The organism is Methylobacterium sp. 1A (assembly GCF_058072805.1).
This window is the reverse complement of sequence record NZ_JBYQVE010000002.1, coordinates 277,299-331,521: the sequence shown is the minus strand read 5'-3', so window position 1 is coordinate 331,521 and position 54,223 is coordinate 277,299. Positions and strand designations below refer to the sequence as shown.

Sequence of the window (54,223 nt, the reverse complement as noted above, 5' to 3'; positions counted from 1 at the left end):
CCGCAGCGGCTCTAACGTCGACATGCGGACTGTCCCGCCGGAGGAGGAAATCATGGCCAGCGTCGACGTCGAGATGGTGAAGTGCGCCTGCCAGGACTGCGTCTGCGTGATCCCGGTCGCCAAGGCCGTGTCGCGGGACGGCAAGGCCTATTGCTGCGACGACTGCGCGAACGGCCACAAGGATCACGCCGGCTGCGAGCACGCCGGCTGCGCCTGCCACGGCTAGGGCTTCTCTCGTTCGCTTCGCGACGGTCCGGAGGACGCGTCAACGGTCGAGCCAGCCGCGACGCGCCCCCTCTCCCGCACGAGCGGGGACCCGCACCTCATTCGGCGCGGGTTCGGAGAACGACCCCGGGATGACGCGCCGCGGCGGTCGCGGTCAGGAGACCGCGGCGAGCTTGTCGGCCATCGACTGGTCCTTGTCGCGGCGCGTCGAGAAGATCAGCGTGAAGAAGGTCCGCTGGACGCCGAGCTCGGTGAGCCTCGCCTCGCACCGCTCCGCCAGCGCGCAGATCTCCGACAGCTCGCCCTCGATGTTCGTGCCGTTGGGATGCATCGTGGCGGTGAGGCCGCTCGACTCTATGATCCCCTTGATCTCGCGGACGTAGGGCGAGACCGACGGGCCGACGCCCATCGGCACGATGCAGAGGTCGGCCGAAACTTTCATGGTGCCTGCCTGATCCGGGAGGGGCGGCCCCGGCCGGCTGCGCGACCGGAAGCGGGGCGAGCGGGCAGCCTATCGCCGGCCGCACCGACTTTCCAGGCCGGCGCCGGCGGTCACGCCTCGCCGGTCTCCAGCGCCGCCGCCCGCACCGAGGGCAGGCAGGGATTGGCGTTGTCGCTGCGCCACGCGAGCCACAGCTCCGGCCCGGTCGTGGCCGGCAGGGCGATCGGCCGGAGCCGGATGTCGGCCATGCTGTTGCCCCGGGCGCTGCCCGGCACCAGCGCGACGCCGATGCCGGCGCCGACGAGGGCCAGCATCGCGTGGACCTGGTTCACCCGCTGCACGATCCGCGGCTGCACGCCCCCGGCCTCGAACAGACGGTCGAGCAGGTCGATGAAGTAGCGCCCGCCCCGGGGTGACCACGTCACGAAGGCCTCGCCGTCGAGGTCCCGCAGGGTCGGGGCGCGCGCCGCCGCGAGGCGGTGCCCGCGCGGGACCGCGAGCAGGAGCCGCTCGCGCGCCAGCGGCGCGGTGGCGATCGCGGATTTCGGATCCTGCAGGACCGGGGCCGGCCGCAGGATCGCGAGATCGGTGCGGTTCTCGCCCAGCGCCAGGATCTGCTCGTCCGAGACCATCTCCTCCAGCACGAGGTCGACCTCGGGCAGCGTCCGGCGGACATGGGCGACGACCTGCGGCAGCGTCCGGTAGGCCGAGGCGGCGGTGAAGCTGAGGCGCAGCACCCCGCTCTCGCCCCGCGCGGCGCGCCGCGTGATGCGCGCGGCGTTCTCGGCCGCCGCCAGCACCCGGTAAGCCTCGGCCAGGAAGGTGCGGCCCGCCGGGGTCAGGCGCACCGCCCGGGTTGTCCGCTCCAGCAGCGTCACGCCCAGCGTCTGCTCCAGCATCTGGATCTGCCGCGACAGGGGCGACTGGGTCAGGTGCAGCCGGGCCGCGGCCCGGCCGAAATGCATCTCCTCGGCGACGGCGACGAAACTGCGGGCATGGCCGAGATCGAACATTGATGCAGGATCCGGGATAATCCAGCCAAAATCAACGTTGGACGCATTTAACGCCGGCGCCTAACCCCGGACGCGACACCGAACGGTGCGTTCCAGGGAGAGAATCGATGGCGAGCATGACCCCGGCCGAGATGGCGCGCGTGCTGGGCTCCGGCCTGCTGTCCTTCCCGGTCACGCATTTCCGCGACGATCTCAGCTTCGACGAGACCGCCTACCGGGACAATCTCGGGCGGCTGGCCGACTACAGGGTTTCGGGCCTGTTCGCCGCCGGCGGCACCGGCGAGTTCTTCTCGCTGACGCCCGTCGAGATCGACCGCGTCCTGCGCGCCGCGGTCGAGGAGACCCGCGGCCGGACCCCGGTGATCGCCCCCGCCGGCCAGGGTACCGCCCTGGCGGTCGAGATGGCCCGGGCCGCCGAGGCCGCCGGCGCGGACGGGATCCTGCTGCTGCCGCCCTACCTCGTCGGCTCCGAGCAGGCCGGTCTCGCCGCCCATGTCGAGGCGGTCTGCCGCGCGACCTCGCTCGGCGTCATCGTCTACAACCGCGCCAACGCCCAGCTCAACGAGCAGACGCTCGCCGGCCTGTGCGAGCGCTGCCCGAACCTCGTCGGCTTCAAGGACGGCGTCGGCGACGTCGAGCTGATGACTCGGGTCTACGCCGCTCTGGGCGACCGCCTGACCTATGTGGGCGGCCTGCCCACCGCCGAGACCTTCGCGCTGCCGTACCTGGAGATGGGCGTCACCACCTACTCCTCGGCGATCTTCAACTTCCTGCCCGAATGGGCGCTGTCCTTCTACGACAGCGTCCGCCGCCGGGACCGCGACGCGGTCTACCGGGAGCTGCGCGACTTCGTCCTCCCCTACATCGCGATCCGCAACCGCAAGCGCGGCTACGCGGTCTCGATCGTCAAGGCGGGCATGAGCGCCGTCGGCCGCCACGCCGGCCCGGTCCGGCCGCCGCTGACCGAGCTCGACGCGGCCGAGCGCGCCGAGCTGACGGCCCTGATCGGCGACCGCCGCTGAGCCCCCGCCTCGACACCCAAGATAGACCCGCCGAGCCAACGGCGGCCACGACCCGCCTCCCGGATCAACCGGGCGGCGACGAGCCTGGGAGAACGTCCATGAGTGCCAGTTCGACCGGCGCGCCGAGCACCCTGCTCGCCGCCGCCGACGCGGGTCGCCGCACCCGCGTCCGCCTGCTGATCGTCGCGATGCTGTTCGCCGCGACCACCATCAACTACGCCGACCGCGCGACCATCTCGATCGCCGGCCCCGACATGGCCAAGGAACTCGGCCTCTCGCCGGTTCAGATGGGCTACGTCTTCTCGGCCTTCGCGTGGTCCTACGTCCTCGCCCAGATCCCGGGCGGCTGGCTCCTCGACCGCTACAGCGTCAAGTGGGTCTACGCCGCCGCCGTCGCCCTCTGGTCGGCCTTCACGCTGGTCCAGGGCGCCGTCGGCTTCTTCACCGGCCTGACCGCCGTGGTGCTGCTCTTCGCCCTGCGGCTCGCCGTCGGCCTCACCGAGGCGCCGGTCTTCCCCGCCAACGCCCGGATCGTCGCCGCGTGGTTCCCGACCCGCGAGCGCGGCATGGCCTCGGCGTTCTTCAACTCGGCGCAGTACTTCGCCACGGTGCTGTTCACGCCGCTGATGGCGTGGATCGTCCACAACTTCGGCTGGCACCACGTCTTCACCAGCATGGGCCTGCTCGGCATCGCTTTCGCGGTCCTCTGGCTGCGCGTGGTCGACAGCCCGAAGAACCACCCGTCGATGAACCAGGCGGAGCGGGACTACATCGAGGCCGGCGGCGCCCTGCTCGACATGGACGGCCAGAGCCGGAGCAAGCAGGGCGATGCCGGCCGGACGCTGCGCCAGCTGCTCGCCAACCGGATGCTGCTCGGCATCTATATCGGCCAGTACTGCATCACCGTGCTGACCTACTTCTTCCTGACGTGGTTCCCGGTCTACCTCGTCAAGGAGCGCGGCCTGTCGATCCTGCAGGCCGGCTTCGCGGCGGTGCTGCCTGCGCTCTGCGGCTTCATCGGCGGCATCCTCGGGGGCGTGATCTCCGACATGCTCCTGCGCCGCGGCTTCTCGCTGACGGCGGCCCGCAAGATCCCGATCGTGGGCGGCATGCTGCTGTCGATGAGCATCATCGGCTGCAACTACGTCCAGGCAGACGCCCTGGTGGTCGGCCTGATGGCGCTCGCCTTCTTCGGCAAGGGCATCGGCGCGCTCGGCTGGGCGGTCGTCGCCGACACCTCGCCCCGGGAGAGCGGCGGCCTCTCGGGCGGCCTGTTCAACACCTTCGGCAACACCGCCGGCATCACCACGCCGATCGCGATCGGCTACATCGTCCAGAGCACGGGCTCGTTCAACGGCGCCCTGGTCTTCGTCGGCCTGAACGCCCTCGTCGCCTGCTTCTGCTACCTCGTGGTGGTCGGCGAGATCCGCCGCGTCGAACTCAAGGCCCACTGACCCGCACGCCGGACCGGCCCCGGCCGGTCCGGCCCCGCAACGATCCCGCCTCGCGCCCGGCGCAGACCGGCCGGGGGCCCCCGAGGAGGACGCCATGCTGAACGACAGTCGCCACGCCGCCCGCCACACGCCGACCGTGACCGCCATGACGGTGGTGCCGGTGGCCGGCCACGACAGCATGCTGCTCAACCTCTCGGGCGCGCACGGCCCGTACTTCACCCGCAACCTCGTGATCCTGACCGACTCCACCGGCGCCACCGGCCTCGGCGAGGTTCCCGGCGGCGAGGGCATCCGCAAGACCCTGGAGGATGCCCGGGACCTCGTCGTCGGGCAGCCGCTCGGCGCCTGGAACGCGGTGCTCAACGCCATGCGGACGCGCTTCGCCGACCGCGACGTCGGCGGGCGCGGCCTGCAGACCTTCGACCTGCGCATCACCATCCACGCGGTCACAGCCGTCGAATCCGCCTTCCTCGACCTGCTCGGCCAGTACCTCGACGTGCCGGTCGCGGCGCTCCTGGGCGAGGGCCAGCAGCGCGACGCCGTCGAGATGCTGGGCTACCTGTTCTACGTCGGCGACCGCACCCGCACGGATCTCGATTACCGCGCGCCGACCGCCCGCGACGGCTGGTTCCGCCTGCGCGACGAGGAGGCGCTGACCCCCGAGGCCGTGGCCCGGCTCGCCGAGGCCGCCTACGACCAGTACGGCTTCAACGACTTCAAGCTGAAGGGCGGCGTCCTGCGCGGCGAGGAGGAGATCGCCGCCGTCACCGCGATCCACGAGCGCTTCCCCAAGGCCCGCGTGACGCTCGACCCGAACGGCGCGTGGTCCCTCGCGGAGGCGATCCGCCTCTGCAAGGGCCAGGGCCACGTCCTGGCCTACGCGGAGGATCCCTGCGGCGCCGAGGGCGGGTTCTCGGGCCGCGAGATCATGGCCGAGTTCCGCCGCGCCACCGGCCTGCCCACCGCCACCAACATGATCGCCACCGACTGGCGCCAGATGAACCACGCGATCCAGCTCGGCGCCGTCGACATCCCGCTGGCCGACCCGCATTTCTGGACGCTCGCCGGCTCGGTCCGGGTGGCTCAGCTGTGCCGCGACCACGGCCTGACCTGGGGCTCGCACTCGAACAACCACTTCGATGTGTCGCTCGCGATGTTCACCCACGTGGCCGCGGCGGCGCCCGGCAACGTCACGGCGATCGACACCCACTGGATCTGGCAGGACGGCGAGCGCCTGACCAAGGAGCCGCTGGCTATCCGCGGCGGCCTCGTGCGGGTGCCGGAGCGGCCGGGCCTCGGCATCGAGCTCGACATGTCGGCGGTGGAGGAGGCCCACGCCCTCTACCGCGACCACGGCCTCGGCGCCCGCGACGACGCGGCCGCCATGCAGTTCCTGATCCCCGGCTGGACCTTCGACAACAAGAAGCCCTGCCTGGTCCGCTGAAGCCCGGCCCGGGCTCGCGCCGTCAGACGCGCGAGCTCGGGCGGTAGAACGGCTCGTGCCGCGACGGGTCGATGTAGTCGGCGTAGAAGCGCCGCGCGTGGGGGAGCAGCGCCTTCGACAGCTGGCGCCGCTCGACCTCGTCGTCCGAGAGCGCCCGCGACAGGTCGTCGTGGAGCGCCTTCAGGGCGGCGTCGCGGTCGACCCGGGTGAAGCGGCCGTCCGCGTAGAGCACCTCACCCTCGCACAGAACTGCGGTGACGCCGCCGGTCTTGGCCCGCTGGATCACCGCGTCGAGGAGCGGCGTCTCCGGGTCGAGGTAGGGATAGGCGATCTGGTCCCAGTCGATCAGGACCATGTCGGCGCCCTTGCCGACCTCGATCGTGCCGAGACTGTCGCCGTAGGGCGTGGTGCGGGCGCCGCCGACGGTGGCCATGCGCAGCACCTGCGCCATGCTCGGCACGTCGGCCTCGTCCATGCCGGGAACCCGGTGGGCGCGCAGCACGAGGCGCATTTCCTGCAGCATGTCGCGGTCGTCGTTGATGCCGGCCTCATCGAGGCCGATCGCCGTGTTGATCCCCTTGGCCTCGAAGCGGTTGAGCGCCGCCACGCCGGAGCGCAGCCGGAAGTTCGACGAGCAATTGTGGCAGATGCAGGTGCCGGTCGCCGCGACCCGCTCGATGTCGGATTCGTTGAGCCAGACGCCGTGGCCGAGGGTCAGGCGGGGCCCGAGCATGCCGAACCGATCGAGGTATTCCAGGGCGGTGCCGCCGCCGCGCCTCTCCGCGTAGGCTTTCTGGTAGGCGGTCTCGACGAGGTGCATGTGCATCGGCACGTCGTAGGATTCGGACAGGCCGGCCAGCCCCTCAAGGGCTGCGTCCGAGCACCAGTGCAGGTTGGCGGGGGCGAGCTGGATCTTGGCCCGCGAGGCCCCGGCCTGGCCGCTATGCAGGCTGCGGAACAGGGAGAAATTGTCCTCCAGGGACATCTGGAAGCGCTCGAACCAGCGCTTCATCGGGTCCTGCAGCGGCGCCGGCAGGCTCGCCACGAAGTCCCTATCGGCCTGGTAGACGAGGCGGTTCTGGTCGCGGACCGCGAAGCAGTACGAGACCCGCATGCCGATGTCGCGGTAGGCCCGCAGCACCTCGTTGGAGCGCGCCTCGACCTCCTCCAGGCTGCCGGGCATCCAGCCGTGGATGTGCTGGACCGTGGTGATCCCGGAGCCGACCATCTCGAAGGCCGAGTACAGGGTGTCGAGGTAGAGGTTCAGGTTGCGCGTCACCATCCGGGTGACGAACCACAATTCGAGCGGCATGTCGGGGGAGCCGAGCTGCACCGGCGTCAGGCCGACATGGTGGTGGCCGTTGACGAAGCCCGGCAGCAGGATCTCGCGGCCCGAGCCGATCACGGGGGCATCGGGGTAGCGGGCGTGCAGGTCCGCGTAGGTGCCGACCGCCGCGATGACCCCGTCCTTCTGGAGGACCGCGCCGTCGGCGATCTCCTCCCAGCGGTCGTGATCGAGGGTGCGGGTGATCATCCGCCGGCTGCGGATCAGCGATGTGGCCATGGTCGTGTCCGTGTTGGGGGAGGGGGTTCAGACGAGCGCTTCCTGCTCGGCGAAGGCCCGGTCGACCTCGTCGCGCAGCAGCTCGGTGAGGTGCCGCCGCAGCGCCTCGGCCTCGGGCGAGAACGGGTCGCGCGGGCGGTCGAGGTCGTTGCGGACGATCGTCTTGATCCGCCCGGGCCGGGCGGTGAACACCACCACCCGGTCGGCGAGCGCCACCGCCTCGTCGATGTGGTGGGTCACGAACAGCACCGAGGCGCCGCTGTCGCGCCAGACGTCGAGCAGGAAGTCCTGCATCTTCTGGCGGGTCTGGACGTCGAGCGCGGCGAAGGGCTCGTCCATCAGCAGGACCTTCGGGCGCATGGCCAGCGCCCGGGCCACCGCCACCCGCTGGCGCATGCCGCCCGACAATTCGTCCGGCCGCTTGTCGAAGGCCTCGGCGAGGCCAACCCGCTGGAGCGCCGCGCGGGCGACGCTCCGGCGCTCGGCCTCGGGCACGCCCTTCAGCGACAGGCCGAAGCTGACGTTCTGCCAGACGCTGAGCCAGGGCAGCAGCGAGGTCTCCTGGAAGATCAGGCTCCGCTCCGGCGACGGGCCGGTGACCGGTTCGCCGAAGGCCAGGAGCTCGCCCCCGGAGGCGGCCTCGAGCCCGGCGATCAGGTAGAGCAGCGTGCTCTTCCCGCAGCCCGAGGGGCCGAGGAACACCACGAACTCGCCGGGCCGCACGGTCAGGTCGATGTCGCGCAGGGCCTCGTGGGCGCGGGCGGTGCCGGCCGCCCAGACCTTGGCGACGCCGCGGCACGAGACGGCATCGTCGGAGCGGGGGTCAGAGGCCAAGGGAGGCCCCCGTGTCGCGCGGCAGCCAGTACAGCAGCCGCCGCTGGACCAGCCGGAACAGCAGGTCGAAGGCGAAGCCGAGCAGGCCGATCAGCGTGATGGTGAAGAACACGAGCGACGGGTTGAAGGTGTTGCGTGCCAGCATGATCACCTGGCCGAGCCCGTAGCCGACACCGGTCGCCTCGGCGACGAGCACCACCATCCAGGCGCCGAACAGGTTGAGGCGCAGCACCGCGAGCAGACCCGGGAGGATCGCCGGCACGATCACCCGGGCGTAGATCTGGCGCTTCGACGCGCCCATGGTCCGGGCGACGTTGATGTAGTTCCGGTTGACCCCGTCGATCTGCTGGATGGTCGAGAGCACCATCGTGAAGAACAGGGCAATGAACACCATGAAGATCGCCGGGGCGTTGCCGATTCCGAACATGAAGATCGCGACCGGCAGCCACGCGATCGGCGAGACCGGCGCCAGGAGCGTGATCGTCGGCAGGGTCAGCCGCTCGAACAGCACGACGTAGCGGATCGCCACCCCGACGAGGATCGACAGGGAGGCCGCCAGGGCGAGGCCCGCCAGAACCCGGCCCGTGGAGGCGAGCACCGTGATCAGCACCGCCATGGCGGGGCTCGGGCCGGTATTCATCCGGGTGCCGATCTGCCAGCGCTGCGCGGTGTTGAAGAAGCGCGCCTGCTCGGCGAGGTTGCCGAGGAAGATGTGCGGCGGCGGCAGGAGCTTGGCGTCGGCGAGGCCGAGCGCCCAGAGCAGCTCCCAGAGGCCGGCGAAGCAGCCGACCGAGACCAGCATCCAGCCGGTCCGGCGGAGCAGGGGGACGAGCCCTTCGGGCAGCGCGAGGCGCTGACCGAGCGGGAGGCGCGGCCGGTCCTGCGGGACGGCGGCGGCGCGGGCGAGGAAGGTGGCCATCCGCTCAGGCCGACTTCAGCTTGAGCTTGCCGTAGAGGTCCGGGTTCTCGGCGATGACCTGTTCCAGCAGGGTCCAGTCGATCGCGTCGCGGCCGGGCTTCTTCTTGATGTAGCCCATCTCGGCGACGGAATCGGTCCGGTCGAGGATGAACTGCGTCTGGTTGCGGGCGTCCACCACCGAGGGCTGCCGGCCCATGGCGAGCTGGGCGTTGCTCATCGAGGTCTTGTAGTAGGAGCCGACGAGCTTGTTCAGGGCGGCCTGGGGGTCGCTCTCGGCCAAGCCTTGCGCCTTCATCATGCCCTTGATCAGGGCCTTCACGGCGGCCGGGTTCTTGGCGATCAGCTCGTTGCGGACCGCCAGCACGCAGTCGGTGTAGCCCTTGCCGTAGATGTCGGTCCCGTCGGAGAGCTTCACCGCGCCCTTCACGTCGGTGAGCAGCGCCGTGCCGTAGGGCTCGATGGTCGAGATGATGTCCAGCGCCCCGGCGCGGAACGCCTCCACGGCTTCCGGGGTCGAGCCCATGTAGCGGACCGTGATGTCCTTGAAGGCGACGCCGTTCTTCTTCAGCCAGTCGTAGGGCAGCACCTCCAGCGTATCGAGCTGGAAGGTCCCGAGCGTCTTGCCCTTGAGCTTCTCCGGGCTGTCGAGGCCCGGCTGGGCCACGAGGACGCAGCCTTCGATCCCGCCGCCGGCCACGATCTTCACCGGGGCGCCGGCATCGTAGAGCGCCATGAAGCTCGTGTAGGGCATCACGCCGGCATCGACCTGGCCCATGCCGAGGAAGGTGACCTGATCCGAGAAGGTCGGCGTGTTGACGAAGTCGATCGTCAGCCCGTCATCCTTGGCGAGCTGCATCGCCTCGGCCAGGAAGAAGTTGAGGTTGCAGAACCCGGTGCCGTGGGTCGCGCGGATGCCGGTGGCCGCCGCGGCCGGGCCGGTCAGGCCCGGGCCCACCGCCAGGGTCAGCGCGGCGGCGGTCCCGCCGAGGAAGCGCCTGCGACTGGGCTTGAACCGCGTGAGATCCGGGACGCGATAATCGCCGTGACGGTCGCACATATCGACTCTCCTCAGAGGGCGGATCGCGCGATCCGCCGGACGGCGCGTGCCGGTGCTGAAACGGAGGGATCGGAGCTCGGGACAGGCTCAAGGCAGTCGCGGAGATCCGGTCGCCCGGCACCTCACCACATCGACGGCACGCCAACCTCTAGCCGCCGCCGGGGCGACGCTGCGCTGGTGAATACGAACCAAGAAGCGTGCCAGACGCGGGGGCCGACCGTATTGAGCGGCTCGCCTTGCCCGTCGGCGCTGTCGGAGACCTGTACCGTCCCGTCCTTGCGAGCGGAGCGAAGCAATCCAGCCGCGCCAGGCCTCCGGACATGGCGCTGCCCTGGGTCACTTCGCTGCACTCGTGATGACGGAGGTGTCGCATCGACCGGTTCGACGCCCGCGAAAGCGGCTGTCTGCCGCCGGCGTGTTCAGCCGGGCTCTTCGACCAATGCCGGTCCCGCGCGGGCGAAGAACGCGCGGAGCGGGCCCTCGGGCAGCATCCCGAGCCTCGCGCACAGGCGGTCGTCGGGCGCCCGGTCGGCGCCGCGCTACGCGGCCACGAGGTTGAAGGTGCGGTCGGCCGGCGCGAGGCTCACCCGCCGCCCCCAGTCGAAGGCGACGAAATCCTGCTCGATCCCGTCCGAGAACACCACGCCGCCCTCGTTCATCCGCGACACCACCGTGAGGGGCGAGCCGGCGAACTTGCCGCCGCGGAGGTCGGTGCCGGTGGCGACGCTCGGGAACGGCTCGCGCACCCAGTAGCCGAAGGCCGCCTCCTCGATGCCGACCTCCACGGTGAGGTGCGTCGCCTCGCTGATCGAGCGCGCCCAGCCGGTCAGGCCGGTGCCCGAGGCCACGATCAGACCGCTCGACGAGTGGTCCTCCGCCCGCGCCCCGTCGTCGATGCGGTAGCGCGCCGACTGGTGGCTGCGGTGGCCGACGAAGATCTCGTTCAGGGCGAGCAGCCGCTCGCCGCCGTCGAAGGTCGCCTGCACCATGGTGCGCCGCTGGAGGGGGGCGGCGCCGGCCGCGCTGGCGGGCAGGAGCGCGCGCAGGGCCTCGACCCGCGCCCGGGCCAGCACGCCGTCGTAGAGGTCGGGCGCCGGGTTGACGCCGACCACAGGCTGCCCATCGAGGTACTTGGCGACGTTGGCCACGAGCCCGTCCTGCCCCACCGCCACGACGACGTCCTCGGGGGCGAAGAGGAAGCGGTCGAGGTCGGGGCGCTTCACCAGGGCCTGCCGCCAGTCCAGCGGCACGGCGGACCGGGCCTCGGCGAGCACGGCCTGGAACTGCGCGTGGCGTGCCTCGACCTCGGCGAGCGTCTGGCCCCGGCTCTCCAGGAAGAACCGGACCTGGCCGCGGGTCGCGTGCCGGGCGATGAGCAGCTCGTAGTCCGTGTCGCGGATGACGAAGACCACGCGGGGGGTGATGGCCGGCACGGCGGACCTCCTCAGCGCGGCGCGAGCCGCGGGGACAGCGCGCCCCGGAACTCGCCGAGGACGGCCGCCAGCAGGTCGGGCGTGACGTTGACGTGCTCGATCGTCTCCAGCTTGCCGGCGAGTTCCCGGGCCGCCAGCCCGAGCAGGACGGCGGGCGGCATGTCCCGGTAGACGGCGGCGCGGCGCTGCTCCGCGTCGGCCCGGGCGCCCTCGACGAGGCGGATCCGCTCGGCCTCCGCGGCCGCCTCCAGGCCCCGCGCCTCCGCGACGCCGGCGGCGCGGTCGCGGGCGTTCTCGGCCTCCTGCGCGATCAGCACGGTCTCGCGCCGGGCCAGCTCGGTCTTCGTGGCGAGTTCGTTCTCCGCGATGGCGCGCTCCTTCTCGACCGCCAGGGCGCGCCGCGCGAAGGTCGCCTCGTCGGCCTTCTGCTGCAGGGCCTCGAAGGTCGGGGTCTGGAGGGCGCGCTCCAGCTCGCTCGTCGGCGCGAGGTTGGTGAGCCGCACCGACACCGCCGCGACGCCGATCTCGGCCAGCGCCGGGGCGTCGGACAGCACCCGTTCCAGCACGGCGCGCAGCGGCTCCGGACCCGCGTCGAGGAGGGCGCCGATCGGGCTCGCCCCGAGATACTGGAGCGCCGCCTGGCTGGCGATGCCGCCGAGGCGCGCCTCGATCCGCTCGATCGGCTCGCCCTGCAGACGCCCGGTTCGGAGGTCGATCGAGAAGTCAACGCGGCTCGCCAGCAGTTCCGGATCGACGACGTGCCAGCCGATCGTCCCCTGGACCACGACGGTCTGGAAGTCCCGACTGCGGCCGCGGACGAAGAGCGTCATCTCGCGGTCGTCCACCGGCACCTCGCTGATGCTGGCGGTCTCGGGCCGGAACCAGAAGACCAGACCCCGCCCGCTCTGCCGGACACGGCCGTTGCGGAAGCGGATGATGTGGCTGCTCGCCTCGCTCCGGAGCTGGGCGATGACACCGATGTTGCGGACCGTGGCCATGATGGGCTCCTCGAAGCGCTCTCCGCCGAAGTGGATACCGGTTCGGCTCAAGAGAGCGCGTTGAAACAAAGGCTTAGAACTGGCCTGACCTGTCGAAGCGGAAGAGTTCGGCGGGGCGGAACGCCGTCCCGGCCTCGCGGGCGCCCGTCGGCGCGATCCAGCCCCGGTCGCGCATGCGGCGCCGGAAGGCGGATTTGTTGAGGGGCGCGCCGCGGATCGCCGCGTGCACGTCCTGAAGCTGCCGGAGGGTGAAGTGCTCCGGGAGCAGCGCGAAGCCGACATCCGTGTAGTCGAGCTTGCCGCGCAGCCGCTTCACGGCGAGCGCGAGGATGTCGGCGTGGTCGAAGGCGAGGGCGAGGGGCGCGCCGTCCTCCGCCTCGGCCGAGACCGGGCCGCCGGACTCGCCCGCCCAGGGCACGACCAGCGCCGCCGCCGCGAGCCCGGCACCGCCCGCCAGGGCCTCGACGAAGGCCGCCTCCGGCAGCAGCGCCAGGTAGGCCACCGAGACGATCCGCATCCGCGGATCCCGATCAACGGCGCCGAAGGTGTAGAGCTGCTCGAGCCGCGCCCGCCCGATGCCGGCCTTGTCGCGCAGGACGCGCTCCGCGGCGGCGTCGAGGGTCTCGGCGATGCCCACGAACCCGCCCGGCAGGGCCCAGAGGCCCGCCTGCGGCTGCTGGCCCCGCCGCAGCAGGAGGGCGGCGAGCCGGCCCGCCCGGATCCCCAGCAGGACGAGATCGACCGCCAGGGCGGGCCGCTCGTAGGCCGCAGGATCGTAGCCTGCCAGGAACTCGGACTCGTTCATCGGCCTGTTCTGCTCAGGTTGAGCATAACTAAGACGCAGATTGCGCATATGTCAAGCGGAGAGTGGATCCGCTGGGAAGCGCCGCGGGACGCACAGCTCCGCACCGGCTCCGCACAGATCCGCCCGGGCACGGCCGGCCGGTGCGGTCCGAGCCTGGAAAAGGGCGAAGCTTCTCATGGCGACGGAGGGGCTGGCGCGGGAGCTTCAGCGGCGAGCCGGCATCGATCCGCCGGCGCAGGAGGTTTCCCCGATGCCGTTCTTCGCTCCACGATCCGCGGTCGAGCCCCCCCGCAATGCCGCGCTGTCACCGCTCTTCCTCGCGCTGCTGGCGCTGCTCATCATGCTCGCCTCGGCCCACGCGGCGCCGGGCCGAGACCGCGGCGGCCTCACGCTGCGCGGGCCGGCCGGCACCGCGCCGGTCGAGGCCGTCCAGTTGGCGACCGACATCAGCGTCGACGTCAGCGGCCCGACCGCCCGGGCCACCGTCACTCAGGCCTTCCGCAACGTCACGGCGGACTGGGTCGAGGGCACCTACCTGTACCCCCTGCCGGAGGACGCGGCCGTCGACGGGATGAAGCTCGTCGTCGGCTCCCGCGTGATCGTCGCCGACATCCGCGAGCGGGCGGCGGCCAAGCGCGCCTACGAGGCCGCGAAGGCGGCCGGGCAGTCGGCGGCGCTGACCGCGCAGGAGCGGCCCAACGTCTTCACCAACGCGGTCGCCAATATCGGCCCCGGCGAGACGGTGGTGGTTCAGATCACCTATCAGCAGACGATCCCCGTCTCGGGCGAGACGCGGACGCTGCGCCTGCCCCTGGTGGTCGCGCCCCGCTACATGCCCGCCCCCGCCCCGGTGAACGCGGTCTCCCTCGACGGCGTGGCCGGAGAGGCGCGCGACCCGGTTCCGGATCGCGCCCGGATCAGCCCGCCGGTGCTCGACCCGGCCCTGTCGTCGCCGACCAACCCGGTCGCCGTCACCGTGCGGCTGCAGGCGGGCTTCCCCGTCGGTGACGTCCGCAGCGCGACCCACGCGATCCGCGTGACCGAGACCGGCCCGGAGGCGCGGACCGTCACGCTCGCCGACGGCGTCGTCCCGGCCGACCGCGACCTCGAGCTGACCTGGGCGCTGGTCCCGAGCCGGGTGCCCGGCCTCGGCCTGTTCCGCGAGACCGTGGCGGGCCGGACCTACCTGCTGGCCGCCGTGAGCCCGCCGGCGATCGAGGCCGACACGGCCGCCCGGCCGGCGCGCGACGTCACCTTCGTCATCGACAATTCCGGCTCGATGTCGGGCGCCTCGATGCGGCAGGCCAAGGCCGGGCTGCTCGCCGGTCTCGCCCGCCTGACCCCGTCGGACCACTTCAACGTCATCCGCTTCGACGACACCTGGGACGCGCTGCATCCCGCGCCCGTCCCGGCGACGCCGGAGGCCCTGGCGCAGGCCCAGGCCTTCGTCGCCGCACTCGAGGCGCGCGGCGGCACCGAGATGCTGGCGCCGCTCAAGGCGGCGCTCGCCGACCCGCACCCCGAGGACGGGCGCGTCCGGCAGGTCGTGTTCCTCACCGACGGCGCCGTCGGCGACGAGGAGCGGATCTTCGCGGCGATCCACGCCGGTCTCGGGCGCACGCGCCTGTTCATGGTCGGCATCGGCTCGGCGCCCAACGGCCACCTGATGCGCCACGCCGCCGAGATCGGCCGCGGCAGCTTCACCGAGATCCGCGACCTCGCGCAGGTCGGCGAGCGGACCCGCGCGCTCTACGAGAAGCTGGAATCCCCCGCCGTCACCGACCTCACCGCGACCTTCTCGGTCCCGGGCGTCGAGGTCACGCCGGGCGCGCTACCCGACCTGTATCGCGGCGAGCCGCTGGTCTTCGCCGCGCGGCTGCCGGGAGCGGCCGAGGAAACGGCCCGCGGGACCGTGACCGTCTCGGGCCGGGTGGGCGGCCGGACATGGACCCGGACGCTCCCCCTCGCCGAGGCGGGTGCGGGCGCCGGCATCTCCAAGGTCTGGGCGCGGTCCCGGATCGGCGAGACCGAGACTGCGCGCATCACGGGGCGCCTCGGTGCGGACGCGGCCGACGCCGCCATCCTGGCGCTGGCCCTGGAGCACGGCCTGACGACGCGGCTGACCAGCCTCGTGGCCGTCGACGCCACGCCGCGCCGCGCGCCCGGCACGCCCCTCGTCGCCGCCGACCTGCCGCTGAACCTGCCGGCGGGCTGGGACTTCGCCAAGGTGTTCGGCACGGACCGGCCGGGCGCCATGCCCGCCGACGACGGGGCAGCGCGGATCGTGCCGATCCGGGCCGAGGGCGCGGCGGTCGACCTGCCGCGGACCGGGGCCGGCATCGTGGCGCAGCTCGGCCTGGGCCTGCTCCTCGCCCTGCTGGGTCTCCTGCTCGGCACCGGCCTGACGATCGGCGGCCGGCGGACCGGGGACGCGCGATGAGCCGGCGCACGGTGACCGGACTGGGGAGGGCCCTCGCGGCCCTCCTCACCCTCGCGGGGCTCGGGCTCGCGGCGCAGGCCGCCTGGATCCCCGCCAAGGCCGCCCTGGCCCAGCTGCTGCTGGAGCGCGCCTTCGCCCGCACCCTGGCCGAGGGTCGGCCCGCCCGGCCCTGGCCCTGGGCCGACACCGAGCCGGTCGCCCGGCTCACCGTCGCGGGCCGCAGCTTCGTGGTGCTGCGGGGCGGGAGCGGCCAGGCCCTGGCCTTCGGCCCCGGCCACCTGGACGGCACCCCGGAGGCCGGCGCGCCCGGCACCGCGGTCATCGCCGCCCACCGCGACACGCAGTTCGGGGTGCTGGGACAGCTCGGGCCCGGCGATCCCGTCACGGTGACCGGCCGCGACGGCCGAACCCTGCGCTTCCGCGTCACCGGCACGCGGGTGGCCCGCTGGGATGCCTCGGGCATCGACCCGCAGGCCCCGGGGCGGCATCTCGACCTCGTCACCTGCTGGCCCCTGGAGGCGCTGCAGGCCGGCCCGCTCCGGCTGATCGTCGAGACCGAGCTGGCCCCGGAGCCGGAGCGTTCCTGACGGCTCGGCGTGGACGGCCAGCTTGGCCGCGCTTGCGCGAATGTGCGGTTTCGTGCGGATCTGTGCGGGTCAAGCCCGTGCGAGCCGTGCCTGTGAGCGAGATCGAACTGTCCGAGGCGCAGAGCCGCGCCATTGCCCAGACCGTGCGCGAGGCGCTGGCCCGCCGGCGCATCTCGCGGCAGACGCTGGCCGAGGAGGCCCGGATCAGCATCTCGACCCTGGAGAAGGCGCTCGCCGGCCGCAGGCCCTTCACCCTGGCGACGACGATCCGCCTGGAGGAAGCCCTGGGCCAGTCCCTGCGCCAGGAGACGGCGCGCCCGGCCCCGGAGGCGGCCCGTCACGCGCCCGACGAGCTCGGCTCCTACTCGCGGGAGAGCGTCGCCTGGATCGAGGGGCGCTACCTCACCCTGCGGCCCTCGTTCGGGTCGGCGGGCGCGATCTTCGCCTACCGCACCGAGATCGCCTGGGACGCGGACGCGGCCCGCCTCGTGTTCCGCGAGGCCGAGCGGCTCGACGCGCCCTTCGCGCAGTCCGGCAGCGTCGCCGTGCCGAGCCAGTCGGGCATGATCTACCTCGTGACCAACTGGCACGGACAGCACCGCCTCGCGGTGCTGTGCCGCCCCAACATCCAGGGCGAGATGTACGGGGTCCTGACGACGCTCCACGCCGGGCGCGGCACGCAGCTGACTCCGGCCGCGGCGCCCCTGGCGCTGCTGCCCGAGCAGGCGGGTGCGCACGGGTACGGGCGGATTGGGCCGGAGGAGCCGGGCTACGGTCCGTACCGGGCCTATCTCGCCCGGGTGAACGACGACGGCTACGCCACCTTCTTCACGGGCGTCGCCTGACGGGATCTGACGGATGAGCCCGAAGGCGCGGCGCGCGGCGGGCTTGGAGCGGGTACCGGGAATCGAACCCGGGTATTCAGCTTGGAAGGCTGCTGCTCTACCATTGAGCTACACCCGCGCGGGCGGATCGTTAGCACGCCGGGTCGGCCGTGAGAAGGTGGGTCGGGATCGCCGCCGCGCGAGCGACGTCCCGAGTCCACTTCGTCGCTAGCCGGCTCACAGGCACGGATTCATGACCGGCTCGCGCGGGATCGAGAGCAGGTCGTCGACCTGGGCGCGCAGGCCCGCGGCGCCGCCGGTCCGCAGGGCCCCGTACAGGGCCTCCGCGTCGCGGCCGCAGACCGCGCCGGGCCGCTGCTCCGGTTCCGTCGTCCCGTCGCGCGGCGGCCCGGTCCTGTCCGGGGCGTTGTCGGCGATGAAGCGATCGATGCGCGCGAGCGCGGCGCGCAATTCCTGCTGGAAGTCCAAGTCGGCGCCGGCGTGGCACGCCTGTCCGACGGCGCGCATCGCCTGCAGGATGCCCCGCATGCACAGCACCGCACCCTTGCCGGTCCGGTCGACCTTCGTGACGGTGTCGCCGCGCCGAATGGTCTGGATTCCGTTCACGAGCGCCTCCGCCGATCCCGGACCTGCCTGACCGGGAGCCTCCGAGGACACGACCAGGAACGCGCAAGTCGCGGCGGCGCAGCCGACGATCAGGGATCGCGGTCGGGACGGCGTGCGTGCCGTGAGGCGCATGGATCCGGCGCCGTCTCCACCGCGCGACCGCGGCAACATCCGTGCCCGCTCAACCCAGGCCCAGGGCGGCGCGGGCCTCCGCGGGCGTGGCGACGCGGCGGCCGTGGCGCGCCACCGCCTCGGCGGCGAGGCCGACGAGTTCGGCGTTGCTGGCCGCCAGACGGTCCTTCGTCACCCGGATGTTGTCCTCCAGGCCGGTGCGGACCGCGTCCGCCCCGCGGGCGAGCGCCCAGTCCATCACGATCGCCTGGTTGCGCCCGATCCCGGCCGCCGTCCAGGTCGCCTCCGGCAGGATCCGCCGGGTCTCGGCGAGCAGGATGTCGAGGAGGTGCTCCTCGGTCGGCATCGCGTTCTGGACGCCCATGACGAACTGCACGTGCGGGCGCGCGTCGATCAGGCCCGCATCCACCAGCCGCTTGGCGCCGTGCAGGTGCGAGAGGTCGAAGATCTCGATCTCGGGCCGGACGCCGTACTGCTTCATCTGGCCGGCGAGGTCGGTCACGAGGCTCGCGGAATTCTCGTAGACGATCGTCGGGAAGTTCACCGAGCCGGTTGACAGGGAGGCCATGTCGGGCCGGTGCTTGAGCGAGAGGCCGCGGGCGGCCGGGTCGCGCCCGCGCCCGCCCGTCGAGAACTGCACGATCATCCCCGGGCAGTGCCGGCGCAGCCCCTCCTGCACGGCGGCGAACCTGTCCGGATCGGAGGAGGGCGACTCGTCGTCGTTGCGCACGTGGATGTGGCAGAGCGTGGCGCCGGCCTCGAAGGCCTGCTGCGTCGACTCGATCTGCTCGGGCACGGTGACCGGAACGGCCGGGTTGTCGGTCTTGCGCGGCACCGAGCCGGTGATCGCCACCGCGATCACCACGGGCGCGTCGCTCCGAGATCCTGCCATTCGCCTGTCCTCCCTGCCGCATCGGGCTTCCGCGACCGGGATAGCGCCGCGGGATCCGGATCTGAACCGCCCGGCGCGGGCGGCAGGTCCGTGTGCGGGACATCTCCGGCCGGATGACAGCCCGGACTTGAGTCTTGCGGGCGCTTGCCGCACGTCTCGACCCGCGAGGCACACGATGAACGACACCGTCCTGGTCCTGAACGGGCCGAACCTGAACCTGCTCGGCAAGCGCCAGCCGGAGATCTACGGCCGCGAGACGCTGGTCGACGTCGAGGCCCTGTGCCGCGAGACGGCCGCCGGCCTCGGCCTCGCGGTCGATTTCCGCCAGAGCAACGCCGAACATGTGCTGATCGACGCGATCCACGAGTACCGCGTCGGCTCGGCCGGCATCGTCATCAACGCGGGCGCCTACACCCACACCTCGGTCGCCATCCTCGACGCGCTGAACACCTGCGAGGTGCCGGTGATCGAGTGCCACATCTCGAACGTCCACCGCCGCGAGGCCTTCCGCCACCATTCCTACATCTCGCTCGCGGCCACGGCCGTGCTGGCGGGATTCGGCACGCACGGCTACGCGCTGGCGATCCGGCACCTCGCGCATCTGCGGGCCGGCAGACCTGCTTGAGGCGCGGATAGCGCCGCGATCAGGGTTGACGCTGGCGGAGACAGGGCGGAGGAGGGCGGTCAGGCCCTATTCCCACGCGATCTCTCTGGCCGGACCGGTTCTCAAGGCCCCGGAGAGCGCCCCAAGCGGAGCGCGCACGCCGCATGACCAGCCCCTTCCTGCCCCTCGACCGGAAAGTGATCGCCCGCGAGGCGGCCAAGATGTTCCTCGAGATCGAGGCGGTGCTCTTCTACAAGGACGAGCCGTTCAAGTTCACCTCGGGCTGGGCGAGCCCGGTCTACACCGACAGCCGGAAGATCATCTCGTTCCCGCGCCTGCGCTCGACGCTGATGGATTTCGCCACCGCCACCATCGTGCGCGAGATCGGCTACGAGAAGCTGACCCACATCGCCGGCGGCGAGACCGCCGGCATCCCCTTCGCGGCCTGGATCGCCGACCGGATGATGCTGCCGATGCAGTACATCCGGAAGAAGCCCAAGGGCTTCGGCCGCAACGCCCAGATCGAGGGCGAGATCGTCGAGGGCGCCCGGACGCTGCTCGTCGAGGACCTCGCCACCGACGGGCGCAGCAAGGTCAATTTCTGCAAGGCCCTGCGCGATTCGGGCGCCCAGGTCGAGCACTGCTTCGTGCTGTTCTACTACGACATCTTCCCTGACAGCGCCGCGCTGATGGAGGAGATCGGTATCAAGCTCCACTACCTCACCACGTGGTGGGACGTGCTGGCGGTGGCCAAGGAGATGGGCACCTTCGACCCGAAGACGCTGGCCGAGGTCGAGCGCTTCCTCAACGCGCCGGCGGAGTGGTCGGCGGCCCACGGCGGCATCTCCGCCTTCGGCCAGGCCTGAGGGGCATCCCGCGATGAGCGTCGCCGACCTGTTCCCCGCCGAGCGCCAGGACGCGAAGACCGTCGACCGGATCACGATCCGGCGGCCGGACGACTGGCACATCCACCTGCGCGACGGCGCGATGCTGAAGGCGGTGCTGCCCTACACGGCGGCGCAGTTCGCCCGGGGCATCATCATGCCGAACCTCGTGCCGCCGGTGACAACGGTCGCCGCGGCGCAGGCCTACCGGGAGCGCATCCTGGCGGCCCTGCCGGCCGGCATGGACTTCACCCCGCTGATGACCTGCTACCTGCGGGACGACACCGACCCGGACGAGATCGAGCGGGGCTTCGCCGAGAAGGTCTGGGTCGCCGCCAAGCTCTACCCGGCCGGCGCGACCACGAACTCGCACGCGGGCGTCACGGACCTCGTCGGGATTACCCCCGTCCTGGAGCGCATGGAGCGGATCGGCATGCCGCTCCTGATCCACGGCGAGGCGACCGACCCGGAGATCGACATCTTCGACCGCGAGGCCGCCTTCATGGAGGGCAGCCTGATCCCGCTGCTCGCTCGCCATCAGGGGCTGAAGGTCACCGTGGAGCACGCCACCACGGCGGAGATCCTCGACGTGGTCCGGGAGCACCGGAGCCGGTGCGCGGCGACGATCACGCCGCACCACCTCGTGATCAACCGGACGCACATCTTCCAGGGGGGGCTGCGCCCGCACCTGTACTGCCTGCCGGTGGCCAAGCGCGAGCGGCACCGGCTCGCCCTGCGCGAGGCCGCGACCTCCGGCGAGGCCTGCTTCTACCTCGGCACCGACACCGCCCCGCATGTCCGCGGCGCCAAGGAGGCGTCCTGCGGCTGCGCCGGCGTGTTCTGCGGGCCTTCCGCGCTCCAGACCTACGTGCAGGTCTTCGACGAGGAGGGGGCGCTGAACCGGTTGGAGGCCTTCGCGTCGCTGAACGGCGCCCGCTTCCACGGGCTGGAGCCCAATGCCGGGACCGTCACCCTGGAGCGGCGGCCGGGCCGGGTCGCAGAGGCGGTCGCGGTCGACGACACCGCGGTGGTGGTGTTCCGGGGCGAGGAGACGCTGCCCTGGTCGGTGGCGTGACGGCCTCCGTGGCTGCAAGCCGTCATCGCGAGCGCAGCGAAGCGACCCAGGGCAGCGCGACATCGGTGATCGTCGGGCGACACTGGATTGCTTCGCTGCGCTCGCAAAGACGGACCTCGGCAACCCATCCTTTCCGCTGAAGCCATCTTTGCCTGGATCCAACCTCCGGTTACCGATCTTCCGTCGATCCGGAGGAGGGCAAGATGCAGGACGCGCGACAGGATGGCATCACGGCGCTCGGCGCCGTGGACCTCGCCGCCGCCATCCATGGCCGCGTGATCTCCTGCGCGGAGGTGATGCGCGCCTATCTGGAGCGGATCCACCGGATCAACCCGCAGGTGAACGCCCTCGTGGGCCTCGCCGACGATGCCGCGCTCCTGCGGGAGGCCGAGGCCGCCGATGCCGCCTTGGCGCGGGGGGACGCCGTCGGGCCGCTGCACGGCTTCCCGCTGGCCGTGAAGGATCTCGATCCGGTCCGCGGCCTGCGGTTCACGCAGGGCTCCCCGATCTTCGCCGACCGGGTCGCCGACACCGACTCGATCATGGTGACGCGCCTGCGCGCCGCCGGGGCGATCTTCATCGGCAAGACCAACATCCCCGAGTTCGGCCTGGGCTCGCACAGCTTCAACCCGGTCTACGGCGCCACCGGCAACGCCTACGATCCGGCCAAGACCGGGGGCGGCTCGAGCGGCGGCGCCGCGGTCGCAGTCGCCTTGCGGATGCAGCCGGTCGCCGACGGCAGCGACCATGCCGGCTCCCTGCGCAACCCGCCGGCCTTCAACAACTGCTACGGCCTGCGCCCGAGCTGGGGCCGGATCCCCGCCGAGGCCAAGGACGTGTTCAGCCCGAACCTCGGCGTGCTCGGGGCGATCGGGCGCACGCCCGGCGATATCGGCCTGATGCTCTCGGTGCTGGCGGGCTACGACCCGCGCTGCCCGAACGCCATTCGGCAGGACCCGTCCGCCTTCGCGAGCCCGCTCGCCCGCGACTTCCGCGGGACCCGGATCGCGTGGCTCGGGGATTGCGGCGGCCAGATCCCGTTCGATCCCGGCGTGCTCGACGTCGGGCGTTCGGCGCTCGCCACCTTCGCGGAGATCGGCTGCACCGTCGAGGAGGCGATGCCGCGCTACGACATGGAGACCCTCTGGCAGGACTGGCTGGTGCTGCGGGCCTTCACGGTCGCGGCGAATCTCCGCCCGTTCTACGACGAGCCCCGCCACCGGGCCCTGCTGAAGCCGGAGGCGGCCTGGGAGGTCGAGCGGGGGCTGGCGCTCGGCGCCGACCGGATCATCGCGGCGCTGGAGGGGCGCACCCGCTGGTACGAGACCCTGCGCCGCTTCACGGAGACCTACGACTACGTGGTCATGCCCAGCGCCCAGGTCTTCCCGTTCGACAAGAGCCTGCGCTGGCCCGAGACGGTGGGCGGACGGGCGATGGACACCTACCACCGCTGGATGCAGATCACGATCCCCGCGACGATGTCGGGCCTCCCGTCGCTCGCCGTGCCGGCGGGCTTCGGCGAGGCCGGTCTGCCCACTGGCATCCAGATCGTCGGTCCGAACCACGGCGAGCTCGCCTGCCTGCAGCTCGGCGCCGCCTACGACGCGGCGAGCGGCTGGGTGCGCCGCTACCCGCCGCCGCTGCAGTGAGCCGCGGCTCCGGCACTCAGCCGGCGCGGAACCAGCGCGATTGCACGCACGGACGCGTTGACCGGCTCCGCGCTCTCCGCTAAGAGGCCCGACACTTCGCGCGCCGACCATGAGCCAGTTCCGGATCATGGGGCCGCCGCGGGGCAGTTTCGGGTTTCCGATGACGACGGTCCTTATTGTAGCGGTAGCGTCACCGACGGGGCGGCCCTGAACGAGGGTCGCGATCCGAGCGGTGGCGCATGCAGGGTCCCTCGGGGCCCTTTTTTGTTGCCCGCTCCAGGGCGGCAAGGGATCGGCGCAGACGGGTGACCGAGGCGAGAGGCACTTTCGGGCGAGGCGGAGACCGCCCCGCGTGACGGGGGTGCCGGGAGAGAGGACGGGGCAGGGCGGCGATCACGGGATCGCGGTGGCCTCGGAGAGCGCGAGGAGACGAGCATGGGCGGCGAGGTCATGACCGGGGCCGAGATGGTCATCCGGGCCTTCCAGGATCAGGGTGTCGACACGCTGTTCGGGTACCCGGGCGGCGCCGTACTTCCGATCTACGACGCGCTCTTCCACCAGAACGCCGTCAAGCACATCCTCGTCCGCCACGAGCAGGGCGCCGTCCACGCCGCGGAGGGCTACGCCCGCTCCTCCGGCAAGGTCGGCTGCGTCCTCGTCACCTCGGGCCCCGGCGCGACCAACATCGTCACCGGGCTCACCGACGCGATGCTGGATTCGATCCCGCTGGTCTGCATCACCGGCCAGGTTCCGACGCACCTGATCGGCACCGACGCGTTCCAGGAATGCGACACGGTCGGCATCACGCGCCACTGCACGAAGCACAATTACCTGGTCAAATCGATCGACGACCTGCCGCGCATCCTGCACGAGGCGTTCTACGTCGCGGCGAACGGCCGGCCGGGCCCGGTCGTGGTCGACCTGCCCAAGGACATCCAGTTCGCCTCCGGCCTCTACGAGCGCCCGGAGATCGCGAGCCACAAGACGTACCGCCCGGCCGTCAAGGGCGACGCCGACCGGATCCGCGCGGCTGTCGACCTGATGGCGAGTGCCCGCCGGCCGGTCTTCTACACCGGCGGCGGCGTGATCAACTCGGGCCCGGAGGCCTCGCGGCTGCTGCGCGAGCTCGTCCGCGAGACCGGTTTCCCGATCACCTCGACGCTGATGGGGCTCGGCGCCTATCCGGGCACGGACGAGAAGTTCCTGGGCATGCTCGGCATGCACGGGACCTACGAGGCCAATCTCGCGATGCACGAGTGCGACGTGATGATCTGCGTCGGCGCGCGGTTCGACGACCGGATCACCGGCCGGCTCGACGCGTTCTCGCCCTTCTCCAAGAAGATCCACATCGACGTCGACGCCTCCTCGATCAACAAGGTCGTGAAGGTCGATGTCGGGATCGTTGGCGACTGCGCCTCGGTGCTCGGCGACATGCTGGAGGCGTGGCGCGCCCTGCCGTCGCGGCCCGACAAGTCGAACCTCGATCCGTGGTTCCAGAAGATCAGCGCCTGGAAGGCGCGGGACTGCCTCGCCTACTGGCCGTCGGGCACGATCATCAAGCCGCAATACGCCGTGCAGCGCCTCTACGAGGCCTGCAAGGACCGCGAGACCTACATCACCACCGAGGTCGGTCAGCACCAGATGTGGGCCGCCCAGTACTTCAAGTACGACGAGCCGAACCGCTGGATGACGTCGGGCGGCCTCGGCACGATGGGCTACGGCCTGCCGGCGGCGATCGGCACCCAGCTCGCGCACCCGGACGGGCTCGTGATCGACATCGCGGGCGAGGCCTCGATCCTGATGAACATGCAGGAGATGTCGACGGCGGTGCAGTACCGCCTGCCGATCAAGGTGTTCATCCTGAACAACGAGTACATGGGCATGGTCCGCCAGTGGCAGGAGCTGCTGCACGGCTCGCGCTACTCGCAGAGCTACTCGGAGAGCCTGCCGGACTTCGTGAAGCTCGCGGAGGCCTACGGCGCCAAGGGTATGCGCTGCGAGAAGCCGGGCGACCTCGACGGCGCCATCGCGGAGATGCTCGCCCATGACGGCCCGGTGATCTTCGACTGCATCGTCGACAAGACCGAGAACTGCTTCCCGATGATCCCGTCGGGCAAGGCGCACAACGAGATGCTCCTGTCCGATTACCTCGGCGAGACCGGCGTCGAGCTCGGCGACGTGATCTCCGAGGAAGGCAAGATGCTGGTGTGAGGGCGGGCGGCCCGGCGTCACCGCCGGGCCGCGATCCGCCGCTGCGGCGGCGATGGGTCGAACGACGAGGACGAGGCCGGCGATGAACGCGATGAACACCCACTACCCCGATGCCGTCCGCGTCGAGCCGGTGAACCGGCACACGCTGGCGGTGATCGTCGACAACGAGCCCGGCGTGCTCGCCCGCATCTCGGGCCTGTTCTCCGGCCGCGGCTACAATATCGAGAGCCTGACCGTCTCCGAGACCGAGGAGGCGCGCCACATCTCGCGCATCACCATCGTGACCACCGGGACGAACGCCGTGATCGAGCAGATCAAGGCGCAGCTTGACCGGCTGGTGCCGGTGCATCGGGTCGTGGACCTCACGCTCCAGGGCAACGCCATCGAGCGCGAGATCTGCCTCGTGAAGGTGAAGGGCGAGGGCGAGCACCGCAGCGAGGCCCTGCGGCTGGCCGCCGCCTTCGGCGCCAAGACGCTGGACGCCACGCTCAACTCCTTCGTGTTCGAGCTGACCGGCGCCACCGAGGATGTCGACCGGTTCGTGCGCCTGATGAGCGTGATCGGGCTGGTGGAGATCTGCCGGACGGGCATCTCGGCGATGGGCCGGGGATCGGAGCCGCTGTAGGATCAGGCGGCCCGAATCTGCTACGATGCCCCGTCCCCGCAGGAGGCGGAGCGATGGAAGCCAAGGTCATTCGCTGGGGTGACGATCTCGCGGTCCGGCTGAGCAGCGCGGAGGCCGAGGAACTCGGCATCCGCGAGGGCGAGACGGTCGAGATCGTGTCGAAGCGCCCGCCCGAGCCGGTGCCCACGCAATGGGCTGGGCGCCGGTATGTCGATGGGCTGCCGGTCTACACCATGGAAGAGATGATCGCCGAGGCCCGGCGACTGGGCTCGGAAGCTGAGCCGCCGACGGTTGAGTGGGGGCCGGATCGCGGGTCTGAGATCATCGATGACGACAACGACCCGTACTGACTGGCAGCCGAGGCCGGGCGAACTCCTGCTCGTCGATCTTGAGCCGGTCCGCGGCACGGAACAGAAGGGTATCCGGCCCGCGCTTGTCGTGTCGGATCCGAACATGAACCAGTTGACGCGTCGCGTGATCGTCTGCCCAATTACGCGGAACCCGCATCCATGGCCGACGAAAGTGTTCCTGCCGCCGGGGCTCTCCGTCACGGGCGCTGTCTTGGTGGATCAAGTCCGCTCGATTGACAGGGCCGCACGCATCCTGAGAAATCTCGGCAGTGTGCCCGATGAGATCGTGGCCGAGGTACGCGGCAGGCTCAGGACGCTTCTCGGCCTAGCCGTCTGAGATTCGCGCGCACTGCATCGGCTCCCCCCAGAAGAAAGGCCTTCATGACCGCCCGCACCCTCTACTACGCCCCCGGCGCCTGCTCGCTCGCCGCCCACATCATCCTGGAGGAATCCGGGCTGCCCTACGAGGGCCTCAAGCTCGACCTCGCCGCGGGCGACCAGCGCCGGCCGGAATACCTCGCGATCAACGATCGCGGCCGCGTGCCGGCGCTGACCGAGGACGGCTGGGTGCTCACCGAGTGCGCGGCCATCATGCGCCACGTCGCCCGTCAGGTGCCGGAGAAGGGGCTCTGGCCCACGGATCTCCGCGAGCAGGCCGCCGCCGACGAGTGGCTCGGCTGGCTCGCCTGCAATCACCACGTGACCTACGCCCATGTCCGCCGGCCCGAGCGCTACACCGAGGACGAGAGCGCCTTCGAGGGCATCAAGGCGAAGGCGGCCAACACCTACGCGGACCTCGCCACCATGACCGAGGTGCGCCTGTCGCACGGCGGCTGGGCGGTGGGCGACCGGTTCAGCGTCGTCGACGCCTACCTGACGGTCTTCTGGTTCTGGGCCAACGGCCCGGTGCTCCGGTTCGACATGGCCGGGCGCTTCCCGGCCTGGACCGCCCATGCGCGCCGGGTCGCCGAGCGCCCGGCTGTCCAGGCCGTCTTCGCCCGCGAAGGACTGCCGCTCCCCCGCTAGCAGGTGCGGGCACGGCACCCCCTTGCCGAGCCCTACGAATCGGCCTAAAGCGCGTACCGTACGGTACGGTACGCCATTCGAGATGATGCAGGCCAGCGCGACAGCAGAGCGGGAAGAGCCGTCGGCCCGCCAGCAAGCGGTGCTGGACGCCGTGCTCGGCCTCATGGTCGAGGACGGCGAGCAGCTCACCATGGACGCGGTCGCGCGCCGGGCGAGCTGCTCGAAGGAGACGCTCTACAAGTGGTTCGGCGACCGGGACGGGTTGCTGACCGCGACGGTGCGCTGGCAGGCCTCCCGGGTCCATGCCGGGAACGACAGCGCTCAGGTGCTCGACGGCGCGACCCTGCGGGAGCGCCTGCAGGACTTCGCCGTGACGTGGCTGGAGGTCATCACCGGCCCGACCTCGGTGGCGCTGAACCGCATCGCCATCGCGCATGCGGGCTCGCGCAAGAGCAATCTCGGCGGCATCGTCCTGGCGAACGGGCGCTTCGCCATCGGCGAGCGGGTGAAGCCCGTGCTGGAGGCCGGCCGCGCCGCCGGCCTGCTGAGCTTCGCCGACAGCGAGGCCGCCTTCCGCACCTTCTTCGGCCTCGTCGGCCGGGATATCCAGATCCGCCTTCTGCTCGGCGAGACCCTCGACCTCGACGGGGCCGAGATCCGGCGCGAGGCGGGCCGCGCCGTCGAGCAGTTCCTGGCCCTCTACGGCCGGGCCAGACCCGACCCGAAACACCAAGTCTAAGAGGAGACAGACATGCGGGTGTATTACGATCGCGACGCCGACCTGAACCTGATCAAGGGCAAGAAGGTCGCCATCGTCGGCTACGGCAGCCAGGGCCACGCCCACGCGCTCAACCTGCGCGATTCCGGCGTGAAGGACATCGTCATCGCGCTCCGCGAGGGCTCCGCCACCGCCAAGAAGGCCGAGCACGAGGGCTTCAAGGTCCTGTCGGTCGCCGAGGCCGCCAAGTGGGCCGACGTGGTGATGATGCTGACCCCCGACGAGCTGCAGGGCGACATCTACCGCGAGTCCCTCGAGGGCAACATGAAGCAGGGCGCCGCGCTCCTGTTCGCCCACGGCCTCAACGTCCACTTCAACCTGATCGAGCCGCGCAAGAACCTCGACGTCCTGATGGTCGCCCCGAAGGGCCCGGGCCATACCGTGCGCTCCGAGTACCTCCGCGGCGGCGGCGTGCCGACCCTGATCGCCATCGCGCAGGACGCCTCCGGCAACGCCCACGACCTCGGCCTGTCGTACGCCTCGGCCAATGGCGGCGGCCGCGCCGGCATCATCGAGACGACCTTCAAGGAGGAGTGCGAGACTGACCTGTTCGGCGAGCAGGCCGTGCTCTGCGGCGGCCTCGTCGAGCTGATCAAGGCCGGCTTCGAGACCCTGGTCGAGGCGGGCTACGCCCCCGAGATGGCCTATTTCGAGTGCCTCCACGAGGTGAAGCTGATCGTCGACCTCATCTACGAGGGCGGCATCGCCAACATGAACTACTCGATCTCCAACACGGCCGAGTACGGCGAGTACGTCACCGGCCCGCGCATCGTGACGCCCGAGACCAAGGCCGAGATGAAGCGCGTGCTCAACGACATCCAGTCGGGCACCTTCACCCGCAACTGGATGCTGGAGAACAAGGTCAACCAGACCTCGTTCAAGGCGACCCGCGCCAAGCTCGCCGCCCACCCGATCGAGGAGGTCGGCGCCAAGCTCCGCGGCATGATGCCGTGGATCTCCGAGAAGGCGCTGGTCGACAAAACCCGCAACTGATCCGCATCCGCGCGGTCGGGCCCGGCCCGGCCGCGCACGCGCGGGGCCGGTCACGCGGAAGCGTGGCCGGCCCTTGGCGTTCCGGGTTGCCCGACACGGGGTGTCCCGGCCATAAGCCCGCCAGCGGTCCCGCGCGTACGAGGACCGGCAAGCGGAGAGGACACGCATGGCATCGCTCTATTCCGACGCGCACCGGGCGCTGCAGGAGGAGTTCGGCACCACCAAGCTCGCCGTGCGTCTCGACGAGGACTGGGTCCACGAGACCGTCCAGCCGGACGAGGCCGCCTTCATCGGCTCCCGCGACATGTTCTTCCTCTCGACCGTCGACCCGGACGGGATGCCGACGGTCTCCTACAAGGGCGGTCCCACGGGCTTCGTGAAGGTGCTCGACGACAAGACGCTCGTCTTCCCGGGCTTCGACGGCAACGGCATGTTCTACTCGATGGGCAACATCGAGGGGCAGGCCAAGGTCGGCCTGCTGTTCATCGACTTCGAGACGCCCCACCGGATCCGCGTCCAGGGCCACGCGACGCTGCTGCGCGACGACGCCCTCTTGGCCGCGTACACCGAGGCCAAGTACCTGGTGAAGGTCGCGGTGACGAAGATCTGGATCAACTGCCCGCGCTACATCCATAAGTATCAGAAGCTCGAGCAGAACAAGTACGTGCCGCGGCCCGGCCGCGAGACGCCGCTCGCCGCCTGGAAGCGCCTCGACCTCGCGGGCGACGTGATCAGCGATGCCGACAAGGTCCGCGTCGCCCAGGAGGGCCGGCTGGAAGTCGCGGAGTACGAGGCGCTGATGGCCCGCGGCGAGGCCTGATCGTCCATTCCGGCCGCCCCGCAGTCCCGGGCGGCCGGTGAGGAACTCAATTTTCGTCAAATAAGATGATGTTGAGTATAAATCTGCCGCATCACATATTGATAAAGATAAATTTCCGTGCTTGATAGTTTCATGTTCTAAAAAATTCTTGACGGTGTGAGTGCAGAGCCATAAATTTCGTGCAAATTTGCCGATCGCATCTTTGCTCGGACCGTTAAAACCATGGTTTCGCTCCCGCTGCGCGTCGCATTGATCTGCAGCATCCTGATCGCTGCAGTGTTCGCGGGTGGGACGACTTTTCTCGCCCGCCGAATCGACGCTTCCTTCGATGAGCAGGCCGCAGAGATACAGTCGGAGACGCTGTCGAACGAGGCGCGCGAGGTCCGCTTCCGCCTCGCGGTAGCGGCCAAGACTGCCGAGAGCATCGCGGCCTCCGCGTCGGCCCTGCGCGCCGGCCGCATCCAGGACCGGGACATCTACGACGCGCTGCTGCGCGAGCTTCTGCGCGCCAACCCCGAGCTGATCGCGACCTGGACGGGCTGGGAGCCGGACGCCCTGGACGGGCGCGACCGCGCGTTCGCCGGCACGGCCTCCTCGGATGCGAGCGGCCGCTTCATGCCTTACTGGAACCGCGGGAGCGGCACGATCAAGCGCGAGGTCCTCACGGGTTACGAGGCCGAGCCGGACGGCGCCTATTACCTCCGGCCGAAGCGGCTGAACCGCTTGGTCGCCATCGAACCCTACATCTACCCGGTGGCCGGAAAGGACGTCGTCATGATGTCCTTCGGCGCGCCGATCCGCGTGGACGGCACGTATCGCGGCACCGCCGGCGTCGACATCGACCTCGGCGCCCTGAACGCCGCCCTCGGCGCGGTGAAGCCTTTCGGGACCGGCTACCTGGCCGTGGTCTCGGCGAGCGGGACGACCGTCGCGCATCCGACCGGCGCGGCGGCCGGGAAGCCGATGCACGGCTTCGACGCGTCGGCGGCCGACGCGGCCCGGCAGGCGATCGCGGCGGGAGCCGTGGTGGTGACCGACGCGCCGGGCCCGGACGGGGCGCCGTGGCGCTACATGGCGCAGCATATCCAGGCGGGCGAGACGCCCGACCGCTGGGCGATCGTCGTCGCGGTGCCGGTGGCGACGCTCACGGCCGCCGCCGATCGGGCGCGCGCGACGCTGATCGGCATCTCGGTCCTCTGCGTGCTGATCGGGTGCGCGGCCGTCTTCGGCGCGCTGCACCGTCTCGTCGGGGCGCCGATCCGCGGCCTCGGCCGGACCATCGGCGACATGGCCGCGGGCGATTACGGGGCGGATGTGCGCGAGGCGCGGCGCCGCGACGAGGTCGGACTGGTCGGGCGTGCCGTGCTGAAGCTGCGCGACGGCCTGCGGGCGCAGGCGGAGGCCGACGCGCGGGCGCGGGCGAAGGCTCAGGCGGCGGCCGACCGGGACCGCAAGCGGGTGACCGCGGACCTGGCGAACAGCTTCGAGCAGGCCATCGGCGGCATCGTCGCGACGGTCACGGACGCGGCCACCGCGCTGCAGGCCACGGCCGGGGCGCTGGCCGCCACGGCGTCGGAGACCGCCGGCCAGTCGACCACCGTCGCGGCCGGGGCCGAGGAGGCCGCCGCCAACGTCCGGGCCGCGGCCTCGGCGGCCGAGGAGCTCGGCAGCTCGGTGCAGGAGATCGGGCGTCAGGTGCAGGGATCCGCGCAGCTCGCGCGGGCCGCGGCCGACGAGGCCGGGCGCACGGTGCGGCTGGTCGAGGATCTGAGTGCGGCCGTGATGAAGATCGGGGACGTGGTGGCGCTGATCAGCGGCATCGCGGGCCAGACCAACCTGCTGGCCCTCAACGCCACCATCGAGGCGGCCCGCGCCGGCGAGGCCGGACGGGGCTTCGCGGTCGTGGCCGCCGAGGTGAAGGCGCTGGCCGAACAGACCGCACGGGCCACCGAGGAGATCGCGGGCCAGATCGCCCGCGTCCAGGCCTCGACCGAGCAGGCGGCCTCGGCGATCGGCAGCATCACGACGCGCGTCGACGAGATCAGCGGGGCGGCCACGACGATCGCGGCCGCGGTCGAGCAGCAGGGCACGGCAACCCAGGAGATCGTCCGCAACGTGACCCAGGCCGCCGCCGGCACGGGCGAGGTGACGACGAACATCGCCCGCGTGGCCGAAGCCGCCGACATGACCGGCTCTGCCGCCGGTCAGGTGCTGGAATCGTCCGCGGACCTGTCGCGGCAATCCGCGCATCTCCGGGCGGAGGTCGGCCGCTTCCTCGGAACGGTGCGCGCGGCCTGATGGTCGCCGTGCCGGCCCGCGCTACGGCGCCTTGCGGGCGACGATGAACACGCGCGGGAAGGCGAGCAGGCGCCGCCCGTCACTGCGCGGCGGGTAGGCGGCGTCGATCGCGCGGTTGTAGGCCGCCAGGAAGCCGGCCCGCTCCTCCGGATCCAGCGGGTCGAGGAACGGCCGGAGCCCGGTCGCGCTGACCCAGTCCACGATGGCGGCCGCGTCCGCCATGCGGTGGTGGTAGGCGGTGCGCCAGACATCGACCTCGGCGGCGCGCGGCGCCAGCAGGTCGTAGTAGGCGGCGGGTTCCAGCATCCGCCCGAGGCGGCCGGCCACGGCGGGATCGCCGATCGCGGCCGCCCAGGGGCCGTCCGCCGCGACCGCGCGCATCAGGCGATGGGTGTGCTCCGCGAGGTTGTCGGGCATCTGGACGGCGAGCACGCCGCCCGGGGCGAGGAGACCGAACAGCCGCGGCAGCAGGGTCGCGTGGTCCGGCAGCCATTGCAGGACGGCGTTGGCGTAGATCAGGTCCGGCGCCCGGTCCGGTATCCAGGTCGCGGCGTCGGCCAGCGCGAAGGCGAGGTCCGGGAGCCGGGCGCGGGCGCTCTCCAGCATGGCCGGCGAGGTGTCGAGGCCGATCACCTCCGCGTCGGGGAAGCGCGCCGCGATCAGCGCGGTCGAGTTGCCGGGCCCGCAGCCGAGATCGACGGCGAGCCGCGGTGCGTCGAGGGGCACGCGGGCGAGGAGCTCGGCGGCGGGGCGGGTCCGCTCGTCCTCGAAGCGGGTGTAGAGGGCGGGGTTCCAGTCGGCCATGGCACCCTTCCGTGAAAAGTCCTCAGCAGCCGAGCCGGTCGGCGAGATCCGCGAGATCCCGCGCCGCGTGGGTGACCGGCACCGTCGGCGCGGTCTCGCCGCCGGCCGGGCCGTGCTCGTGCGGGCGGGCGATGTGGGCGGTGGCGAGCCCGTGGCTGGCGGCCGCCGCGAGATCGTTCGAGTGGGCGGCGACCATCATGGTCTCGCCGGCCGCGAAGCCGAAGGCCGCGACCGCGTCGCGGTAGAGCGCCGGCTTCGGCTTGTAGTCGCGGGAATAGCCGGCGCCGAGCACCGCGTCGAAGATCAGGCCGTTGCGGCGGGCGAGGTCGGCCATCAGCCGGACATGCCCGTTTGAGTTCGGTGCCAGGAGGTGCTTCTCGCGCAGGCGTCGCAGCGCGTCCGGCACCTCGGGCCACGCGTCGAGCCGGTGCCATGCCTGGACAAGCTCGCCCCGCACGGCCTCGGAGACGCCCGCGATGCCGAACTGCGCCAGCACGCCGGGCAGCGACTCGGCCTGGAGCGTGTCGAGGTCGACGTAGGGTCGGGCGCCGGAGCGCACCGTCTCCATCGACGGGTTGTAGCGGGCCCGCCACGCGTCCGCGAAGGCGCCGGCATCGAGGTCCGGCGCGACGGGCGCGAGCAGCCGCGCCGCCTCGCGGGCGACGCCGGAGCGCCAGTCGACCAGCGTCCCGAAGACGTCGAAGACCAGCGCCCGGACGGTCACCGCACCGCCTGCAGGCTGGGACCGCGCCGGACGAAGCCGACGATGTCCTTGACCGCGTCGAGGGTCTGCGCCGCGATGGTCTCGGCCCGGGCGCTGCCGTCGGCCAGCACGGCGTCGATATGGCCCGGATCGGCGGTGAGGCGGCGCATCTCCTCGGCGATCGGCGCGAGGCTCGTCACCGCGAGGTCGGCCAGAGCCGGCTTGAAGGTCGAGAACTGCGCCCCGCCGAAATCGCGCAGAACGTCCTCGCGGGTGATCCCGGCGAGCGCCGCGTAGATCCCCACAAGGTTGTCGGCCTCGGGCCGCTCCTTCAGGCCCGCCACCTCGGAGGGCAGGGGCTCGGGGTCGGTCTTCGCTCTCCGGATCTTCTGCGCGATGGCGTCCGCGTCGTCCGTGAGGTTGATGCGGGCGTTGTCCGACGGATCCGACTTCGACATCTTCTTGGTGCCGTCGCGCAGCGACATGACCCGGGCGGCCGGGCCGCCGATCAGCGGCTCGGTGATCGGGAAGAACGCGTCGCCGTGGCCGTGCGCCGTGATCGACCCCGAGAAGTCGGTGTTGAACTTCTGGGCGATGTCCCGGGTCAGCTCCAGGTGCTGCTTCTGGTCCTCGCCGACCGGCACATGGGTCGCCCGGTAGGCCAGGATGTCGGCGGCCATCAGCACCGGGTAGTCGTAGAGGCCGATCGAGGCGTTCTCCCGATCCTTGCCGGCCTTCTCCTTGAACTGGGTCATGCGGTTCAGCCAGCCGAGGCGGGCGACGCAGTTGAAGATCCAGGCGAGCTCGGCGTGCTGCGGCACCTGGCTCTGGTTGAACACGATCGAGCGCTTCGGATCGATGCCGGCGGCGAGGAAGGCGGCGGTGACCTCGCGGATCTGGCCGCGCAGGGCCTCGGGATCCTGCCAGACGGTGATCGCGTGCAGGTCGACCACGCAGTACAGGCACTGCGCGTCGCGCTCCTGCATCTCCACGAAGCGCTTCACCGCCCCGAGATAGTTGCCGAGGTGCAGATTGCCGGTGGGCTGGACGCCCGAGAAGACCAATTCGGTGAACGCGGCCATCGGCGCCGATCCTGAGCGAGGGAAGACCGGGGCTCCGCGCCGTCCGGGCGCGCGGTTACTCGCACCCGTAGGCCGGAATGGTCAAGGACGCGCTCACGGCTCCCGCGTGGGTAGCTTCGCGCTGGGGCAGAGGTCGACCAGGACGCAGCGCCCGCAGGCCGGGCGATGATGATGGCAGACCTTCTGCCCGTGCAGCATCAGGATCTCGTGATTGTCGTAGAGGTCCTGCGCGCTCCAGTCCGCGGGGAGCTGCGCCCGCAGGATCGGGTGCGACGGGCCGACATCGACCCGCCTGCCGATCAGCCCGAGACGCTGGGCGACCCGGTGATGGTGGCTGTCGACCGGCAGCGCCGGCATCCGCAGGGTGGAGAAGGACAGGACCGCCGCGCTGGTCTTCGGCCCGACGCCCGGGATCGCCTGCAGCCATTCCCGCGCTGCCTCGACCTCCATGTCGGCCAGGAAGGCGAGGTCGAGGCTGCCGTGCCGGTCGCGCAGGGCGCGGAGCACGTCGCGGATACGCGGCGCCTTCAGCTCCGGCCAAGTCACGCCCGCGATGGCGGCCTCGATCTCCGGCACGTCCGCGTCGAGCATCGCGTCCCAGTCGGGGAAGCGCGCCCGCAGCGCCTTGAAGGCCCGGCCGGATTCGGCATTGCGGGTCCGGTGCGACAGGAGCGACGAGACGAGCTCGCTGACCGGATCGAGGCTGTGGAAGTACGGGATCGGGCAGCCGTAGACCGGGCAGAGCCGCGCGTGGACGGCGAGCGCCTTCTCGGCCAGCGCCGGATCCGCGACGGCGGGGACCGCCTTGCGGCGTGAACGCGGGACGGTCGCGGATCTGAGGTCGGCGGCGGGCATGTCGGGCGAATCCGGCAGCCGCCGCCCCTGTTCCTGCTGATACGGGGCAGCGGCGATCTGTCCGCATCGTCGGGTCCGCGCGCTTCCAGCGGAGAGCAGGGCGCGCTCGAGTCCGAGGCGGTCGTCGCGACCGAAGGGCGCCGCCGCCGGCCCGCGCTCGCCTACTTCACCAGCGCGTAGATGTTCACGTCGAGGCTGTCGTCGGTGCTGTCCTTGAGGTCGGTGGCGTACTCCTCCACGAACCGGTCCTGCACGACGATGTCCTTGGCATCGAGGTAGGCGGTCAGCGTCTCGTAGGTGCTGTCGATCGACTCGTAGGAGCCCTTGTGGGCGAAGCGCAGCGCCTTACCGGAGGGCGTCGTGCCGAAGCGCAGGCCGTCGGTCTCGGCCGGTGCCGGGCTCGGCGCGGCCGCCACCGGGACCATCGCCTCGAACTCGAAGCCGTCGTCGTCCGTGCGGGTGAAGACCGCGAGCGGCCGGCCGGCCGGCGCGACGCCGAGCTTGGCGAGGTCGGCCTCGATCCGCGCGAAGGCCTGCTTCAGGTTCGGCACGGCCTCCTCCCACTTGGTCTTGCCGGACAGGATCGCGGCGGGCTTGGCCGGGAGGGTGACCTCGTCGACGTCGCCGGGTTCGCCGGCCTTCTCGATGAGCGTGGGCCGGCCGGGTGTCCCCGTGCTCGTGGCCGGGGGCGTTCCCGCCGCAGACTGGCCCGCGGGCGGGGGCGCCACCGACTGCTGCGGGGCCGGGGCCGCGCTCTTGTCCGGGTCCGCGACCGGGTTCGGCGCGGTCGTGGTCGGCAGCGGGTTCGTCTGGGCCGGCGCGGGCGCCGTGGAGGGCGGCGGCGCGGGCTGCTGCTGGGCGGCGATCGGGCCGGCCGACGCGAGCACGAGGGCGGCCGAGAGGGCGACGAGCGGACGAAGGCGGATCACGTATGGCGCTCCGGTCGAGGCCCACGGATGATCGCGCGGGCTCCCGCGGCGTAACCTAGTGGCGAACGGGACGGCCCGCGAGGGCGCCGCGGACGAGAGCCGCGGGTGCGGCGCATCTGCCACGCCGTGGCACCCCTCGCGCCGGGCAACGGCTTTTGCGATATAGCCCGCGCCTTCCTCCAACCGCGGGACCGCATGAGCGCACTCGCCCACAGACGCTTCCTGAAGATGCACGGCGCCGGCAACGCGATCGTGGTGCTGGACCTGCGCGGCTCCGCGGCGAAAGTCCGGCCCGAGGAGGCGCGGGCGATCGCCCAGGATCCCGGCTCGACCTTCGATCAGCTGATGGTCCTGCACGATCCCGTGAGCCCGGGCACCGACGCGTTCATGCGCATCTACAACACCGACGGTTCGGAATCGGGCGCCTGCGGCAACGGCACGCGCTGCGTCGCCTACGCGATGCTCGACGACCCGGCCATGGCGCGGCCGGCCGAGGGCGGCCGGCTTACCCTGGAGACCAAGGCCGGCCTGCTCGGAGTGCGCCGCGTCTCGGAACGCGCCTTCACGGTCGATATGGGCCGGCCGCGGCTCGCCTGGGACGAGATCCCCCTGTCCGAGCCGTTCCCCGATACCCGGCGGATCGAGCTGCAGATCGGCCCGATCGACGACCCGATCCTGCACTCGCCTGGCGCCGTGAACATGGGCAACCCGCACGCGGTGTTCTTCGTGGAGCAGGATCCGGACAGCTTCGACCTCGCCCGGATCGGCCCGATGCTGGAGAACCACCCGCTGTTCCCGGAGCGCGCCAACATCTCGGTGGCGCAGGTGACGGGCCGCGAGACGATCAAGCTCCGCGTCTGGGAGCGGGGGGCCGGGCTGACGCTCGCCTGCGGCACCGCCGCCTGCGCCACCGTGGTGGCCGCCTCGCGCCTGCGGATGATCGGCCGACAGGCCAGCGTCGCGCTGCCGGGCGGCGAGCTGTTCGTCGAGTGGCGCGCCGACGACCACGTCCTGATGACCGGTCCGGTCGCGCTCGTCGCCGAGGGGACCCTGGCGCCGGAGCTGTTCGACAGCGCGGCCTGATGGCGGTCGAGACCCTCACCTTCGGCTGCCGCCTCAACACCGTCGAGTCCGAGGCCCTGAGGGCCCACGCGGCTGCGGACGGGCGCGACCGCGTGGTGGTGAACACCTGCGCGGTGACCGCCGAGGCCGGGCGGCAGGCCCGCAAGGCGATCCGGCGCATCGCCCGGGAGCGGCCCGCCGCCGAGATCGTCGTCACCGGCTGCGGCGCCGAGGTCGAGACGGAGGCCTACGCGGCCATGCCGGAGGTCGCGCGCCTCGTCGGCAACGCCGAGAAGCTGCGGCCGGAGGGCTGGTCGGCGGCCGCGACCGGCCCGGGCGCCGTCATGGCGGCGCGAACGGCCGAGCCGACGCGGGTCGAGGCGGTCGCCGGGCACACCCGTGCCTTCGTGCCCGTGCAGAACGGCTGCGACCACCGCTGCACCTTCTGCGTGATCCCGTTCGGGCGGGGCGTCTCCCGCTCGGTGCCGGAGGCGGACGTGATCGCGCAGGTCGAGACCCTCGTGGCCCGGGGCGGGCGCGAGGTGGTGCTGACCGGCGTCGACCTAACCGCCTACGGCCGCGACCTCGCCGGCCCGGCCCCGTCCCTCGGCGGCCTCGTGCGGGCGATCCTCCGGGCGGTGCCCGACCTCGCGCGCCTGCGCCTGTCCTCGATCGATTCCGTCGAGGCCGACGACGCCCTGCTGGCGGCGATCGCCGAGGAGGAGCGGCTCATGCCGCACCTGCACCTGTCGCTGCAGGCCGGCGACGACCTGATCCTCAAGCGCATGAAGCGCCGGCACCTGCGCGCCGACGCGGTCCGCTTCTGCGAGACGGTGCGGCGGCTGCGGCCCGACATCGTGCTCGGCGCCGACCTGATCGCGGGCTTCCCGACCGAGACGGAGGCGCAGTTCGCCCGCTCCCTCGACCTCGTGGTGGAATGCGGCCTGACGCACCTGCACGTCTTCCCCTATTCCCCACGTCCCGGCACGCCGGCCGCGCGCATGCCGCCGGTTGCGCCAGACGTGATCCGTGCGCGGGCGGCGCGGCTGCGCGAGGCGGGTGCGGGTGCCCTGCGGCGGCACCTCGACGCCCAGGTCGGCCGCCGCCTCACGGTGCTGGCGGAGCGCGGCGGCGTCGGGCGGAGTGTGGATTTCACGGCCGTGCGGCTGGCGGCCGATGAGGCGCCCGGGACGTTCCACAGCATCGCCATCGCGGGGCACGACGGGGCGCGGCTGATCGGCGCCTAGCGCCCGGTCTTCCTGGCCTGTGACGCTCCGTGCCGGCCCCGAAAGGACGGATGCGGTCCAGGCGCATGTTCAATCGTGCCCGCCGCCGTCTTTGCGAGCGGAGCGAAGCAATCCAGCGGCGCCAGGTCTCCCGATGTCGCGCTGCCCTGGGTCGCTTCGCTGCGCTCGCGATGATGCGAGGCTCACGCGCCCATCGTCGCCACGGCTTCGGCGATGTGCGGTGGGGGCGGCGCCGTCACCGTGATGGCCTCCCGTTTAGGATAAAGCGGGATCGACAGCGCCCGCGCGTGGAGGTGCAGCGCGCTCCCGCGGGGCGCGCCGCCGTAGACGGCGTCGCCCAGGATCGGCCAGCCGGAGGCGGCGCAGTGGACCCGGAGCTGGTGGGTCCGGCCGGTGACCGGCTTCAGCTCCAGCCAGGTCCGCCCGCCGGCGCGGCCGAGCACCCGCCAGTGCGTCAGCGACGGGTCCCCCGCGGGGTCGGCCTTCATCCACCATGAGCGCGGATCGTCCGAGCGGCGGGCCAGCGCCAGGTCGATTCTGCCTTCCTCCTCGGCGGGACCGCCGGCCACGATCGCCCAGTAGGTCTTGTCGACGGCGCTGCCGGAGAAGAGCTTCCCGAGCCGCGCCAGAGCCTTGGCGTGGCGGCCCAGCGCGAGGCAGCCGGAGGTGTCGCGGTCGAGCCGGTGCGCGGCCTCCGGCCGGCGGGGCAGGCCGAACCGGAGCGCGTCGAGGTAATCGGTGAGCGTCTCGCCGCCGCGGGGGCCCGGATGGACCGGCAAACCCGCCGGCTTGTCGATGACGAGCAGCAGGGCATCGCGGTAGAGGAGGCGCGCGCCTATGTCGAAGGCGTTGGACATCCGGATCGGCTAGAGGGTCGGTGTCGGCGGGGCAAGGTGGGGCGAGGACGCGATTTCATGGCGAGCGAGGAGAAGCCCGGCTGGTTCGGACGCCTGTTCGGGCGCAAAGGCCAGCCCGCGCCCGAGGACAGAGCCGAGGATCAGGCCGAGGACAAGCCCGAGGCCGAGCTTCCGGCCGGGGCGGCCTCGCCCTCCGAGGGGGAGCCGGACTTCGCCACCGCCGCGGAAGATGTCACCCACGTCCCGCTGCCGCCCGAGGAGACCGGGGAGCCGGTCCCGGACGCGGTCGAGGGTGCGGACCTGCTGCCCGTGGAGGGCGAGCCGGAGCGTCCGCCGGCCGGCACCGCCGGTGACGATCCCGCGCACGGCGCCGACCCGGTCGATACGGGTGATATGAACCGCGAGCCGGTGGTGGAGCCGGCTGCCGACGTGCAGCCCGAGATTCAACCCGATTCCCAACCCGACATCCAGCCGGTCGACAGCGCCGCGGCCCTCGCGCACGACGCCGGCGCCGGACCGGACCGCGAGCCGGAGGCCAAGGGCTGGTGGAGCCGCCTCACCTCCGGGATGAAGCGGACCTCGTCGGCGCTGTCCGACCGGGTCACGGGCCTGTTCACCAAGCGCAAGCTCGACGCCACGACCCTTGAGGACTTGGAGGACGCCCTGATCCAGGCCGATTTCGGCCTGGAGACCGCGATGCGGGTCTCGGAGGCCGTCGGCAAGGGCCGCTACGAGAAGGGCATCTCGCCCGACGAGGTCCGGGCGATCCTGGCCGCGGAGGTGGAGCGGGCGCTGGAGCCCGTGGCGGTGCCGCTGACGATCGACGCCGCCCGGAAGCCCTTCGTGATCCTGACGGTCGGCGTGAACGGCGCCGGCAAGACCACGACGCTCGGCAAGCTCGCCTCGAAGCTCCGGGCGGAGGGGCGCACCGTGATGCTCGCGGCCGGCGACACCTTCCGCGCGGCGGCGATCGACCAGCTCAAGGTCTGGGGTGCGCGCACCGGCACGCCGGTGGTGAGTGGCGCGCAGGGGGCGGACGCGGCGGGCCTCGCCTTCGACGCCCTGAAGCAGGCGGGCGCCGCCGGCACCGACGTGCTGCTGATCGACACCGCCGGCCGGCTCCAGAACAAGGCCGGCTTGATGGCCGAGCTGGAGAAGATCGTCCGGGTCCTGCGCAAGCAGGACCCGGAGGCGCCGCACGCCACGCTCCTCGTCCTCGACGCCACGGTCGGCCAGAACGCGCTCAGCCAGGTGGAGCTGTTCTCGCAGGCCGCGCCGGTCTCGGGCCTGGTGATGACCAAGCTCGACGGCACCGCCCGGGGCGGCATCCTGGTGGCGCTGGCGGCGAAGTTCGGCCTGCCGGTGCACTTCATCGGTGTCGGCGAGGGCGTGGAGGATCTGGAGCCCTTCGCGGCCCGCGACTTCGCCCGGGCGATCGCCGGGCTGGAGAAGGATTAGGCGGCGGCCGCTCGAAGGTCTCAGGTGCGCGATGTCATGGACATCGCGCGCTCCGCGTTCCACACACCCCGGCGAATCCCGTCCGACGCTCTCAGCCGACCGTGAGCGCCGCAGCCGAGCCAACCGAGCGTATGCAGATCGAATCCGTCCCCCCGCACCGCCACCTGCCGCCGCTCGTGAAGCTGGCGCTGGAACTCGGGCCGCTGGTGCTGTTCTTCCTCGGCAACGCCTATTCCGAGAAGTTCGGCGTCGCCCCGGACCAGAAGCTGTTCGTGGCCACGGGCGTGTTCATCGCGGCGACCGTGGTGGCTCTGGCGATCCACTACGTGATGGTGCGCCGCCTGCCGATCATGCCGCTCGTGTCCGGCGTGGTGGTGGTGGTGTTCGGCGGCCTGACCCTGGCGCTGCAGGACAAGACCTTCATCATGGTCAAGCCGACCATCGTGAACGCCCTGTTCGGCACCGTGCTGCTCGGCGGCCTCGTGTTCGGGCGCTCGCTGCTGTCGGTGGTGCTCGACTCGATGTTCAGCCTCACCGACGAGGGCTGGCGGAAGCTCACCTTCCGCTGGGGCGTGTTCTTCTTCGTGCTGGCGGCTCTCAACGAGCTGGTCTGGCGGACCCAGACGGAGGATTTCTGGGTCAACTTCAAGGTGTTCGGCATCATGCCGATCACCGTGCTGTTCGCCCTCGCGCAGACGCCGCTGCTCACCCGCTACGAGCGCAAGAAGGCGCAGCCGGAGGCGTGACGCCTACTGCGCCGCCGCGACCTTGCCGGCCGCGCGGATGCGGGCGAGCACGCTGGAAAAATTCTCCGGCGTGAGGATGCCGACCAGCTTGTCGCGGATCACGCCGTCGGGCCCGATGATGAAGGTCTCGGGCACGCCGTAGACGCCGAAATCGATCGCCGCGCGGCCGCCGGCATCGGCCCCCACCGCGCTGAACGGCACGCCGTGCCGGGTCAGGAAGCGCTGGCCGGCCTCGGGGTTCGGCTCCTTGTAGTCGATCCCCACGAGCCGGATGCCGGGCTCCTTCGCCAGCCGCATCAGCATCGGGTGCTCCACTTGGCAGGGCGCGCACCACGAGGCGAAGACGTTGAGCACGGTGATCTGGCCCTTGAGGTCCGCGCTCGACAGGCCGGGCACGGGCGCGCCGTTGGCGGTCAGCCCCGGCATCGCGGGCAGGTCGAAGCGCGGGACCGGCTTGCCGATCATCGCGGAGGGGAGGGCGGCCGGGTCGGCGCCGGAGCGCAGGCGCAGGAACAGCACGGCGGCGAGCGCCGCGAAGACGAGCGCCGGCAGGATCAGCAGCAGCGAGCGGCGGACCGGCGGTGTCCGGCCGGCGGTGTCGTCGAGGGGCGCGCTCATCGCCGGTCCTCGCCGAAGCCCCTGAGGGCGCGCCGCTGCGCCCGGCGGTCGCGCAGGGCGTTGCCCACGAGGGCGACCATCACCACCGCCGTGAACGCGTAGGCGGCCAGGATGAAGCCGCCGTGAGACCCGAGATCCATCGCGGTCCTCCTAGACCGGCTGCCCGACCGGCATCGCGGCCGGTGTCGGGGTGAGGCGCGGCTGGGCGCGGTCGAGGCGCTCGGCCTCGCGGATCGTCAGCGTCCGCACCCGGCGGCGCATGATCTCGGTGCGCATCGCGTAGAGGTGCAGGGTCATCCCGCCGAGGGTCGCGGCGGCGATCATGACCAGCAGCGGGTGGAGCATCGAGGGATCGATGGTGGAGCCGCCCATGCGCAGGATCGAGGCCGGCTGATGAAGCGTCGACCACCAGTTCACCGAGAACTTGATGATCGGCAGGTTCACGGCACCGACCAGCGTCAGGATCGCGACCGCGCGGGCGGCGCGGTTCGGATCCTCCAGGGTCCGCCACAGGGCGATGATGCCGCAGTAGATCAGCAGCAGGATCAGCATGGAGGTCAGGCGCGCGTCCCAGACCCAGTAGGTGCCCCACATGGGCTTGCCCCACAGCGAGCCGGTCACGAGGCAGATCAGCGTGAAGGCGGCCCCGATCGGCGCGGCCGCCCGCTGGGCGACGTCGGCCAGCGGGTGGCGCCAGACCAGGGTTCCGATCGCCGACACGCTCATCGCGCCGTAGAAGAACACGCCGAGCCACGCCGCCGGGACGTGGATGTACATGATCCGCACCGTCTCGCCCTGCTGGTAGTCGGGCGGCACCACGAAGAAGGTCTGGTACAGGCCCAGGGCCAGCACGCCGAGGGACAGGGCCGTCAGCCACGGCACGAGCGCCCCCGACCACCGCATGAAGTGGCTGGGGTTCGACAGGCGGGTCCAGAGGGAAGGCGTCATCGCGGCAGCTGTCTCGGACATCGTGGAAGCGGTCTAGCCTAGGGTGCGGTGCAGCAACAATGCGGGTCGGCGGCGCAGGCGGCGGGGGTGCCGCAATGGCATCGTGCGCCGGGCCGGACCCCGTCGGGACTTCGGATCCGAAAAGCTGCTGTACGACTGCGCCGACAACGAGCCGTCTTCCTGAGACATCCGCGACGCACGCGCTCTCCCGCACGGGAGCGGGGACCCGCGCCACGCCCGCACGTGTCCGACGATGACGCACGTCCGCGGCCGCAGCTTTTCGCGTCCGAGCCTTGCGTATTGCGGGCGGATTGCGCATATAGATGTGAACAAAAAGAGAACGAAAGAGCGTCCCCGATAAAAGCTGTGGACGACGCGACCTCACCCTGACGGACCGAGCGCCCCATGCGAACCGCCGACAAGCAGATCGCCGACATCCTCGTCCGCTACGGCGAGCCCTTCGGGGGCAACGTCTGGCGCGTCCAGGGGACCGCCGTCATCTATCACAAGACCCTGGAGCGCATCGCCGCCCAGGCCGGCATCGTGTTCGAGCCGCCGACCGTCATCCGGGCCGAGCGCGACGAGGCCGTGATCTTGGTGACCGGCCGGCTGCCCGGCGCGAAGCCCGGGACCGAGCGGGTCGAGTGGTCCATGGGCGAGGCGCTGGTCAACGTGAACTACCGCGTCTCGGGCAAGCAGGCGGCCTACGTCTACGCCATGGCCGAGAAGCGCGGGAAGGACCGCGTCATCCTCAAGCTCATCGAGCTGCACGGCCTCGTCTACTCCGAGGAGGAGGCCGACGAGTTCCGGGCCCATCAGGTCCCGGTCCGGGCCGTCGACGAGGATTTCGAGGAGGCGCCCGCCTTCGACGAGGTGACCGAGGCCGAGGGCGACCTCAAGCGCCGCATCGACGAGGCCGAGACCATCAACGCGGTCACCGACCTGATGCTGGACGGCGCCACCCAGGCCGTCCTGGCGACGATGCCGCCCGGCACCCGCGACGAGGTGCGCGACTACGCCAAGGCCCGCCTCGTGGCGCTGGGCTGGCCGAAGCGCGCCGGACGCCGCAGCGCCGCCTGATCCCGCTTCCACCCCCACCGAAGGAGACCGCCATGCATCGCGCGACGAGCCGCCGCACCATGAAGGCCCGCCGGGATTCCCACCACGGCTGGAGCATCGAGACGCTGTCGTACAGCCCGACGCGGATCGTCCGCCTCGGCGCCGAGAAGGTCGCGATCCTGTTCCCCCCGGTCGAGCCCGGCGCGGCCTGGCAGCTCTACCCGCATCCCGACACGTTCCCGGGGCTCAACTTCGAGGGCCTGCCCGAGCCGCTGCGCCCGGAATTCCTCGCCTTCCCAGACCTTCCGGAGGTCGAGCGGTTCCTCGGCATCCGCGACGCCGAGCCCGCCGCCCTCGCGGCGTGACGCGGGCGATCAGGGCGCCGGCCACGGCGCGCCGCGATGGAGCACCTCGGCCTCGTCGGTGAAGGTGCCGTCGGGGCTGTGCAGGACGAGGGGCGGCAGCAGGCTCGGCAAGGCGCGGCTGCCGCGGGTCGCCGCGATCAGCACGCGGATCGCGGGCGCGTCGCCGCGGGGATGGACCGGGCGGATCGCCAGCCCGCCGTAGCGGCCCCGGAGCGCGTCGAGGCAGGCCGGGAGGGCGTCCGCCCGGTGGATGAGGCCCAGGCGCCCGCCGGGCCGCAGGATCGCCGTGCAGGCGCGGATCCAGGCGTCGAGATCGCCGCCCGCGAAGGTGTGGGCGGCGGCGCGGCCCGGATGCGGCGAGGCGCGGTGATCGCCGGCCGCGAAGAACGGCGGGTTGGTGAGCACCACGTCGAAACTGTCCGGCAGCAGACCGGCGGCGCGGCGTTCCGCCGCGGGCGCGAGGACGTCGGCGACCAGGACTCGCGCGTCGATGCCGTTGAGGGCCGCGTTGGCGCGGGCCTGCCCGGCGAGCACCGGGTCGCGCTCGACCAGGGTCGGCCGGAGGCCCGGCACCAGGGCCGCGCAGGCGAGGCCGACGGCGCCCGTCCCGGCGCCGACGTCGCAGAGCCGGTCCCCGGCCCGCGGCGCGAGCAGTCGGGCGAGCAGCACCGCGTCGGTCCCGGCGCGGTGCGCGCCCCGCGGCGGCTGGTGCAGGCGCAGGCGGCCGCCGAGGAAGGGATCGGCGCCGCTGCCGGCCTCGGCGGTCACGGCTGGCGCAGCTCGTGGGCGATGCCGGCATCGGTCAGCAGGCGGCGGGCCTGGGCCTCGTGGTCGCGCGGCACGAGGAGGCGCTGACCGAAGACGCCGATCGACCCCTCCATCAGGCTCATGTGACTGTCGGCCACGAGGACCGGGATCTCGGCCGCCTCGAGGACCGAGCGGGCGAACCCGATCAGCACGACGTCGTTGGCCCGGATCAGCTCGATCATCGCGGCGCGGCTCCGGAACGGGCGGGGATCGGCGGTTTCGTCGCGTGAGATCCGCGCTGGCGACACCCCATATCCGGCCGGCGACGATGTTGCGGCGCCGCGGGGCGCGTGCGAAGGGATCGCCCGCCCCCTGCGGGGCGACCGGTCTGGAGGTCACGGATCTTGGGTATGGCCCTCTCCATCGAGAATCCGAAGCCCGAGGCGGAGGCGGGGCTCAACGACCTCGTCGCGCTGGTGGCCGACGGCATGGCGCGGGTCAACACCACGATCCTGTCGCGGACGGGATCGGACGTGGCGATGATCCCCGAGGTCGCCAACCACCTGATCGCCTCCGGCGGCAAGCGCCTGCGCCCGATCCTGACGCTGGCCTGCGCCCGGCTCTGCGGCTACGCCGGCGCCACCGACGGCGACGTGAAGCTCGCCGCCAGCGTCGAGTTCATGCACACCGCCACGCTCCTCCACGACGACGTGGTCGACGAGAGCGACATGCGGCGCGGCCGCGTCGCCGCCCGGATCAAGTGGGGCAACGAGGCCTCCGTGCTGGTCGGCGACTTCCTGCTCGGTCAGGCCTTCCGGATGATGGTGGAGGTCGGCTCGCTCAAGGCGCTCGACATCCTCTCGGCCGCCGCCACGGTGATCGCCGAGGGCGAGGTGATGCAGCTCACCAACGCCAAGAACCTGGAGACCGACGAGGCCGCCTACCTCGCGGTGATCCGCGGCAAGACCGCCGAGCTGTTCGCCGCCGCCTGCGAGGTCGGGCCGGTGCTCGCCGGCCGGCCCGAGGCCGAGCAGGCGGCCGCCCGGTCCTACGGGATGAATCTCGGCATCGCCTTCCAGCTGATCGACGACGTGCTCGACTACGGCGGCACCTCCGCGGAGCTCGGCAAGAACGTCGGCGACGATTTCCGCGAGGGCAAGATCACCCTGCCGATCGTGCTGGCCTATCGCCGGGCCAGCGAGGGCGAGCGCGGCTTCTGGCGGCGCACCCTGCAGCAGGGCGAGATCGGCGAGACCGACCTGGAGACCGCCCTCGACCTCCTGCAGCGCCACGGCGCCCTGGAGGAGACCGTGGCCCGCGCCCACCATTACGGCGCCGAGGCCCGGGCCGCCCTCGACATCTTCCCGGACGGGCCCGTCAAGGCGGCGCTCCTCGGGGCCGTCGAGTTCTGCGTGGCGCGGGCGCGCTGAGGGCGGGCGCCCTCGGCTCCCGCGTCGACGGCCACCGACCTCCGCCAGCTTGACGGCGCGCGTCGGCCTCACCGCGTCACGGGCCCGAGGGCCTCGGTGAGGGCGGGGGCGAGGTCCCGCAGCTCCGCGAGATGCGCGTCCGTGAGGGTCCGCAGCAGGGCCTCGGCGCGCGGCGTCAGCGACAGCTCGCTCCGCCGCCTGTCCTCGACGGCGCGGGTCTTGGTCAGCAGGCCGGCCTCCACCATGCGGGAGACCAACTCGGCCGCGCTGTGGGGGGCGATGAGCAGCTGCTCGGCCAGCAGGCCGACCGTGGCGGGCGCGCGCCCGACGTGGCCCGCGAGCGTCAGCAGCGCCTGATGCTGCTGCGGCGGCAGCCCCTCCCGGGCCGCCGCGGCCTCGCTGAACGCCAGGAAGCGGCGGAGACGGAATCGGAAATCCGCCAGCGCCGCGTACTGCTCCCGCGACAGCGCCGCCGTTCCGGGGGCATCGGCCTCCATGATCGCCTCCGTGGTGAATCGTCCGAGCCGCCGATGCTGCGTCGTATCGGCAGTCCTGTCCCGGCTGCAACGGTCGAGCCATTGTCGAATATATCGGATCACGACATAAGTGCCGCCGCGAGGAAAGGAGGCCCTGATGATCGGCGGGACTGGGAGCGGGAGCGGGGACGGCAGGCCGTCGCGGCGGGCGCTGGGAGATTTCAGCGCGGACCGGCGGGTCCTGACGCTGGCCGGCATGGCGGTCGTCACCGGGACCGCCGCCAGCGGCACCGCCTGGATCCTGCTCACGCTGATCGGCCTCGTGACCAACCTCGCTTGGTACGGCCGGCTCGACACCGACCTGACCTCCCTGGCCGGCGCGGCGCCGGGGCCCTGGATGGTGGCGATCCCGGTGATCGGGGCGCTGATCGTCGGCGCCATGGCGCGCTACGGCTCGGAGAAGATCCGCGGCCACGGGATCCCGGAGGCGATGGAGGCGATCCTGATCGGCAGCAGCCGGATGTCGCCCAAGGTCGCCGTGCTCAAGCCGCTCTCCTCGGCGGTGGCGATCGGCACCGGCGGCCCGTTCGGCGCCGAGGGGCCGATCATCGTGACGGGCGGCGCGGTCGGCTCGCTCTTCGCCCAGTTCTTCCATCTCAGCGCCGCCGAGCGGAAGACCCTGCTGGTGGCGGGCGCGGCGGCCGGCATGACCGCCATCTTCGGGACGCCCGTGGCGGCCGTGCTGCTCGCCGTGGAGGTCCTACTGTTCGAGTGGCGGCCGCGCAGCCTCGTCCCGGTGACCGTCGGGGCGGTCACGGCGGCCTGCTGGCGGCCGGCCCTGTTCGGCGCCGGCCCGCTCTTCCCCTTCGCCGACAATCCGGCCCTGCCCTGGTGGGGGCTGCCCGCCTGCGCGCTGCTCGGGGTCGCCTGCGGCCTGATCTCGGGGGCGCTGACCCGGGCGCTCTACGCGCTGGAGGACGGTTTCGGGCGGCTTCCCCTCCACTGGATGTGGTGGCCCGCCCTCGGCGCCGTCGTGGTCGGGCTGGGCGGCCTCGTGGAGCCCCGGGCGCTCGGCGTCGGCTACGACGTCATCCACGACCTGCTCTCCGGCCACATGCTGGCGAACGCCGTCGTGCTGATCCTCGTGGTGAAGGCGGTGATCTGGCTCGCCGCCCTGTCGTCGGGCACGTCCGGAGGCGTGCTCGCGCCGCTGCTGATCCTCGGCGGCGCCGTCGGCTGGCTGATCGGCCTCCTCTTGCCGGGCGCCCACGGCTTCTGGGCGCTCATCGGCATGGCGGCGATGCTCGGCGGCACCCTGCCGGCGCCGCTGACCGGCGTCGTCTTCGCCGTCGAGGTGACCGGCGACGTCGCCGCCCTGGCGCCGCTGCTCGCCGCCACCATGGCGGCCTACGCGGTGACCGTCCTCCTCCTCAAGCGCTCGATCCTGACCGAGAAGATCGCCCGGCGCGGGCAGCACGTGACCCGGGAATACGGGATCGATCCCTACGAACTCGCCCGGGTCGAGGCGGTGATGACCCGCACGGTCGAGACCCTCGACGCGAACCTGCCCCTGGCCGACGCCCTCGCGGCGATCGAGACCGGTGCCCACCACGCCTATCCGGTGGTCGACGGCGCGGGCCGGCCCGTGGGTCTCGTCTCGCGCAGCGACGCCCTGCGCTGGACCCTGGAGGAGCGCGACGGCGAGGCCGAGGCGGGCACCCTCGGCGAGCGCGTCTCTGACGCCGATCTCGCCGTCGTCCATCCGGGCGACGTGGTCTCGCACGCCCTCGACGTGATGCTGTCGGCCGGGCAGGGGCGCCTGCCGGTCACCGATCCGCGCACCGGCGGCCTCGTCGGGCTCCTGACCCGCAAAGACCTGCTCCAGGTGCGCGCCACCGTAGTTCGGGCCGAAGCCGAGCGTCGCGCGTTCTACCGGAAGGGGCGGGGTGAGCGGCGCGCGCGGATGGAAGCATGACCCTGGACCTGCACCGTCCCGGCCGGACCACTCGCCTCGATCGGCTCGCGCCGGGCCGCGTCTACCTGATCGCCGGCCGGGACGGGCCGGATCTCGCCCTCGTCGTGCAGCGTGAGGGACGTCGGGAGGCCCTGCTGCTGAACCGCCGTCACGCGGTCGATGGCCACCTGCGGGTCGCGTCCGAGATCGCTCCCGAGGCCGACGTGCTGGCGCTGCCGGGGGCCGTCCTGGCGCCGAGCGGCGCCCTCGCGGACGTCGCCCTCGGCGTCACCGCCGCTCCGGCCGCGCTCCACCTCGGCGACGGCCGGGCGTATCTGCGCGGACGCATCTCGGACGGCCGGCTCGCGACCTACGATGTCGGGACCGGTCGGGCCAGCGCGATCGATCCCGGCGACCTGCCGCGGGCGCGCGGCTGGCGCGTGATGGTGCCCGAGGGCCGCGGCGTCGTGACGGTGTACGAGGCGGAGCCCGGCTGAACGCCGCCCGCGGGCCGGGTCAGCGCAGGAAGGTCGGCGCCACCCACCATCCCGGGTGGGCGGCGCGCAGGGCGGCGGCGGCCCGGACGGCCGCGCGCCGGTCGGCGAACAGCGCGAACACGGTCGCGCCGGAGCCCGACATCCGCGCGAGGCGGCAGCCCTGGGCGCGCAGGGCCGCCAGCGCGTCGCCGATCACCGGCGCCACGGTCAGGGCCGGCGCCTCCAGATCGTTGCGGGCCCCGGCCAGGGCCCGGAGCAGCGGCTCGCTCGCCATGGCCCGCGGGATCGTCGGGTGCGGCGAGCCCGCGAGATCCTGGCCGACGCTCAGGCCCAGCGCCTTGAAGACCGGGGCGGTGGGCACCGGAACGCCGGGATTGATCAGCACCGCGGGCAGCGGTGCGAGGCCGAGGACCGGCCCGATCGCCTCGCCCGCGCCGCGCATCATCCGGGCCCGCGGGTCGAGGCAGACCGGCACGTCGGCGCCGGTCTCCCGCGCCACCGCGCCGACGGCCTCGTGGTCGAGGGGCAGCCCGTTGAGGCGCGCCAGCAGGCGCAGGGCCGCGGCGGCGTCGGAGGAGCCGCCGCCGATCCCCGCCGCGACCGGCAGGCGCTTCACCAAGTGGAAGGCGCCCAGGCGCAGGTTCGGCACCCGGGCGGCGAGCCCCCGGGCGGCCCTCAGGACGAGGTTGTCGTCCGTCGGGCCGGCGGGGCCGGCGGTGGGGCCGCTGACGGTCAGGCTGAGCGGTGCCGCGGGATCCAGCGTCAGGCGGTCGGCCGTGCCCGCGAAGGCGACGAGGCTCTCGAGCACGTGGTAGCCGTCACCGACGCGGCGGCCGAGGACGTGGAGCGTCAGGTTGACCTTGGCGGGGGCGCGATCGGCGAGCAGGGTCACGGGGTCTCGGTCGGGTCGTGGCGATGTGTCCCGAGGCTCTACAGGCTCACGGCCCGGAACAACAGCTCAGCTGCCGCCCCCGCCGAACACCCGGCGCGGCCGGTCGGGCCGGGCGTCGTTCGGGCGGATCACGGTCAGATCCTCGGCGAGTCCACCAGCCCGTCGCGTCTCGCGAGGCTCGACAGGGCGCCCGAGCGTCGGAGCACCAGGATGCGGTGGTTCGCCAGGGGGCACGCCGCCGACCCGCGCGGACCGGGCGCGCCGGCCTGCGGCCTGGGCGCCGCGCGATGGAGTCCGGGCCGTGGTGCCGGCGGATCCGATCCTCTAGGCTGTCGCGCATCATGGCGTTCACCGAATCCGTCGCCGCGGCGCTCCCGTGCCAGCGCCATCTCTTCGAGATGCCCGCCGACGTCAGCTACCTCGACGCCGCCGCCTGGTCGCCGCTGCCGCGGGCCGTGCGCGCGGCGGGCGAGGCTGGGATCCTGGTCAAGAGCCGCCCCTGGGACCATCCCCGCACGGCGGTCCCGCCCTGGGCCGAGCGGGCGCGCGCTGCGGCCGCCCGGCTGATCGGCGCCGGCGCGGACGAGATCGCGATCGTCGGCGCGGTCAGCCACGCCATGGCGGTGGCCGCCCGCAACCTGACCCTGCGGCCGGGCGGGCGCCTGCTCCGCGTGGCCGACGAGTTCCCGTCCCTGCGCTTCGCCTTCGACCGGCTGGCCGACCGGCAGGGTCTGGTGGTGGAGGAGGTGCCGCGCCCCCCGGACGGCGACTGGACCGCGGCGGTCGCGGCCGCGATCGACCGGCCGGGCGCCCCGCCGCTCGCCCTCGCCACCCTGACCCCGCTGCACTGGACCGACGGCAGCCTGATCGACCTCGACCGGCTCGCTCCCGCGGTCCACGCCGCCAGCGCGGCCCTGGTGATCGACGCCACGCAGGCCGTGGGCGCCGTGCCGGTCGACGTCGCCCGGTGGCGCCCGGACTTCCTGGCCTTTCCGACCTACAAGTGGGCTCTCGGACCGTACGGTCTCGCCTTCCTGTACGCAGCGCCGCACCGGCAGGACGGGGCGGCCATCGAGGAGAATATCGGGAACCGCCCCCCGGCCGCCGGTGCCCGCCGCTACGACCGGGGCGAGCTCAACGATCCGGTCGCGCTGTTCATGGCCGTGACCGGGCTGGAGCACATAGCCGAATGGGGCGTGCCGGCCGTCGCCGCCCGGCTGCGCGGGCTGACGGACCGCTTGGCGGACGGGGCCGCCGGCCTCGGCCTGGCGCCGTTGCCGGCTTCCCTGCGGGCGCCGCACATCCTCGGTCTGCGGCCACCCGCGGGTCTGCCGACGGGCCTCGTCGATCGCCTGCAGCGGGACCGGGTCTACGTGAGCGAGCGCTCCGGCGCGCTGCGCATCAGCCCGCACGTCTGGGCGGACGAGGACGACCTCGCGCGCTGCCTTGCCGCACTGTCCGGTGCCTTCCGGGGGATCACCTGAGACGGTCCGGAAACGGACGCTCCGGCATGAGCGCCGGGCCGGGAGAGAGTCGCGAGACGATTGCGCGCCGCCGACCGCTTCCCGGCGCCGGCGCCCGGCCTGCGCGCCCACACGGAGACCGTCCACCCCCACATGACCGATTCGATGCCGCGTCCCGGTGATCGGCTCCTGCTCCCGGGCGCCGGCCGCCTCCGCCTGCCCGGACCGATGCGTGCCGTCCTCTCGGGGCGGTTCGCCGTGATCCTGTCGGGCGAGCTGACCCAGAGCCTGTTCCACTTCCTCCTCAACATCCTGCTGGTGCGCGCGCTCGGCGCGCACGATTACGGCCTGTTCGCCATCGTCTTCGCGGTCGGAGCGGTCGGCATCACCTACATCCGGGCCCTGGTGGCGGTCCCGGCGACGATCCACGTCGCCCGGAGCCTGGGGCGTCCGGCGGCGCTCGGCTACGACGTGATGTTCGGCTCGGGCGCGGTGCTGGTCTCCGGCCTCATGGCGGCCGCCGTCGGCCTCGTGCTGATCCCGGTGATCGGCCTCGGCGCACTCGCGGCCGGGGCCTTCGTGGGCCTCTACGCCTTCCGCAGCTACCTGCGGATCGTGCTCCTCGCCCGCGGCCGGCCCCGGATCGCCGGCCTGAGCGACCTGGTCTACGCACTCTGCGGCGGTCTCCTCGTCGCGCGCTGGCTGAACGGGGAGGGCACGGCCCTTCTCGATCGGGCCTTCACGGCGATCGCGCTCGCGCACGCGGTCGCGATCGCGGTGGCCTACGCGGCGCTGCGCGAGCGGATCCGCTTCTCGCTGCACGCGCGGGCGCGCGCCCGCTACCGGGCCATCTGGCGGACCCTGGCGTGGTCGCTCGCCGGCGTCACCAGCCTGACGGTCCAGGGTCAGGGGCTGACCCTGCTGCTGGCGCTCCTGGCCGGCCCTGCCGCCTACGCGCCGATCGCCGCCATAATCGTGCTCTACGCGCCGCTGCGCATCCCCGCGAGCGCGCTGCTGAACATGATCCTGCCCGAGATCAGCCGGTTGCTCGCGGCCGGGCAGGTCGATGCCGCCCGCCGGCTCGTCGTCCGCAACGGAATCCTGCTCGGCAGCGCCTGTCTCGCCTACGGGGCGGTGATGGCGGCCGCCCTGCCGCTGGTCGAGGACATCCTGTTCAAGGGCCGGTTCGCCGCGCAGCCGATGGGCTGGATCGGGCTCGGTGTCTGGGCGGTGGTGACCGTGTCGCTGCTCTACGCGATCCCGCGGGCCTATCTCGAGGCCTCGGCGGCGTTCCGGACCATCACGGCGGGGGCGGTGGCGAGCGCCGCCCTCGGGATGGCCGTGATGGTGCCGGCGCTCCTGCTGCTGCCGCCCGCCACCGCGCTCGCCGGCCTGCTGGCCTCCGAGGTTGCGACGCTGGTCTGGTCGGTCTCGGCCTTCCGGACCCTGGCGCGGCGCCCGGGACCGGCGCGGCCCCTCGGCGCCGCGTGACCGGGCCGCCGCTCAGCGCAGCGCGAGCAGGGCCGGCGCCAGTCTCCGCAGCGCCGGCGTCCGGCTGTAGACCCAGAGCGGGTTGTGCTGGACCACGTCGGTGCACAGGCCGCGCTTGAACTCGAAGACGGGCCGGTTCGCCGCCGGATCGATCCCGCCGAAATCGAAGACCCGGCAGCCCTCCTCCTTCGCCCGCTCCACGAAGCGCCAGACCGCGAGGGTCGCGGCGCCCGTCGCGCGGGCCCGCTCGTTCGAGGCCGTGTAGAAATCCGTGCAGCGGCTGTCCGACAGGTGCGCGATCCGCACGAGGACGCGCCGTCCGTTCTCGCGGATGTCGAGGAACAGCAGGTGCTCGTCCTCGGCCGCGATGTCGCGGTAGGCCTGCGGCTGCAGCGTCGTGGCGAAGCCCTTGCGCTCGCGCAGGGCCGCGAACATCGCGGTGAAGTCGTCGAAGGCTTCGAGGCGCTCGGCCCTGTCCTCGAGGAAGTGCGTCGTCACCTCGGGGTTGCGCTCGG

The 54,223-nt window shown here is 72.2% G+C and carries 56 protein-coding genes and 1 tRNA gene (1 of these 57 running past the window's edge); 31 read left to right on the top strand and 26 right to left on the bottom strand.

Annotation, left to right across the window (positions count from 1 at the left end; all coding sequences use genetic code 11):
• Nucleotides 1-52: 52 nt before the first annotated feature.
• The gene (locus tag ACX9MN_RS21580; RefSeq protein WP_020090747.1) at nt 53-226 is read left to right on the top strand and encodes a metallothionein; all 174 of its coding nucleotides are present in this window, start codon (nt 53-55) and stop codon (nt 224-226) included.
• A gap of 153 nt (nt 227-379) precedes the next feature.
• Here the strand turns inward: ACX9MN_RS21580 and ACX9MN_RS21575 are convergent, their stop codons facing one another.
• The gene (locus ACX9MN_RS21575; RefSeq protein WP_489725378.1) at nt 380-667 is read right to left on the bottom strand and encodes an MTH1187 family thiamine-binding protein; all 288 of its coding nucleotides are present in this window, start codon (nt 665-667) and stop codon (nt 380-382) included.
• Nucleotides 668-777: 110 nt separating this feature from the next.
• Nucleotides 778-1,680: a LysR family transcriptional regulator gene (locus ACX9MN_RS21570; protein WP_091926555.1), complete on the bottom strand. Its 903-nt coding sequence runs from the start codon at nt 1,678-1,680 to the stop codon at nt 778-780.
• A gap of 107 nt (nt 1,681-1,787) precedes the next feature.
• Here ACX9MN_RS21570 and kdgD point away from each other — a divergent pair, with 107 nt between their 5' ends.
• The 3 genes from kdgD (at nt 1,788) to gudD (ending at nt 5,600) form a co-directional block, all read left to right on the top strand.
• Nucleotides 1,788-2,702 carry a 5-dehydro-4-deoxyglucarate dehydratase gene (gene kdgD / locus ACX9MN_RS21565; RefSeq protein WP_482958855.1) on the top strand — a complete coding sequence of 305 codons (915 nt, stop codon included), beginning with the start codon at nt 1,788-1,790 and terminating at the stop codon, nt 2,700-2,702.
• A gap of 98 nt (nt 2,703-2,800) precedes the next feature.
• Nucleotides 2,801-4,156 carry an MFS transporter gene (locus tag ACX9MN_RS21560; RefSeq protein WP_091926556.1) on the top strand — a complete coding sequence of 452 codons (1,356 nt, stop codon included), beginning with the start codon at nt 2,801-2,803 and terminating at the stop codon, nt 4,154-4,156.
• A 94-nt stretch (nt 4,157-4,250) separates the two neighbouring features.
• On the top strand, nt 4,251-5,600 hold the full coding sequence (gene gudD, locus ACX9MN_RS21555; protein ID WP_489725377.1) for a glucarate dehydratase: 1,350 nt from the start codon (nt 4,251-4,253) through the stop codon (nt 5,598-5,600).
• A gap of 22 nt (nt 5,601-5,622) precedes the next feature.
• Here gudD and ACX9MN_RS21550 read toward each other — a convergent pair whose 3' ends face one another.
• The 7 genes from ACX9MN_RS21550 to ACX9MN_RS21520 all read right to left on the bottom strand — a co-directional run bounded on the left by ACX9MN_RS21550 (nt 5,623) and on the right by ACX9MN_RS21520 (nt 13,210).
• Nucleotides 5,623-7,164 (bottom strand): amidohydrolase family protein, encoded by a 1,542-nt coding sequence (locus ACX9MN_RS21550; RefSeq protein ID WP_489725376.1) that lies wholly within the window; start codon nt 7,162-7,164, stop codon nt 5,623-5,625.
• A gap of 27 nt (nt 7,165-7,191) precedes the next feature.
• Nucleotides 7,192-7,998 (bottom strand): ABC transporter ATP-binding protein, encoded by an 807-nt coding sequence (locus tag ACX9MN_RS21545; protein WP_489725375.1) that lies wholly within the window; start codon nt 7,996-7,998, stop codon nt 7,192-7,194.
• On the bottom strand, nt 7,988-8,917 hold the full coding sequence (locus tag ACX9MN_RS21540; protein ID WP_489725374.1) for an ABC transporter permease: 930 nt from the start codon (nt 8,915-8,917) through the stop codon (nt 7,988-7,990). Before ACX9MN_RS21540 ends, ACX9MN_RS21545 begins: the two co-directional genes overlap by 11 nt.
• Nucleotides 8,918-8,921: 4 nt before the next feature.
• On the bottom strand, nt 8,922-9,974 hold the full coding sequence (locus ACX9MN_RS21535; RefSeq protein ID WP_489725373.1) for an ABC transporter substrate-binding protein: 1,053 nt from the start codon (nt 9,972-9,974) through the stop codon (nt 8,922-8,924).
• Between the two features lie 539 nt (nt 9,975-10,513).
• Entirely contained in the window at nt 10,514-11,407 is an 894-nt protein-coding gene (locus ACX9MN_RS21530; protein WP_091977803.1) for an NAD(+)/NADH kinase, read from the bottom strand.
• A gap of 11 nt (nt 11,408-11,418) precedes the next feature.
• Nucleotides 11,419-12,405 (bottom strand): SPFH domain-containing protein, encoded by a 987-nt coding sequence (locus tag ACX9MN_RS21525; RefSeq protein ID WP_056531582.1) that lies wholly within the window; start codon nt 12,403-12,405, stop codon nt 11,419-11,421.
• A gap of 73 nt (nt 12,406-12,478) precedes the next feature.
• Nucleotides 12,479-13,210 (bottom strand): NUDIX hydrolase, encoded by a 732-nt coding sequence (locus ACX9MN_RS21520; protein WP_489725372.1) that lies wholly within the window; start codon nt 13,208-13,210, stop codon nt 12,479-12,481.
• Between the two features lie 250 nt (nt 13,211-13,460).
• On the opposite strand from ACX9MN_RS21520, the gene ACX9MN_RS21515 reads away from it, so the two are divergent.
• The 3 genes from ACX9MN_RS21515 (at nt 13,461) to ACX9MN_RS21505 (ending at nt 17,082) form a co-directional block, all read left to right on the top strand.
• Complete coding sequence (locus tag ACX9MN_RS21515; protein ID WP_489725371.1) at nt 13,461-15,650, top strand: marine proteobacterial sortase target protein; 2,190 nt, start codon at nt 13,461-13,463, stop codon at nt 15,648-15,650.
• Nucleotides 15,647-16,237, top strand: coding sequence for a class GN sortase (locus tag ACX9MN_RS21510; RefSeq protein ID WP_091926565.1), 591 nt, complete (start codon nt 15,647-15,649; stop codon nt 16,235-16,237). Before ACX9MN_RS21515 ends, ACX9MN_RS21510 begins: the two co-directional genes overlap by 4 nt.
• Before the next feature lie 92 nt (nt 16,238-16,329).
• Complete coding sequence (locus ACX9MN_RS21505; protein WP_056531588.1) at nt 16,330-17,082, top strand: helix-turn-helix domain-containing protein; 753 nt, start codon at nt 16,330-16,332, stop codon at nt 17,080-17,082.
• A gap of 44 nt (nt 17,083-17,126) precedes the next feature.
• On the opposite strand, the gene ACX9MN_RS21500 is transcribed toward ACX9MN_RS21505, so the two are convergent.
• The 3 genes from ACX9MN_RS21500 to ACX9MN_RS21490 form a co-directional block, all read right to left on the bottom strand.
• Nucleotides 17,127-17,200: transfer RNA gene (locus ACX9MN_RS21500), tRNA-Gly, on the bottom strand.
• Nucleotides 17,201-17,298: 98 nt separating this feature from the next.
• Complete coding sequence (locus tag ACX9MN_RS21495; RefSeq protein ID WP_489725370.1) at nt 17,299-17,688, bottom strand: hypothetical protein; 390 nt, start codon at nt 17,686-17,688, stop codon at nt 17,299-17,301.
• 181 nt (nt 17,689-17,869) lie between these two features.
• On the bottom strand, nt 17,870-18,712 hold the full coding sequence (locus ACX9MN_RS21490; protein WP_489725369.1) for a 3-oxoadipate:acetyl-CoA acetyltransferase: 843 nt from the start codon (nt 18,710-18,712) through the stop codon (nt 17,870-17,872).
• A 175-nt stretch (nt 18,713-18,887) separates the two neighbouring features.
• On the opposite strand from ACX9MN_RS21490, the gene aroQ reads away from it, so the two are divergent.
• The 13 genes from aroQ (at nt 18,888) to ACX9MN_RS21425 (ending at nt 32,025) form a co-directional block, all read left to right on the top strand.
• Complete coding sequence (aroQ, locus tag ACX9MN_RS21485) at nt 18,888-19,337, top strand: type II 3-dehydroquinate dehydratase (RefSeq protein WP_489725368.1); 450 nt, start codon at nt 18,888-18,890, stop codon at nt 19,335-19,337.
• 143 nt (nt 19,338-19,480) lie between these two features.
• The gene (locus ACX9MN_RS21480; protein ID WP_020090728.1) at nt 19,481-20,182 is read left to right on the top strand and encodes an orotate phosphoribosyltransferase; all 702 of its coding nucleotides are present in this window, start codon (nt 19,481-19,483) and stop codon (nt 20,180-20,182) included.
• Between the two features lie 13 nt (nt 20,183-20,195).
• Entirely contained in the window at nt 20,196-21,275 is a 1,080-nt protein-coding gene (pyrC, locus tag ACX9MN_RS21475) for a dihydroorotase (RefSeq protein WP_489725367.1), read from the top strand.
• Between the two features lie 203 nt (nt 21,276-21,478).
• Nucleotides 21,479-22,924, top strand: a complete 1,446-nt coding sequence (locus ACX9MN_RS21470; RefSeq protein ID WP_489725366.1) for an amidase — start codon at nt 21,479-21,481, stop codon at nt 22,922-22,924.
• Between the two features lie 435 nt (nt 22,925-23,359).
• The gene (locus ACX9MN_RS21465; protein ID WP_489725365.1) at nt 23,360-25,135 is read left to right on the top strand and encodes an acetolactate synthase 3 large subunit; all 1,776 of its coding nucleotides are present in this window, start codon (nt 23,360-23,362) and stop codon (nt 25,133-25,135) included.
• A gap of 82 nt (nt 25,136-25,217) precedes the next feature.
• Nucleotides 25,218-25,760 (top strand): acetolactate synthase small subunit, encoded by a 543-nt coding sequence (gene ilvN / locus ACX9MN_RS21460; protein WP_489725364.1) that lies wholly within the window; start codon nt 25,218-25,220, stop codon nt 25,758-25,760.
• A 53-nt stretch (nt 25,761-25,813) separates the two neighbouring features.
• Nucleotides 25,814-26,110 (top strand): AbrB/MazE/SpoVT family DNA-binding domain-containing protein, encoded by a 297-nt coding sequence (locus tag ACX9MN_RS21455; protein ID WP_489725363.1) that lies wholly within the window; start codon nt 25,814-25,816, stop codon nt 26,108-26,110.
• Nucleotides 26,088-26,447: a type II toxin-antitoxin system PemK/MazF family toxin gene (locus ACX9MN_RS21450; RefSeq protein WP_489725362.1), complete on the top strand. Its 360-nt coding sequence runs from the start codon at nt 26,088-26,090 to the stop codon at nt 26,445-26,447. The genes ACX9MN_RS21455 and ACX9MN_RS21450 overlap by 23 nt, the downstream gene beginning before the upstream one ends.
• Before the next feature lie 44 nt (nt 26,448-26,491).
• Nucleotides 26,492-27,136 carry a glutathione S-transferase family protein gene (locus ACX9MN_RS21445; RefSeq protein WP_091977792.1) on the top strand — a complete coding sequence of 215 codons (645 nt, stop codon included), beginning with the start codon at nt 26,492-26,494 and terminating at the stop codon, nt 27,134-27,136.
• An 82-nt stretch (nt 27,137-27,218) separates the two neighbouring features.
• Nucleotides 27,219-27,875, top strand: a complete 657-nt coding sequence (locus ACX9MN_RS21440) for a TetR/AcrR family transcriptional regulator C-terminal domain-containing protein (protein ID WP_489725361.1) — start codon at nt 27,219-27,221, stop codon at nt 27,873-27,875.
• 12 nt (nt 27,876-27,887) lie between these two features.
• Nucleotides 27,888-28,907, top strand: a complete 1,020-nt coding sequence (gene ilvC / locus ACX9MN_RS21435; RefSeq protein WP_489725360.1) for a ketol-acid reductoisomerase — start codon at nt 27,888-27,890, stop codon at nt 28,905-28,907.
• Between the two features lie 166 nt (nt 28,908-29,073).
• Nucleotides 29,074-29,727, top strand: a complete 654-nt coding sequence (locus tag ACX9MN_RS21430) for a pyridoxamine 5'-phosphate oxidase family protein (protein ID WP_331299382.1) — start codon at nt 29,074-29,076, stop codon at nt 29,725-29,727.
• 222 nt (nt 29,728-29,949) lie between these two features.
• Nucleotides 29,950-32,025, top strand: coding sequence for a methyl-accepting chemotaxis protein (locus ACX9MN_RS21425; protein ID WP_489725359.1), 2,076 nt, complete (start codon nt 29,950-29,952; stop codon nt 32,023-32,025).
• Between the two features lie 21 nt (nt 32,026-32,046).
• On the opposite strand, the gene tam is transcribed toward ACX9MN_RS21425, so the two are convergent.
• The 5 genes from tam to ACX9MN_RS21400 all read right to left on the bottom strand — a co-directional run bounded on the left by tam (nt 32,047) and on the right by ACX9MN_RS21400 (nt 36,398).
• A complete protein-coding gene (tam, locus tag ACX9MN_RS21420; RefSeq protein ID WP_489725358.1) occupies nt 32,047-32,829 on the bottom strand; it encodes a trans-aconitate 2-methyltransferase in 783 nt (260 codons plus the stop codon).
• Nucleotides 32,830-32,851: 22 nt separating this feature from the next.
• Nucleotides 32,852-33,553 carry a haloacid dehalogenase type II gene (locus ACX9MN_RS21415; RefSeq protein WP_091925528.1) on the bottom strand — a complete coding sequence of 234 codons (702 nt, stop codon included), beginning with the start codon at nt 33,551-33,553 and terminating at the stop codon, nt 32,852-32,854.
• Nucleotides 33,550-34,614 (bottom strand): tryptophan--tRNA ligase, encoded by a 1,065-nt coding sequence (gene trpS, locus ACX9MN_RS21410; RefSeq protein ID WP_489725357.1) that lies wholly within the window; start codon nt 34,612-34,614, stop codon nt 33,550-33,552. The genes ACX9MN_RS21415 and trpS overlap by 4 nt, the downstream gene beginning before the upstream one ends.
• A 93-nt stretch (nt 34,615-34,707) precedes the next feature.
• Nucleotides 34,708-35,469, bottom strand: coding sequence for an endonuclease III domain-containing protein (locus ACX9MN_RS21405; RefSeq protein WP_091925525.1), 762 nt, complete (start codon nt 35,467-35,469; stop codon nt 34,708-34,710).
• Between the two features lie 161 nt (nt 35,470-35,630).
• On the bottom strand, nt 35,631-36,398 hold the full coding sequence (locus ACX9MN_RS21400) for a GyrI-like domain-containing protein (protein WP_091679256.1): 768 nt from the start codon (nt 36,396-36,398) through the stop codon (nt 35,631-35,633).
• Between the two features lie 195 nt (nt 36,399-36,593).
• On the opposite strand from ACX9MN_RS21400, the gene dapF reads away from it, so the two are divergent.
• The gene (gene dapF / locus ACX9MN_RS21395) at nt 36,594-37,481 is read left to right on the top strand and encodes a diaminopimelate epimerase (protein WP_091679253.1); all 888 of its coding nucleotides are present in this window, start codon (nt 36,594-36,596) and stop codon (nt 37,479-37,481) included.
• The gene (gene mtaB / locus ACX9MN_RS21390; RefSeq protein ID WP_354456144.1) at nt 37,481-38,707 is read left to right on the top strand and encodes a tRNA (N(6)-L-threonylcarbamoyladenosine(37)-C(2))-methylthiotransferase MtaB; all 1,227 of its coding nucleotides are present in this window, start codon (nt 37,481-37,483) and stop codon (nt 38,705-38,707) included. Before dapF ends, mtaB begins: the two co-directional genes overlap by 1 nt.
• A gap of 182 nt (nt 38,708-38,889) precedes the next feature.
• On the opposite strand, the gene ACX9MN_RS21385 is transcribed toward mtaB, so the two are convergent.
• Nucleotides 38,890-39,564, bottom strand: a complete 675-nt coding sequence (locus ACX9MN_RS21385) for an RluA family pseudouridine synthase (protein ID WP_489725356.1) — start codon at nt 39,562-39,564, stop codon at nt 38,890-38,892.
• A 57-nt stretch (nt 39,565-39,621) separates the two neighbouring features.
• Here ACX9MN_RS21385 and ftsY point away from each other — a divergent pair, with 57 nt between their 5' ends.
• Both ftsY and ACX9MN_RS21375 read left to right on the top strand, forming a co-directional pair.
• Nucleotides 39,622-41,022: a signal recognition particle-docking protein FtsY gene (gene ftsY / locus ACX9MN_RS21380; RefSeq protein WP_056531628.1), complete on the top strand. Its 1,401-nt coding sequence runs from the start codon at nt 39,622-39,624 to the stop codon at nt 41,020-41,022.
• A 131-nt stretch (nt 41,023-41,153) separates the two neighbouring features.
• Nucleotides 41,154-41,768 (top strand): septation protein A, encoded by a 615-nt coding sequence (locus ACX9MN_RS21375; RefSeq protein ID WP_091679240.1) that lies wholly within the window; start codon nt 41,154-41,156, stop codon nt 41,766-41,768.
• 3 nt (nt 41,769-41,771) lie between these two features.
• Here ACX9MN_RS21375 and ACX9MN_RS21370 read toward each other — a convergent pair whose 3' ends face one another.
• Genes ACX9MN_RS21370 through ACX9MN_RS21360 form a run of 3 tightly spaced genes read right to left on the bottom strand, consistent with a single transcriptional unit; the run spans nt 41,772 to nt 43,334 of the window.
• Nucleotides 41,772-42,386: a DsbE family thiol:disulfide interchange protein gene (locus ACX9MN_RS21370; RefSeq protein ID WP_489725355.1), complete on the bottom strand. Its 615-nt coding sequence runs from the start codon at nt 42,384-42,386 to the stop codon at nt 41,772-41,774.
• Nucleotides 42,383-42,526, bottom strand: a complete 144-nt coding sequence (gene ccmD / locus ACX9MN_RS21365) for a heme exporter protein CcmD (RefSeq protein WP_020090708.1) — start codon at nt 42,524-42,526, stop codon at nt 42,383-42,385. The genes ACX9MN_RS21370 and ccmD overlap by 4 nt, the downstream gene beginning before the upstream one ends.
• 10 nt (nt 42,527-42,536) lie before the next feature.
• Nucleotides 42,537-43,334, bottom strand: coding sequence for a heme ABC transporter permease (locus ACX9MN_RS21360; RefSeq protein WP_100250638.1), 798 nt, complete (start codon nt 43,332-43,334; stop codon nt 42,537-42,539).
• A 405-nt stretch (nt 43,335-43,739) separates the two neighbouring features.
• On the opposite strand from ACX9MN_RS21360, the gene ACX9MN_RS21355 reads away from it, so the two are divergent.
• Both ACX9MN_RS21355 and ACX9MN_RS21350 read left to right on the top strand, forming a co-directional pair.
• Nucleotides 43,740-44,414: a hypothetical protein gene (locus ACX9MN_RS21355; RefSeq protein ID WP_056531636.1), complete on the top strand. Its 675-nt coding sequence runs from the start codon at nt 43,740-43,742 to the stop codon at nt 44,412-44,414.
• A 32-nt stretch (nt 44,415-44,446) separates the two neighbouring features.
• Nucleotides 44,447-44,758, top strand: a complete 312-nt coding sequence (locus ACX9MN_RS21350) for a hypothetical protein (protein ID WP_020090705.1) — start codon at nt 44,447-44,449, stop codon at nt 44,756-44,758.
• A gap of 9 nt (nt 44,759-44,767) precedes the next feature.
• Here the strand turns inward: ACX9MN_RS21350 and ACX9MN_RS21345 are convergent, their stop codons facing one another.
• Together ACX9MN_RS21345 and ACX9MN_RS21340 are read right to left on the bottom strand one after the other, a co-directional pair.
• Nucleotides 44,768-45,526 carry a tRNA1(Val) (adenine(37)-N6)-methyltransferase gene (locus tag ACX9MN_RS21345; RefSeq protein WP_489725354.1) on the bottom strand — a complete coding sequence of 253 codons (759 nt, stop codon included), beginning with the start codon at nt 45,524-45,526 and terminating at the stop codon, nt 44,768-44,770.
• Nucleotides 45,523-45,747 (bottom strand): putative signal transducing protein, encoded by a 225-nt coding sequence (locus ACX9MN_RS21340; RefSeq protein WP_026604550.1) that lies wholly within the window; start codon nt 45,745-45,747, stop codon nt 45,523-45,525. Before ACX9MN_RS21340 ends, ACX9MN_RS21345 begins: the two co-directional genes overlap by 4 nt.
• A 168-nt stretch (nt 45,748-45,915) precedes the next feature.
• Here ACX9MN_RS21340 and ACX9MN_RS21335 point away from each other — a divergent pair, with 168 nt between their 5' ends.
• Entirely contained in the window at nt 45,916-46,935 is a 1,020-nt protein-coding gene (locus tag ACX9MN_RS21335) for a polyprenyl synthetase family protein (RefSeq protein ID WP_100250641.1), read from the top strand.
• A gap of 68 nt (nt 46,936-47,003) precedes the next feature.
• Here ACX9MN_RS21335 and ACX9MN_RS21330 read toward each other — a convergent pair whose 3' ends face one another.
• Nucleotides 47,004-47,432: a MarR family winged helix-turn-helix transcriptional regulator gene (locus tag ACX9MN_RS21330; RefSeq protein WP_427507349.1), complete on the bottom strand. Its 429-nt coding sequence runs from the start codon at nt 47,430-47,432 to the stop codon at nt 47,004-47,006.
• Between the two features lie 136 nt (nt 47,433-47,568).
• On the opposite strand from ACX9MN_RS21330, the gene ACX9MN_RS21325 reads away from it, so the two are divergent.
• Nucleotides 47,569-49,386 (top strand): chloride channel protein, encoded by a 1,818-nt coding sequence (locus tag ACX9MN_RS21325; protein WP_489725353.1) that lies wholly within the window; start codon nt 47,569-47,571, stop codon nt 49,384-49,386.
• Nucleotides 49,383-49,862, top strand: a complete 480-nt coding sequence (locus tag ACX9MN_RS21320; protein WP_489725352.1) for a hypothetical protein — start codon at nt 49,383-49,385, stop codon at nt 49,860-49,862. Before ACX9MN_RS21325 ends, ACX9MN_RS21320 begins: the two co-directional genes overlap by 4 nt.
• Nucleotides 49,863-49,881: 19 nt before the next feature.
• On the opposite strand, the gene ACX9MN_RS21315 is transcribed toward ACX9MN_RS21320, so the two are convergent.
• A complete protein-coding gene (locus ACX9MN_RS21315; RefSeq protein WP_489725351.1) occupies nt 49,882-50,754 on the bottom strand; it encodes a 4-(cytidine 5'-diphospho)-2-C-methyl-D-erythritol kinase in 873 nt (290 codons plus the stop codon).
• A gap of 341 nt (nt 50,755-51,095) precedes the next feature.
• Here ACX9MN_RS21315 and ACX9MN_RS21310 point away from each other — a divergent pair, with 341 nt between their 5' ends.
• Nucleotides 51,096-52,238 carry an aminotransferase class V-fold PLP-dependent enzyme gene (locus ACX9MN_RS21310; RefSeq protein ID WP_489725350.1) on the top strand — a complete coding sequence of 381 codons (1,143 nt, stop codon included), beginning with the start codon at nt 51,096-51,098 and terminating at the stop codon, nt 52,236-52,238.
• 60 nt (nt 52,239-52,298) lie between these two features.
• The gene (locus ACX9MN_RS21305; RefSeq protein ID WP_489725349.1) at nt 52,299-53,708 is read left to right on the top strand and encodes an MATE family efflux transporter; all 1,410 of its coding nucleotides are present in this window, start codon (nt 52,299-52,301) and stop codon (nt 53,706-53,708) included.
• 12 nt (nt 53,709-53,720) lie between these two features.
• On the opposite strand, the gene ACX9MN_RS21300 is transcribed toward ACX9MN_RS21305, so the two are convergent.
• Nucleotides 53,721-54,223 carry the 3' portion of a lipid II:glycine glycyltransferase FemX gene (locus tag ACX9MN_RS21300; protein WP_489725348.1) on the bottom strand. The gene runs 496 nt beyond the window's last position, so the window shows 503 of its 999 coding nt (coding positions 497-999); its start codon lies beyond the right edge, outside the window; the stop codon is at nt 53,721-53,723.

Coding starts and splice junctions, on each gene's coding strand:
- ACX9MN_RS21375 (WP_091679240.1), top strand. CDS start 41,154: ATGCAGATCGAATCCGTCCCCCCGCACCGCCACCTGCCGCCGCTCGTG.
- dapF (WP_091679253.1), top strand. CDS start 36,594: ATGAGCGCACTCGCCCACAGACGCTTCCTGAAGATGCACGGCGCCGGC.
- ACX9MN_RS21355 (WP_056531636.1), top strand. CDS start 43,740: ATGCGAACCGCCGACAAGCAGATCGCCGACATCCTCGTCCGCTACGGC.
- ftsY (WP_056531628.1), top strand. CDS start 39,622: ATGGCGAGCGAGGAGAAGCCCGGCTGGTTCGGACGCCTGTTCGGGCGC.
- ACX9MN_RS21450 (WP_489725362.1), top strand. CDS start 26,088: ATGACGACAACGACCCGTACTGACTGGCAGCCGAGGCCGGGCGAACTC.
- ACX9MN_RS21440 (WP_489725361.1), top strand. CDS start 27,219: ATGATGCAGGCCAGCGCGACAGCAGAGCGGGAAGAGCCGTCGGCCCGC.
- tam (WP_489725358.1), bottom strand. CDS start 32,829: ATGGCCGACTGGAACCCCGCCCTCTACACCCGCTTCGAGGACGAGCGG.
- ACX9MN_RS21465 (WP_489725365.1), top strand. CDS start 23,360: ATGGGCGGCGAGGTCATGACCGGGGCCGAGATGGTCATCCGGGCCTTC.
- ACX9MN_RS21445 (WP_091977792.1), top strand. CDS start 26,492: ATGACCGCCCGCACCCTCTACTACGCCCCCGGCGCCTGCTCGCTCGCC.
- ACX9MN_RS21310 (WP_489725350.1), top strand. CDS start 51,096: ATGGCGTTCACCGAATCCGTCGCCGCGGCGCTCCCGTGCCAGCGCCAT.
- ACX9MN_RS21490 (WP_489725369.1), bottom strand. CDS start 18,712: ATGGCAGGATCTCGGAGCGACGCGCCCGTGGTGATCGCGGTGGCGATC.
- ACX9MN_RS21425 (WP_489725359.1), top strand. CDS start 29,950: ATGGTTTCGCTCCCGCTGCGCGTCGCATTGATCTGCAGCATCCTGATC.
- ccmD (WP_020090708.1), bottom strand. CDS start 42,526: ATGGATCTCGGGTCTCACGGCGGCTTCATCCTGGCCGCCTACGCGTTC.
- ACX9MN_RS21580 (WP_020090747.1), top strand. CDS start 53: ATGGCCAGCGTCGACGTCGAGATGGTGAAGTGCGCCTGCCAGGACTGC.
- ACX9MN_RS21515 (WP_489725371.1), top strand. CDS start 13,461: ATGCCGTTCTTCGCTCCACGATCCGCGGTCGAGCCCCCCCGCAATGCC.
- mtaB (WP_354456144.1), top strand. CDS start 37,481: ATGGCGGTCGAGACCCTCACCTTCGGCTGCCGCCTCAACACCGTCGAG.
- ACX9MN_RS21520 (WP_489725372.1), bottom strand. CDS start 13,210: ATGAACGAGTCCGAGTTCCTGGCAGGCTACGATCCTGCGGCCTACGAG.
- kdgD (WP_482958855.1), top strand. CDS start 1,788: ATGGCGAGCATGACCCCGGCCGAGATGGCGCGCGTGCTGGGCTCCGGC.
- gudD (WP_489725377.1), top strand. CDS start 4,251: ATGCTGAACGACAGTCGCCACGCCGCCCGCCACACGCCGACCGTGACC.
- ACX9MN_RS21455 (WP_489725363.1), top strand. CDS start 25,814: ATGGAAGCCAAGGTCATTCGCTGGGGTGACGATCTCGCGGTCCGGCTG.
- ACX9MN_RS21470 (WP_489725366.1), top strand. CDS start 21,479: ATGCAGGACGCGCGACAGGATGGCATCACGGCGCTCGGCGCCGTGGAC.
- ACX9MN_RS21330 (WP_427507349.1), bottom strand. CDS start 47,432: ATGGAGGCCGATGCCCCCGGAACGGCGGCGCTGTCGCGGGAGCAGTAC.
- ACX9MN_RS21540 (WP_489725374.1), bottom strand. CDS start 8,917: ATGGCCACCTTCCTCGCCCGCGCCGCCGCCGTCCCGCAGGACCGGCCG.
- ACX9MN_RS21560 (WP_091926556.1), top strand. CDS start 2,801: ATGAGTGCCAGTTCGACCGGCGCGCCGAGCACCCTGCTCGCCGCCGCC.
- ACX9MN_RS21350 (WP_020090705.1), top strand. CDS start 44,447: ATGCATCGCGCGACGAGCCGCCGCACCATGAAGGCCCGCCGGGATTCC.
- ACX9MN_RS21385 (WP_489725356.1), bottom strand. CDS start 39,564: ATGTCCAACGCCTTCGACATAGGCGCGCGCCTCCTCTACCGCGATGCC.
- ACX9MN_RS21480 (WP_020090728.1), top strand. CDS start 19,481: ATGACCAGCCCCTTCCTGCCCCTCGACCGGAAAGTGATCGCCCGCGAG.
- ACX9MN_RS21325 (WP_489725353.1), top strand. CDS start 47,569: ATGATCGGCGGGACTGGGAGCGGGAGCGGGGACGGCAGGCCGTCGCGG.
- ACX9MN_RS21405 (WP_091925525.1), bottom strand. CDS start 35,469: ATGCCCGCCGCCGACCTCAGATCCGCGACCGTCCCGCGTTCACGCCGC.
- ilvC (WP_489725360.1), top strand. CDS start 27,888: ATGCGGGTGTATTACGATCGCGACGCCGACCTGAACCTGATCAAGGGC.
- pyrC (WP_489725367.1), top strand. CDS start 20,196: ATGAGCGTCGCCGACCTGTTCCCCGCCGAGCGCCAGGACGCGAAGACC.
- ACX9MN_RS21550 (WP_489725376.1), bottom strand. CDS start 7,164: ATGGCCACATCGCTGATCCGCAGCCGGCGGATGATCACCCGCACCCTC.
- trpS (WP_489725357.1), bottom strand. CDS start 34,614: ATGGCCGCGTTCACCGAATTGGTCTTCTCGGGCGTCCAGCCCACCGGC.
- ACX9MN_RS21570 (WP_091926555.1), bottom strand. CDS start 1,680: ATGTTCGATCTCGGCCATGCCCGCAGTTTCGTCGCCGTCGCCGAGGAG.
- ACX9MN_RS21370 (WP_489725355.1), bottom strand. CDS start 42,386: ATGAGCGCGCCCCTCGACGACACCGCCGGCCGGACACCGCCGGTCCGC.
- ACX9MN_RS21340 (WP_026604550.1), bottom strand. CDS start 45,747: ATGATCGAGCTGATCCGGGCCAACGACGTCGTGCTGATCGGGTTCGCC.
- ACX9MN_RS21510 (WP_091926565.1), top strand. CDS start 15,647: ATGAGCCGGCGCACGGTGACCGGACTGGGGAGGGCCCTCGCGGCCCTC.
- ACX9MN_RS21360 (WP_100250638.1), bottom strand. CDS start 43,334: ATGACGCCTTCCCTCTGGACCCGCCTGTCGAACCCCAGCCACTTCATG.
- aroQ (WP_489725368.1), top strand. CDS start 18,888: ATGAACGACACCGTCCTGGTCCTGAACGGGCCGAACCTGAACCTGCTC.
- ACX9MN_RS21535 (WP_489725373.1), bottom strand. CDS start 9,974: ATGTGCGACCGTCACGGCGATTATCGCGTCCCGGATCTCACGCGGTTC.
- ACX9MN_RS21320 (WP_489725352.1), top strand. CDS start 49,383: ATGACCCTGGACCTGCACCGTCCCGGCCGGACCACTCGCCTCGATCGG.
- ilvN (WP_489725364.1), top strand. CDS start 25,218: ATGAACGCGATGAACACCCACTACCCCGATGCCGTCCGCGTCGAGCCG.
- ACX9MN_RS21430 (WP_331299382.1), top strand. CDS start 29,074: ATGGCATCGCTCTATTCCGACGCGCACCGGGCGCTGCAGGAGGAGTTC.
- ACX9MN_RS21575 (WP_489725378.1), bottom strand. CDS start 667: ATGAAAGTTTCGGCCGACCTCTGCATCGTGCCGATGGGCGTCGGCCCG.
- ACX9MN_RS21525 (WP_056531582.1), bottom strand. CDS start 12,405: ATGGCCACGGTCCGCAACATCGGTGTCATCGCCCAGCTCCGGAGCGAG.
- ACX9MN_RS21335 (WP_100250641.1), top strand. CDS start 45,916: ATGGCCCTCTCCATCGAGAATCCGAAGCCCGAGGCGGAGGCGGGGCTC.